Raw genomic sequence first — 56,870 nt, forward strand, 5'->3', positions numbered from 1 at the left:
GGAAGATGTTGATGCCGTAGAAGTCGATCATCTGCCCCGCCCAATGCGAGCGAGTGACCGACTTGCCACGCGAGATCGGCATGGCATGAAACACCCCGGTGGGCTTCTTGCTGTACTCGCGCAAGGCGTCGAAGAAGGGGGTGCGATAGCGGCTGTCAATGGCGCGCAGGATGGTGTGGTGCTGCTCGATGTAGTCCGTCTCGCGGTAGAAGATGCGGTTGAAGTGGCGGATGTCGCTGCTGGCGGTGCTCTCCACGTCGCCGCTGGTCACCAGGAACTGGTCGATTTCCGGGCGAATCTCGTGAATCATCGAACTCAGCAGAATGCTGCGCTCGGCCTCGGACTTCTTCTCCAGTTCGACTTCCGACAACCCTTCCAGATAGTTGCGCAGCGCGCTCAGGTTGTACTTCGACTTGTAGGGAAACTCGTAACGAATCAGGCAGGCCTGGATATTGGGATTGACCAGGATGGCGATCAGCGCATCCTCGAAGCTTCTCACCGTGACCACGTCGTAGACGAACTTGTCCTCGGGGCGGCGCAGATTGTGGAAGGCCTCACGCACGACTTCCTCTTCCTGCAGCGACATGGCGTCGACGATCAACAGCTCGAAATAGGGTTGGGAAGAACTGTTCGAAGCCGGATGACCGCGCCGCAGTTGCGCCAAAGCATCCATGGTCTCGAGATCTTCGGCATCGGCATCGGTCTCGCTGAGATCCACATGGCGACGGCGATAGGATTCGCTGATCAGGGCTCTCACCAATCGCTTGACCACCTTCTCGAGCAGTGCGAACTCCTCACGATCGTACAGCGTCCACAGATGGCGGAAGTCCTCCTTCGAGGGGAAGGCGTGGTAATCCTCGATGATCTCGAGCCGCGTCAGCTTGACATCCACGGCCTTGACCAGGTGGCGCCGCTGGCCCGCGTCGCTCAGGAGCAGCAGCTTGCCGAGATCGCGCTTCAAGGCATTCCACGTGTCGGCGCGCAGCTGTGAAATCTTGTGGTAAAACCCAAGCGCCGTATACGGCGTATCCGATCCTGTCTTCTCGCTCATGATATCACCTGGCTGTGCCCCATTCGTTGACGTCTCGCCTGACCCTGGTCCCAGGCATCTTCAGGTTTTGCAAAGTGTCGCTCGTGGCCTCTCTTCTGGCAGTCAACCCGCCTGACTGGCGCGGCTGGCGTAGTGGATGTTCACCGTCGTTTCGGGGAAGCAGTCGAAGGACAACCCCAAACTGGCCTGTGGCCAGTGAAACTCGGCCTCGCCCTGGGCGGGACGATAGACCGCGGTATAGACAGTCCCCAACCCACGCCGATAGTCGACACGATAAAGCGGCGGCGAGAAGAACGCTGAAATCAGCCGTTCCTCGGTGGTCGCATCGTCATCCACCAGGATCGATAGCTGACGCTCGCGGATCAGCGTCTCGGACGCCAGCGCATGGGCATACCACTCGATCTTCTTTTGATGATTGGTCGCGACCGGCACCCGCTTGACGGACGTCGGCTTGTCGGGGGCGATCATCGCCGTGATGTAGCGCCCCTGAGCATCGGCCACCGTGATGTTGTAAGCCATGTGGGTCGGCACTCGAGCCAGCACCTTGGCCGCTTCCGGGGTGGACTCGCAGAATTCGAGGATATAGCGCAGGATGATCGGTGCCCCGAAGCCATCCCCCACCACCTTGCGACCACCGAACGCCAACGAGACCGACAATCCGCTGTCGTTGATACCGTCGAGCACGCCCCACAGGCAATCGGACATGGCGATGACGCGGCGCTCGTTCCAGCGGCTGTAGAAGATGGTGCCCTCGCACAGCTCGGGGGGATAATCGTAGTTGCGTACCAGCACGTTGGCACGGCCATTGGCCAGCACCGCCTGGGAGCAGCCGGTAATGTAGGCCGGGGGACGGTAAAGGCTCAGCATGCGGGCGGCCAGGTCACCGCCACCGGCCAACTCGCACAGCCGCTCGTAGGTTGGCACCAGTTCCGGCATGTGCTTGCGGAGCGCGTTGTAGCAAGCCAGATAGCCGGGGCGTTCGCGCTCGGTCTCCGACAGATACCAGCGCTCATACGCCGGCCAATGCAGGTCGAAAAGCGCACGCCACTTCTCGCCTGCATCAAGCTCATGCACGGTACGGAATTCGAGCTGCTTGTTCATGTCATCGTGCCTGCCAGTGCCGGCATGTCCCGGCGATGGCAGGCCTGTCACTCCGTCGTCAATGCCTGTCATTACAGGATCTTGAAATTGCCGCCGCCGATCGCGTGGTTAACGGCCACTTCTTCGACTACCGGATCCTGTAGCGCCTGCCCGGCGAACTGGCCGCGAATGCCGTCGATCCAGGCCTTGGCCCGCTCGGTGAGCTGGAAGTCGTCGTCCATCAACCGGCCACGCGTGATCAGGATGCCCAGATCCGCGCCCTCGTAGCGGAAATCGCCGACGCCGCTGATACGCAGGAAGAACGCTTCCTGTTCGCTCTCGGCCGCATGCGGGTGCGAGTCGTAATGGTCGTAGACGATACCGCCGTCATCGGCCATCTTCCATACCCCGGACTGGGGCGCCTGGGTCAGCAGGTCCACCGACTCGTCGGTATGCTTGATCACCAACTGGCTCCAGCTATCGATGCTGTCGGGGTGCGACCAGCGATCGTTGAGCTCGGCGATATCGATATCGAAGTCCTGGCCGGAGAATTCCAGCAGATGGAACAGGAACAGCGGGATGTCCGAATGGGCGAAGGCCGCCACGTTGGTCAACGAACTGGCGCCGGTCACGCGCGGGTTCAGCTCGCCCAGATAGACCTCATGGGTATCCATGTCGATCAGGAAGTCGAGTTCGAAGTAGCCGCGATAGCCCTCGTCGCGCAACGCCTCGCCGAACTTGAAGGTGTATTCGCGAGCCTTGTCACGCACTTCCTGGGTGAAGGCCCCGGCGAACATCTCGTTGCCGCACCAGCCGCCCTTGTAGGGGGTCAAGGACTTGAACCCCACCAGCTCGGTCATCAGCGGGCCAACCACGGTGCCGCAGCGGGTGGCACAGGCCTCGATGGCCGAGCCGCGACAGTTGATGCGCTTCATGATCTTGACCTCGGGCTCGGCCTCGATCTCCTCGGCATGCTTGTAGTAGTCGTCCTCGCTGGCGATGAAGAAGGTGGTATGGCCGGAGTCGCCGAAGGCGGTCTGTACCACCAGATCGTTCCCCAGTTCCCTGCTGACCTCCTGCAGTTCCTGGTAGCTCCCCACCTTGGCCAGCACATTGGGCACGCTGGGCACACCGGCCTTGTTGCCGATGCGTACCGTCTCGATCTTGTTGTCCATGCGCGAGCGCAGCGCCGCCGGCGGGAAGGCGATCTTGAGGCCCAACTGCTCACAGACCTCTTCGGTATGCTCGTCGAACATCAGGAAGGTCGCCACGCCCGTGCCACCGCGCGACTTGAGGTAGTCGATGACCTCCTTGTGCTCGAGCAGGTAGTTGTTGATGTCCTCGATGCTCTCGAAGTCGCGGGGAAACTTTTCCTTGGGCACGAAGACGTTCTTCTGCCTGCCGTCGAAGCAATCGATGTAATTGATGTGCCGAAAGTTACCGACCCAGTCGCCGATCCCCAGCAGGTTGAAATTGGTGGCCGAGATGAAATAGATCGGCTCCTTGTTGTTGTGGAAATAGCGGCGCACATCAGAGATGCTGGTTATTTTATTCATTGCCATCGCTCCAGTCGTTGTGCTTTCCATCGGTCCTGTTGGCGAGGTCTGGCCCATGACGGCATCCGTCTGTAGACGGCTGTCACGAGGCTCGATCCAGCGGGAAAGGAAACGGCGCAGTCGATTGATGAAATGGTTGGCCATCGCGAACTCCTTGCTCTGTCATCCAGCGCCGTCTTGAACGGGAAACCAGCGCGTCAATGCTCCTCGATATCCACCCTGGCCGGCTTGGCCAGCGGCCCCAGGGTGTCGAGGAACGGCGTGGATCCGGTCTCGCTGCGATACAGTGAGAAGTCCACCTGGCGATCGCGGAAGCTCTTGAGCGGCTGGCCGAGGCCGCGCAGGCCGGTCTCGCGCTCCCGGCGCACGCGACTCAGGTCGACCTCGATGGGCATGATTTCCTCGCCGGTGCCCGCCTGGTGGATGACGTCCCCGGAGGGTCCCACCACGATGGAGCGACCGTTGCCGATGGCCCCGGCGCCATTGATGTCGAAGAAGTAGCACTGATTGACTGCGGCGTTGGTCCGGGCGATCGACAGCTCGATATCGCGGTCGATGGTGTCGGTCATGGTCGGGTGCAAGATCACTTCGGCCCCCATGGCGACCAAAGTGCGGGTGGTTTCGGGGAACCACATGTCATAACAGATCGAGACCCCGAAGCGGCCGATGTTGGGCACATCGAAGACCACGAACTCGCTGCCTCCTTCCACGCCCTCTTCATAGGGTCGGAACGGGAACATCTTGCGATAACGGGCCACCACCTGGCCGTGAGGATTGATCACGCTCAGGGTGTTGAAGATCTTGTCGTCGATGCGCTCGAACATCGAACCGGGAATCAGCCAGATGCGGTGCTGTTCGGCGATCTGGCAGAATATGGCTTCCATGGCACTGGGCATGGGCTGCGCATGATGGGGAGACGCGCCATTGGCCACCAGTTCACTGAACAGCACCATCTGTACCTGGGGGAAGCGCGCCATCAGCATATCGATACGATGACGCATGACATCGGTGTTGTCACCGTGGTGCAGGGCATGCAGTTGCACCCCCGCAATCGTGAAGTAGGACATGGTCTTCCTCTAAATCGGCGATCGCCTGAAAACACTCAACGTCATGAACTCGGCGCTATCGCCTGCGTGCCTAGGCACGTTTCCCAGCTTATGCCAGATCGCAGCCGCTTGTAAGCCACTCGTTGCACTTGACGCCATCGCACCTCGATCGTTCGAAGTCTCTCAAAGACCGATCAGGCTGGCCGTCCAGTCGGCTATCCGTTTGAATTGGTAGAAACTTTCGACTGGCACTCAGGATCATGAGCCTAGCAAGACAGCCGTCAACGCCGACAGCCGATAGCTATAGAGCGTCCATTAGCCGTTGATTGACATCGATCGTCTCGCCCCGATCAGCATCATCCGTTCAGTCGTTCGCGCAGCAACGCCACGAAGCGCCGAACTGGGAGATCTAGCTTCAGAGATTGTCGATCCGGATAGGCGGCGTGGTGTGCTTGACCGTCTTGGTCACGATATAGGTGAAATAGCGTTCGATGCCGATGTCCGACATCAACCAGGTGTCCATCAGCCGCTGATAGGCATCGATGGTATCGGCTTCGACCTTGATCAGGTAGTCGACCCCTCCGCCCACCGCCACGCACTCGGTCACCTCGGGCGTGTCGTGCACGACCCTCTCGAAGCGCTGGAAGCTCTCGGCGTGGTGAGCCTTTAGCTCGATCTGCACCCACACCGGCGTGCGCTTGACCAGTGTCCGAGGATTGATGCGAGCGCTGTAACCCTCGATGATGCCGGCCTTTTCCAACCGCCTGACGCGCTCCCAGCACGGGCTGACCGAGAGGTTGATGGCTTCGGCCAGCCTCGACTTGGTGATACGGCCGTCCGTGGCCAGGATCTCGAGGATCTTCAGGTCGTAACGATCGAGCTTCATCAGTCCTCGCCCAGAGAGTCGACCACCTCGGCAATCACGGCGATGGTATCACCCATATTGACCTGCGCCGGGAAACGTCGTGCCACCAGGAGACCATTGCGATTGGCACGATACTCCACCGGTGCGGCACCGGTACGGGTCATGTCGTAGACCCGGGCGATCACCTGCCCCTTCTCCACCGGCTCGCCCAGCGCCAGGGTCAGCTCCAGCAGACCGGTGTGCTCGCTCTGCACGTAGCAACTGGCATCCGGCATGTCGACATAGACCTGGGGCTCGGCTGGGACTTCCAGCTCACCATCGATCAAGCCGTAATGAATCAGGAAATTCTTCACCCCGCGCTCGGCGGTCCTCATGCGTTCCGGCGTGGTGGTGCCGCCACCACCGAGCTCGGTGGCAACGAAGACCTTGCCCTGGCTCTCTACGGCAGTATCGAACAGCTTGGCGGCATCGAGCTCGAACATCATCATCGCCGTGGGCGCGCCGAAGGCGATGGCCCCCTCCAGTGCCTGGCGTTGCTGCTCCTTGTTTTCCAACTGGTGCGAAGCGGCGAAGGGAACGATGTCCAGGGTGCGGCCACCGGAGTGCAGGTCCAGCACCACGTCGCACATCGGCACCAGGGTGCGCGTGAAGTAGTCGGCGATCTGCTCGGTCACGCTGCCGTCCGGATTGCCGGGAAAACTGCGATTGAGATTGCCACCGTCCATCGGCGAGGTGCGCCTACCAGCCATGGCCGCCGGCGCGTTCATCATCGGCACGATGATCACTCGCCCATGTACGTCTTCGCTGGCCAGTGTGTTGGCCAGTTTCATCAATGCGGTGATGCCCTCGTACTCGTCGCCATGGTTGCCGCCGGTCAACAACGCCGTGGGGCCCTGGCCGTGCTTGATCACGGTGACGGGGATCATCACCGCCCCCCACGCCGACTCGTCATTGGAGATCGGCAGCTTGAGGAAACCATGCCGCACACCGTCGGCCTCGAAGTCGACGGTGGCGGAAATCGGACTGGGTCGCTTGCTCATGATGTCATTTCTCCTCGAACCCTTGGCTTGTTTGACGAACAGCCTGAGCGTCGCTTCACAAACAGCTGAGCGTTACTTTACAAACAACTGGCGCGGAAAGTCGGCCAGTGTCTCGGCGCCGGTTTCGGTGATCAGAATGCTTTCGGTGATCTCGATTCCCCAGTCATCCATCCACATGCCAGGCATGAAATGGAAGGTCATGCCCGGTTCGAGGATCGTCTCGTCGGATGGACGCAGACTCATGGTGCGCTCGCCCCAGTCCGGCGGGTAGCTGATACCGATCGGATAGCCGCAACGGGCACCGCCGCGGTCGAAGCCGTACTTGTCCATGGCCGCGCCCAGGGCCATGGCAATATCGGCGCAGCGATTGCCGGGTTTGGCCACCGCCAGTCCGTTTTCGATGCCCTCGAGCAGCGCCGACTCGCCACGCACGAATTCCATCGGCGGCTTGCCCAGGAACACGGTGCGCGACAGCGGCGCATGGTAGCGCTTGAAGCAGCCGGCGATCTCGAAGAAGGTGCCTTCCCCCGCGCGGAACGGGGTGTCATCCCAGGTCAGGTGCGGCGCCGAGGCATCGGCGCCGGTCGGCAACAGCGGCACGATCGCCGGGTAGTCGCCGCCGAAGACCCTGCCCTCCGGATCGGTCCACCCTTCGATGCCCACCCGGTAGATCTCCGAAACCAGTTTGCTCTTGGCCAGACCCGGCTCGATCACCTCCAGGATACGCGAATGCATGCCTTCGACGATCTTCGCCGCCACGCGCATGTACTCGATTTCCCTGGGCGACTTGATCGCCCGACACCAGTTGACCAAGGCGTTGGCGTCCTGGAAGCGCGCATGAGGCAACTCGCGCAGCAGGCTCTGATAGGCCTTGGCCGAGAAGTAGTAGTTATCCATCTCCATGCCTACCACCCCTTCATGCCAACCTCGGTCGGGCATGATGGTCTGGGCCAGGTAATCCATGGGATGCATGTCCGGATTCTGCACGTAGTAATCCGGATAGTGGGTAATGTTCTCCGGATCCATCCAGCAGGTGCGCAACGCACCATTGCCATCCTGACGACGGCCATACCACACCGGCTCGCCCTCCAGGCCTAGCAGCACACATTGATGCACATAGAATGACCAGCCATCATAGCCGGTCAGCCAAGCCATGTTGGAAGGGTCGCTGATGACCAGCACATCGATACCACGGTTGGCCATTTCGACACGCACCTTCCACAGGCGCTGCGCATATTCCTCACGAGTGAAAGGCAGGGAAACCTCGATCATTGGGCCACTCGCCATCGCAAAAATTGCCAAAAAACGGCCCCTCCCAACGAACTGGGAATGCCGACCCCTTGCGTCAGAACTTCCTGGGCAGAGTCCGAAACTCGTTGGCACCCACCAACGCTTGGAACACCATCCAACTACCAGAACCTGTGCCGGACGCCGGTTGAAAAACTGGCGTTGTTAATGTCATGATTTGCTATAAGAAAAAGCATGACAATTTCCAGTCAATGTCCTACCGCTGATATTAGCATTTACGCTGAGCCCCCCGTCAAAGGCTTTATTGATTCATGACAATTGACCTGACCCCCTATCTGCCGAAGCAGGGCCCCAAGTACCTGGCCATCGCCCGCGCCCTCTCGGAAGCGATACGTCAGGGCGATCTGATCCCCGGCAGCCGTCTCCCGCCACATCGGGAGTTGGCCGAGACGCTGGGCGTCAGCGTACAGACCGTTTCACGCGCCTATGCCGAAGCGGAAAAGATGGGGCTGGTGCAGGCCCGAGTCGGCAGCGGCACCTGGGTCAATGCCTTCGACGATGGCCGTGAATCGGAATACCTGCGCGGCCTGGAGCCACGCTACGAGAGCCCGTTGATCGATCTGTCGATCGCTCACCCGGTATGCCCTCCGCGTCATCACCTGCGCTTTCGCGAGGCCCTGGCCGAACTCTGCGAGCATGCCAGCCCGGAAGTGATCACCGCCTGCCGTCCGATCGCCGGACTGGTCCACCAACGCGAACGCGCCAACGACTGGTTGCACAGGCGCCTGAGCGTGCCCGGCGACGTGGACGACCGCATCCTGTGCAACGGCGCCGCCCATGGTCTGATGCTGGCAATCGCGACCGTCGTCCAGCCCGGTGACATCGTGCTCACCGAGGCCTTGACCGACCATGGCCTGATCGCACTGTCGCGCACCCTTGGCTTCCAGTTGCGCGGCGTCGCCATCGACGACGAAGGAGTGATCCCCGATGCCCTGGAAATCGCCTGCCAGCGCTTTGGTCCGCGCGCCGTGTGCCTGACACCCACCCAGTTGAACCCCACCGGGGCGACCATGAATGCTCGCCGACGCCATGCGGTGGCCGAGGTACTCCATCGTCACGGCGTCTGGTTGATCGAGGACGATGTGCATGCCCTGCTGGAGCCCCCTGGCCTGATACCACTGGCTGCACACCTGCCACGCCAGACATTTCATGTCACCAGTCTGACCAAGGTCACGGTCCCGGGGTTGCGGGCCGGTTACCTGAGCGTGCCGCGTTCTCAATTGCACCACACCCTGCCGCGCCTGCGTGCCACGAGTTGGATGGCGACCCCTCTGATCTTCGAGATTGCCGATCTATGGCTGGCCAACGGCACGGTCGAAACCCTGGCATTCGAACAACGCGAACTTTTGGCCGAACGTCAGCAACTGGCCGCGCGCCTGCTGGGTGCCCACTCACTGTCATCGCGCCCCAGCAGCCTGCATGTCTGGCTGTCACTACCGAGCCTATGGCGCGCCGAAGAGCTGCAACAGCAAGCCGAGCAGGAAGGCCTGGCCATCACCACCGCCCAGCCCTTCATGGTTGAACAGACCCCACCACCGAGCCGCGTACGCTTGAGCCTGGGGGCCGAGTCGGATATCGGCCGGCTGGAAGAAGGCTTGCAACAATTGGCTGGCTTGCTTGACGAGGCACCACCGCCCATGATGCAGATCGTGTATTGAAACACCGAGCCGCAGAGGGAGGATCCGATGCGTATCCTGATTCATATCGACGACGCCGACCAATGGCGCGAAGCCCTGGCCAGCCGCCTGCCGGAGGCCGAGATCTTCACCAGCGATCAGGACGCCGTCGACGATATCGATTACCTGGCGGTATGGAAGCCACCGGCAGCGCTCCTCGAGCGTCAAGCTCGGGTCAAGGGCATCGTCAATCTCGGCGCCGGGGTCGATGCCCTGCTGAACAATCCCGGGCTGCCGCAGGACGTGCCTATCGTCAAGCTGCGCGATGCCGGCATGGGCGAATTGATGGCCGACTATGTGCGCTATGGCGTGCTGCATTTCCAGCGCGACTTCGACCGCTACCAGCGTCAGGAAGCCAGCGCCGAGTGGCGCGAGATCCCGGTCGTCGCCAAGGTCGACTGGGGCGTCGGCATCCTCGGTCTCGGCGCCATCGGCACCCATGTCGCCCAGTCGCTGGCGGCGGACGGCTTTTCCGTGCACGGCTGGAGCCGTTCGCCCAAGCAAGTCGAAGGCGTAACCTGCCACCATGGCGATGACGGACTCAACGAATTGCTGGGCCGGGTGCGGACGCTGGTGACGCTGTTGCCCGACACGCAGTCGACCCGGCACATCGTCAACGCCGACACTCTTGCTGCCTTGCCAGAAGGCGCGACCTTGATCAACCCCGGTCGCGGCCCCCTGGTCGATGAAAGCGCCCTGCTCGAGGCCCTGGGTCCCGGCCACGAGGAAGGCCGATTGCGTGGTGCCATCCTCGACGCCTTCCCCACCGAGCCGCTGGCAGCCGACAATCCGTTGTGGGCGCATCCACGGGTGAGAATCACCCCCCATATGGCCGCGCCGACCCTGATCGAGGAGGCCGCCGATCAGGTCGCCGACACCTTACGCGCCTGGGAGGCCGGAGAGCCCGTGACCACTGTCGACCGCGAGGCCGGCTATTAACGGCTCGAAGGGAGCGGGCCTATCGTTACCGAATCCTACAAAGGCAGCCGTCGACGCGTTACGCTGATAGATAAGCATTGCCACTTTGGATAATCCAAGGGAGGCCAGTGATGACTCAGACACAAGTGACGTATCGCCCCTCCGACGTGTTACTGATCGTCGATATGCAGAACGACTTCTGCGAGGGTGGCGCGCTGCCCGTGACCGGCGGTAATGCTCTGGTCCCCGGCATCAATGCCGAAGCAGAAACCGCAAGCCGAGCCGGCGCGCTGATCGTCGCCTCGCGCGACTGGCACCCCGTCGACCATTGCAGTTTCGACAGCCAAGGCGGTCCCTGGCCGGCACACTGCGTGCAGGACACGCCGGGCGCCGCCTTCCATCCCCAACTGGAATTCCCCGAAGGTACCGTCAAGGTCAGCAAGGGCACTGCCTTCGACCGCGATGCCTATTCGGCCTTCGACGGCACCGGCCTGGCCGGCTTTCTCCAGCGTCGTGGCATCGAGAGGGTAGTGGTCTGCGGCCTGGCGATGGATGTCTGCGTTCGTGCCACGACACTGGATGCCCTCAAGGCCGGCTTCCCAACCTGCCTGCTCGCCGCTCTGACCGAACCGGTGTCGTCCGAGCAGCGCCAGGCATGTGAGGACGAGCTTCGCGAGGCGGGCGGAGAGGTCGTGATATGAAGCATCCCTCCCCGGCCTGCGTGGCCGACGACGACCTGGCATTGCTCACCGACCTCTACGAGCTGACCATGCTCCAGGCCTACTGGTGGGAAGGCATGCACGAGCGTGGCGTGTTCAGCCTGTATTTCCGCAAGCTGCCGGAGCCACGCAACTTCATGCTCGCCTGTGGCCAGCAGTACGTCGCCGAACTGGCTACCCGCCTGCGCTTTCCTCCGGCAAGCCTGCAGCGTCTGGCCGACATCGACCTGTTCGACGACGGCTTCCTCACCTGGCTGGAGAACTTTCGTTTCTCGGGCGATATCTGGGTCGTGCCAGAAGGCACGCCGGTATTCCCCAACGAGCCGCTGATGGAAGTCGAGGCCCCCATCGCCGAGGCCCAGTTGCTGGAGAGCCTGGTCCTCAATCAGGTTCAGCTCGAAACCGTGCTGGCCTCCAAAGTGGTGCGCCTGGTCATGGCCGCCGAGGGACGACCGGTCATCGATTTCGGCATGCGCCGCATGCACGGAATGGATGCCGCCATACGCGGCGTGCGTGCCTACCGCACGGCGGGCCTGGCAGGCACCAGCAACGTCCTGGGGGGGCTGATCCATGACCTGCCGCTGCGCGGCACCATGGCCCATAGCTATGTACTGGCCCACGACGACGAGCGCGACGCCTTTCGCCAATTCGCACGATTCTACCCGGGCACCACCCTGCTGGTGGATACCCATGACACGCTGGCCGCGGTACGCAAGGTCATCGACCTGATGGCCGAGGAGCCCAGCCTCAAGGTCGGCGCCATTCGCCTCGATTCCGGCGACCTCGGTGCCTTGGCCCGGGACTCACGCCGATTGCTCGATGAAGCCGGCCACCAGGACGTGAAGATCGTTGCCAGCAGTGGACTCGACGAGCACAACATCGCCGAACTGGTGAAAACAGCGGCTCCCATCGATGCCTTTGGTGTGGGCACCTCCATGGGCGTGTCGCAGGATGCCCCGGTGATCGACCTCTCCTACAAGTTGGTGGAATATGCCGGCAAGCCGCGCATGAAGCACTCGCCCGGCAAGATCAACCTGCCGGGGCGCAAACAGATCTACCGGCGCCGCGACACTCAGGGCTACTACAGCGGCGACCTGATCGCCCTGCGGGATGAAGCGATCGACGCGGGTGAACCCCTCTTGACCCCGCTGGTCACACAGGGCCAGATCGATGAAGCCACCCTCGCGGAAGCCGACCGCGCCCGTAAACGGGTTCAACAGATCCTGCCCCACCTGCCACCCGCAGTGCGCAGTCTCCATCCCGCCGACCCAGCCTATCCGGTCGAACTCAGCGAGGGCCTGAAACGCCTGCAACGGCAGCAGTGATGACATTCACTGCAATAAGGCGTTGAACTGCTTGAGCCATTCCGGGTGCGCCGGCCAGGCCGGTGCGGTGACCAGCGTGCCGCTGGTAATCGCCTGATCGACCGCGATATCGGCATAGTCTCCACCGGCCAGACGCACTTCCGGGGCGCAGGCCGGATAGGATGACACCCTGTGCCCCTCCAGCGACACCGCCGCTGCCAGCAACTGGGCGGCATGACAGATCGCCGCCACCGGTTTCTCGCGCTCGACGAAGTGGGCCACCAGTTCCAGCACCCGTTCGTTGAGACGCAGGTACTCAGGGGAACGACCGCCGGGAATCACCAATGCATCGTAGTCGGCAGGGGCAATCTCGGCGAAGGTGGCATTCAGGGTGAAACGGTGGCCAGGCTTCTCGGTATAGGTCTGATCGCCCTCGAAGTCGTGGATGGCCGTCTTGATGCTATCGCCTTCACGCTTTTCCGGGCACACCGCCTCGACGCCATGCCCCATCGCCTGCAGGGCCTGGAAGGGCACCATGATCTCGTAGTCCTCGACAAAGTCACCGGCAATCAACAGGATTCTGGCCATGAGAAAAGCTCCCGTGCGTGGGGACCCGCCTGACGCGGTACAACCGCCGCTACCGACGTGTCCAAGGATGGTAAGCCATAGCGTAGCCGAGCCTGTCAAACGCGCAATGATCATGCACGGCGGAACCTTTCGCCGCACCGATTCATCACAGCGGGAGTGCTTGTCTCGATATGGTGAAGACGTCCATGCCCCCTGTACTGCGAACCTTCCTGTTAGGTATAACAATCACTTCGATGCTGGCGAGCACTGCCATGGCTCGTGAACCGGTTGCCCCTCGCCCTTTCGCCGCCAGCTATCGTCTGGAAGTCGACGGCTGGCCCCATGCTCGCATCAACCATCAGTTGTCGCGTCACGGCCCTCATTGGCAGAGTGACATGCGTGCGACCATCTCCATAGCCCGCGGCAATGAGAGCAGCCGCTTCCGGGTCGGCGATGACGGCATTCGTGCCACTGCCTACCGCAGCGGCTACTCATTGCTGGGTATCGGTGACAAGTATCAGCTAGGGCACGATGACCTCGCTGCGCTGCCCGACCGCCAGGCAGCACTATTCGAACTTTCGCGTCAAGCGGTGAAGGCCCAGTGCAATGCGAACCACTCACCGTGCGAGCTACGCTATCTGGATCACAAAGGGCGCGAGGAAGTACTTCGCTATCGCATTGTCGAGCGTGGCGAACTAGCCTTGCCGGCCGGTGAATTCGACGCCGTAACCATCGAAGCCTGGGATCCCGAGCACCCCGAGCGCCAATTGATCTTCAACTTCCATCCCGAGCTGCCCGGCCTGCTGCTGGCGGTGGATTACCATCGCGATGGCGAGCGCAAGAGCCGCTTGACTCTCACTGAATTGAATCTAGATCGGCGCTGAACATCGGCGGCGCTAATGGGGTATCAGCGGAAATCACTTCCCGGCCATCCGTCCAGACCTTAGAGTAAGCGACCGGCAGCCATATGGCTGCCGTTCTCGTTCTGCGCTGGCTTTTGCCTGTGCTGTGCTGCCAAGGGAAGGTGCCATGCTGTCCGGACTACTGATCGTGCTGTTGCCACTGCTGCTGGGGTACCTGGTGCCGGTACGCCATGACGGACTGATGGCCGTGATCAATCGCGCCGTGAACGCCTCGGTCTACGTCATCCTGTTGCTGATGGGCATCAGCCTGGCCGGGCTGGACGACCTGGGCCATCAGTTCTCGCGAATGGGGGGCCAGGCCGCACTGTTGTTCGCAATCACTGCGGCCTGCAACCTGGTTGCCCTCTGGTGGCTGTCGACGCGGCTGCGCTGGCGCGCTGGTAACTCGCCGGCGATCAAGGACGCTCCCACCAGCAAACTGGCGGCGATGCTGGGCTCTCTGGCCCTGGTAGCGGTAGTGGCCGGCGGCGTTGCGCTGGGGCTGATGTGTCGCCTGGCCGGTATCGATAGCGCCTACCCCATCGCCGAGTGGCTGGCCGAATGGGTGCTCTACGTTCTGCTGGCACTGATCGGCTGCCAGCTCCGGAACTCCGGCATGCCCCTGCGGCAGATCCTGCTCAACCGTCATGGCCTGGCGATCGCCAGCACGGTCGCGGCCAGCTCGCTCGTTGCCGGCCTGCTGGCGGCACCATGGCTCGAGTTACGCTGGAATCAGGGGCTGGCCATGGCCGCCGGCTTCGGCTGGTATTCGCTGTCGGGCATCCTGATCGGCGATCAGCTTGGCCCAGTGCTTGGCGGTGTGGCATTCTTCAACGACCTGGCCCGCGAACTGCTGGCCTTTCTGCTGATCCCGCTGACGATTCATCGCGCCACACCACTCGCCATCGGCTACGGCGGCGCCACCGCCATGGACTTCACCCTGCCGGTGATCCAACAGCACGGTGGCGTGGCCTGCGTGCCCGTGGCCGTGGTCAGCGGTTTCATCCTATCGCTACTGTCGCCGCCGCTGATCCTGTTCTTCCTCTCCCTATAACGGCCACTCCCGCAGCCCGCAGCCCGCAGCCCGCAGCCCGCAGCCCGCAGCCCGCAGCCCGCAGCCCGCAGCCCGCAGCCCGCAGCCCGCAGCCCGCAGCCCGCAGCCCGCAGCCATTATCCTAAAGTCTAGGTTGAAGTCCACCCCATCAAGCGGCTAACTGTGCGAACGTTATCTTAAACGATTAAGACAACCTTTAATCAGTACCACTGGCAATCTCATTCATCATGATAACCAGCGACAACAACAAGCCAACGAGGAAGACACCCATGCTCAAGAAACTGATTCCCGCCATCGCCCTCGCCAGTGCCGCCGGTGTCGGTACCACTCATGCCCAGGCCGCCGACCTGACCATCTCCTGTGGCGCCGTGGGTGCTGAACTGGCACTTTGCCAGCAGGGCGTCGAGGCCTGGGAAGAGAAAACCGGCCATAGCGTCGATGTCGTCTCCACGCCCAATTCGTCGACCGAGCGTCTGTCGCTCTATCAGCAGATTCTTTCCTCCCAGTCCAGCGACATCGATGTGATGCAGATCGACGTGGTGTGGCCGGGGCTGCTGGCCAATCATCTGCTCGACCTCGGCAAGACCCTCGGTGAAGACGCTGCCCAGGGCCATTTCGAGGCCATCGTGACCAACAACACCATCGATGATCGCCTGGTGGCCATACCCTGGTTCACCGATGCCGGCGTGCTCTACTATCGCCAGGATCTGCTCGAGAAGTACGGCCATGACGTTCCCGAGACGTGGGAAGAGATGACTGCCATCGCGAGCGAGATCCAGGCTGCCGAGCGTGAGGCCGGCAACGACAAGATGTGGGGCTATGTCTTTCAGGGCCGCGCCTACGAGGGCCTGACCTGCAATGCCCTGGAGTGGGTCGCCAGCCACGGCGGCGGCACCCTCGTCGACACCGACGGCGAGATCACCATCGACAACGCTGAGGCCGCCGCAGCGCTCGACCTGGCCGCCACCTGGATCGGCGACATCTCCCCGGAAGGCGTGCTCAACTACACCGAGGAAGAGGCCCGTGGCATCTTCCAATCCGGCAATGCGGTGTTCATGCGCAACTGGCCCTATGCCTGGTCACTGGCGCAGAGTGAAGATAGCGATGTGCGCGACAAGGTCGGCGTGGTGAAGCTGCCGCATGGTGCCGAAGGCGACAGTGCCGCCACTCTGGGCGGTTGGAACCTGGCGGTTTCCAAGTACACGCAGCATCCCGAACTCGCCGCCGAGCTGGTGGCCTACCTGACCTCCGAGGCCGAACAGAAGCGTCGTGCCATCGAGGCCTCCTACAACCCCACCATCGCTGCGCTCTACCAGGACGAAGAGGTCCTGGCGGCGGTGCCCTTCTTCGGCACTCTCTACGACACCTTCACCAAGGCCGTCGCTCGCCCTTCGGCGCCCACCGGCGACAACTATGGCCGCGTCAGCAACAACTTCTTCAACGCTGTGCATAACGTGCTGTCCGGCAATCAGAGCGGCGCCGAGGCCGTCGCCCAGTTGGATAGCGAATTGTCCCGCATCAAGCGTCGTCGCTGGTAACCCGGGAGGCACCCATGTCCACTCCAGTCACCGCTAGCGCACCCCAACGGGTGCGCCCCCCACGGGCGAGTTATCGCGCCACCAAGGTCCGCCGTCAGCGTGTGCGAGCCGCCTGGCTATTCCTTGCCCCAATGCTGGTGGCGCTGGCCCTGGTGGCCGGTTGGCCGCTGCTGCGCACCTTCTATCTCAGTTTCACCGATGCCTCGCTGTCGGATACCGCTGGCGCCCTGTTCATTGGCTTCGAGAACTATCTGGTCTATGACGACGGCGCCTGGTACGGCCTGCTCACCGATCCGGTGTGGTGGCGCTCGGTGTGGAACACCCTGTTCTTCAGCGTGGTCTCGGTGTCGTTGGAAGTGGTCTTCGGCATCATCGTCGCACTGCTGCTCAATGCCGAATTCAAGGGCCGCATCCTGGTTCGCGCCGCGGTACTGATCCCCTGGGCGATCCCCACCATCGTCTCGGCCAAGATGTGGGCCTGGATGCTCAACGACCAATTCGGGATCATCAATCATATGCTGCTGGCGCTCGGCATCATCGACTCGCCCATCGCCTGGACCGCCAACGCCACCTACTCCATGTGGGCGGTGATCATGGTCGACGTGTGGAAGACCATTCCCTTCGTCGCCCTGCTGGTGCTGGCCGCATTGCAGATGTTGCCCAAGGACTGCTACGAGGCCGCCGAGGTCGACGGCATCCATCCGGTCAAGGTGTTCTTCCGCGTGACCCTGCCACTGATCACCCCGGCCCTCCTGGTGGCAGTGATCTTCCGCTTGCTCGACGCCCTGCGCGTATTCGACGTCATCTATGTGCTGACATCCAACTCCACCAGCACCATGACCATGTCGATCTATGCCCGTCAGCAACTGGTCGAATTCCAGGACGTCGGCTATGGCAGCGCCGCCTCGACCCTGCTGTTCCTGATCATCGCCTTGGCCACCGTGATGTATCTGTACCTCGGCCGCCGTCAACTGGGAGTCGACCAATGAATCAGCGTCAGCTCTTCAAGCTACTCAAACGCCTCGGGTTCTGGGCATTGATCGCCGTGGTGATGGTATATGCCATCTTCCCCTTCTACTACGCCGTGATCACCTCGCTGAAACCGTCCAGCGAACTGTTCCGCGTCGACTTCTGGCTGTCGTCGCTGGATTTCAGCAACTACGTGCAGATCTTCAGCCAGAAGAGCTTCGTGCGCGCCATCTTCAACTCCATCCTGGTGTCGCTGAGCGTGGTGTTCATCGCCCTGCTGTTGGGCATCACCGCCTCCTATGCCTTGGGTCGGGTGCGCTTTCGTGGCCGCACCACGGTGATGCTGGTGATCCTCGGGGTGTCGATGTTCCCTCAGGTGGCGGTGCTTTCCGGGCTGTTCGAGGTCATCCGCAGCCTGAACCTCTACAACAACCCGGGCGGCCTGATTCTCAGCTACACCATCTTCACCCTGCCCTTCACCGTCTGGGTGCTGACCACCTTCATGCGCCAGCTCCCCATGGAACTGGAAGAGGCGGCGATCATGGACGGTGCCACACCCTGGGTCACCATCACCAAGGTGTTCCTGCCGCTGATGTGGCCGGCCATGGCAACCACCGGCCTGCTGGCCTTTATCGCCGCCTGGAACGAGTTCCTGTTCGCCCTGACCTTCACCCTCACCGACAGCCAGCGCACGGTGCCGGTGGCCATCGCCCTGATCTCCGGCGGCAGCCAGCACGAATTGCCCTGGGGACCGATCATGGCCGCCTCGGTCACCGTCACCGTGCCGCTGGTCATTCTGGTGATGATCTTCCAGCGGCGCATCGTCTCCGGCCTGACTGCAGGCGCAGTCAAGGGTTAACACTCATCAATGGATATTCGCATGCAAGACAGCACCTCGTGGTGGCGCGGCGGCGTCATCTATCAGATCTACCCGCGCAGCTTCATGGACGCCAACGGCGACGGTATCGGCGACTTGCGCGGGGTTACCGATCGACTCGACTATGTCGCGAGTCTGGGCGTCGACGGCATCTGGCTGTCGCCGTTCTTCACCTCGCCGATGCTGGATTTCGGCTACGACATCAGCGACTACCGCGATGTCGACCCGATGTTCGGCACCCTCGACGACTTCAAGGCGCTGTTGGCGCGTGCCCATGCCCTGGGACTGAAGGTGATCATCGACCAGGTCATCAGCCACACCTCGAATCAGCATCCCTGGTTCCAGGCGAGTCGCCAGGATCGCACCAATGACAAGGCCGACTGGTACGTGTGGGCCGATCCCAAGGCGGATGGCACGCCGCCCAACAACTGGCTGTCGATCTTCGGCGGGCCTGCCTGGACCTTCGACTCGCGTCGCCGCCAGTACTACCTGCACAACTTCCTGTCCAGCCAGCCGGACGTGAATTTCCACAACCCCGAGGTCCGCCAGGCACACCTCGACAACATGCGTTTCTGGCTGGAACTGGGGGTCGACGGTTTCCGCCTCGATACCGTCAACTTCTACTTCCACGACCGGGAACTGCGCGACAACCCGCCGGTGCCAGCGGGGGAAAGCAAGACCCTGGGCGCCCCGGATACCAACCCCTACACCTGGCAGCGCCATGTCTACGACATCAGCCGTCCGGAAAACCTCGCCTTCCTGCGCGACCTGCGGGCCCTGATGGACGAATTCCCCGGCACCACCACGGTGGGCGAGATCGGCGACGACAACCCGCTCGAACGCATGGCCGAATACACCGCCAACGGCGACAAGCTGCACATGGCCTATACCTTCGACCTGCTCAACGAGCCACATTCGCCGCGCTATATCCGCGAGGTGATCGAGCGCTTCCAACGCCTGGCCGGCGACGCCTGGCCATGCTGGTCGCTGTCCAACCACGACGTGACGAGAAGCGCGACGCGTTGGGGTCAGAGGGAAGACCCCAAGGCCTATCCCCGGATCGCCCTGGCCATGCTGCTGTCGCTGCGCGGCAGTGTCTGCCTCTACCAGGGCGAGGAGCTGGGTCTGCCCGAGGCCGAGGTACCCTTCGAGTGCATCCAGGACCCTTATGGCAAGGCGCTGTGGCCGGAGTTCAAGGGGCGTGACGGCTGCCGGACCCCCATGCCCTGGCGTCAGGCGCCGCTGGCCGGTTTCTCCGAGGCCGAGCCGTGGTTGCCGATAGAAAAGCGCCACCTGCCGCTGGCCGTAGAGACGCAGCAGGATGACCCTGCCTCGACGCTCAACGCCGTGCGACGGCTGCTCACCTTCCGCGGCCGGCATCCGGCGCTGTTCGACGGCGACCTGGTCCTGGTGGACCTGGGGGAAGATCTGCTCGGTTTCATTCGTGATGGCCATGGCGAGCGGCTGCTGTGTGCCTTCAACCTGACGGGGGAGGCGCTGGTCACCACGCTGCCGGAGCACGGCAGATTACTCGATGGCCACGGTTTCCAGGCCACTCTCGAGGGCAGGCGCCTGACCCTGCCGCCTTATCAAGCCGCCTATCTCCAACTCGGCTGACAACACACAATCATGCCGGTCCGCAATGACCGGCGGGGAGTCGCAAGATGGCAAGCGTGACCCTGGAAAAGATCAACAAGATCTTCGGCAGCACCCACATCATCAAGGACGTCGACCTGCAGGTCGGCAACGGTGAGTTCGTGGTCTTCGTCGGCCCTTCGGGCTGTGGCAAGTCGACCCTGTTGCGCCTGATCGCCGGCCTGGAGTCGATCACCGGCGGCGAGCTGAGAATCGGCGACACGGTCGTCAACGACCTGCCGCCGCGCGAGCGCGGCGTGGGCATGGTGTTCCAGTCCTATGCCCTGTATCCGCACATGACGGTCTACGAGAACATGGCCTTCGGCCTCAAGCTGGCCAAGACCGACAAGCAGACCGTGGAGCAGCGGGTGCTGGAAACGGCGCACATCCTGCAGCTCGAGGAGCTCTTGCAGCGCAAGCCCAAGGAGCTCTCCGGGGGCCAGCGCCAGCGAGTGGCCATGGGGCGCGCCATGGCCCGCGAGCCGCGCATCCTGCTGTTCGACGAGCCGCTGTCCAACCTGGATGCTTCGCTGCGCGTGCAGATGCGCAACGAGATTGCCCGGCTGCACCATCGCCTAGGCTCCACCATGGTCTACGTCACCCATGACCAGGTCGAGGCCATGACGCTCGCCGACAAGATCGTGGTGCTGCGCGACGGTCGCATCGAGCAGGTCGGCAGCCCCCAGACCCTCTATCAACAGCCTGCCACCAAGTTCGTTGCCGGTTTCATCGGCTCGCCGACCATGAATTTCATGCCGGCGGAGCTCATCGGTGGTTCCGCGGAGGGTTGCCGGGTACGCGCCCCGGGCCTGGGCGAACTGCCCCTCCCCCAGAGCGCCGACGGCCAGCAAGCCGGAGCCGGTTTGACCCTCGGCGTGCGTCCCGAGCACCTGCGCCTGGCCGAGGCGGAAGGCGACAACAGCTTCGAGATCGTCAACGTGGAGTACCTGGGCAATGAGGTCTATGTCTACCTCGAGCCCAAGGCCGGCGACACCCTGTTGATCCATCGCAGCGAAGCACCGAGTCGTTGGAAGGTCGGCCAGCGGGTGGCGCTGGTGCCCGAGCTCGAACATGTCCACCTGTTCGATGGTAACGACAAGGCGCTAGCGCTCGCCAAGCAAAGTCAGGCCGCCTGAAGAAATCACTCAGGTCCTCCAACAAGCACAATACGGGGAGTTCGCCCATGCCTCTTGTATCGACTCACTCCTTATCGGCCACCAGCCGCCTGCTCAGAGGCGGTGCCGGCGCACTGTTGCTGAGCGGTATCGCATTGGTCGGTCAGCAGGCCCTGGCGGCAGAGATTTCCATTGCCTGCGGATCCGGCGATGCCGCCGACTACTGCCCGGTGCTCGCCCGACAGTGGGCCGAGCAGACCGGCCATCAGGTCAATGTCATCTCCACTCCCAACGCCACCACCGAAAAACTGTCGCTCTACCAGCAACTGCTCAGCAGCCAGTCCAGCGATGTCGATGTGCTGATGATCGATATCGTCTGGCCTGGCCTGCTCGACGACCATTTGGTGGATCTCGGCGACTACCTGCCCGAAGCTGCCACCGACGGCTTCTTCCCGGCGCTGATCGACAACAACACCATCGATGGTCGCCTGGTGGCCATGCCCTGGTATACCGACGCCGGGTTGCTCTACTACCGCCAGGACCTGCTCGACAAGTACGGCCATGAGGTGCCCGAAACCTGGCAGCAACTGACCGAGATCGCCCGCGAGGTACAAGCCGCAGAACGTGAGGCCGGCCACAGCGACTTCTGGGGCTATGTGTTCCAGGGTCGCGCCTACGAAGGCCTGACCTGCAACGCCCTGGAATGGGTGGCGAGTCATGGCGGCGGCACCCTCGTCGATGCCGAGGGCGAGGTCACCGTCGACAACTCCCAGGCCATCGCTGCCTTGGAGCTTGCCGCCTCCTGGATCGGCGACATCTCGCCGGAAGGCACCCTCAACCATACCGAGGAAGAGACGCGTGGGGTTTTCCAGTCCGGCAACGCACTGTTCCTGCGCAACTGGCCCTATGTCTGGTCGTTGGCCCAGAGCGATGGCAGCGCAGTGCGCGGCAAGGTGGGCATGGCGACATTGCCGCATGGCCCTGAGGGTGAATCGCGCTCGACGCTGGGCGGCTGGAACTTCGCCGTCTCGCGCTATTCGGAGCATCCGGAACTGGCCGCCGACCTGGTCGCCTACCTCACCGCCAAGCCGCAGCAGAAGGCGCATGCCATCGAGATGGGCATGAACCCGACCATCGAGTCGCTCTATCAGGACGAGGAAGTGCTGGCCAGCAACCCTTCCATGAGGGACCTCTACCAAACCCTGGCCAATGGCGTGCCACGCCCGGCTTCCGTTACCGGCGACGCCTATGCGCGGGTCTCCAATGCCTTCTTCAACCGCACTCACCAGGTGCTCTCCGGTGACATCGACGCTGCCAGTGCGGTACGGCAGCTTGACTCGGAACTCAAGCGCCTCGGCCGTCGCGGCTGGTAAATCGCCCTATCGCCCCGGCAGCCGGAGCGGTATCCTTGACGTTGGATTGCTTAGCATGGAAACGAACGTGACCCTACCGCCACGCCGCATCACGCTCAAGGATCTGGCTGCCGAGCTCGGCGTGTCCACTGCCAGCATCTCCAATGCCTTCAACCGGCCCGACCAGCTCTCGCCGAAACTGCGCGAGCGCATTCTCAGCGAGGCCCGGCGCCTGGGCTATTCGGGTCCGGATGCCAAGGCTCGCAGCCTGCGCACCGGCCGCTCACGGATCATCGCCGTGGTGCTCGCCGAGAGCCTGACCTACAGTTTGAACGATGCCGTAGCCAGCGAACTACTGACAGGGATCGCCGAGGTGCTCGATGTTCACGGCCATACCCTGCTGTTGTTGTCGGGCCGCCAGCACATCTCTCAGGCACCCGGTTCATCGAGCATGGCCGACGGCTTCATCGCCTACGGCTTGATGCCGCCGAGCCTGATGCTGCTCGCCGACCTTCCCGCCCAGCATCCTTTGGTGGCGGTGGACTTCACTCCCGAAGGCTATCCCACGGTGCATATCGACAACGAGCCGGCCAGTTACGCCATCGCCTGCCATGCCCTCAAGACCCTGCCGCAACGACCGGCGGTGGTCACCCTGCGCCTCACCAAGGAGCCCTGCAATGGGCGCATCACCGACGAGTATGAGCCGTTGCCGGCTGAGCGCACCATCACCCGCTCGCGGCTCGCTGGCTTCCAGCGGGCCTTCTCGGAACATGGCATCGACCCAGCCCAGGTGCCGATGTGGAACATCGAGGAGAACACCTACGAGGTCTGCGCCCCGGTGCTCGAGGAGATCCTCGACCTGCCCGACGACCAGCGCCCCGACCTGCTGCTGTGCATGTCGGATCGCATCGCCCTGACCGCCCTGACGCTGGCCGAACAGCGCGGTCTGCGTATCCCCGAGGACCTGCGCCTGACCGGGTTCGACGGTATCGCCGAAGGCCAGTACCGTGCGCCACGCCTGACCACGGTGCGCCAGGACAGCGTCGAGAAGGGCCGGCTGGCCGCCAGGATGATCCTCGGCCTGGCACCTCGAGAAGCGAAGGTGCTGACCACCGAGCTGCTGATCGGCGAAAGCTGCCCCTGATCGTGCTTTCCCGTGGGGTTGCCCACGCTTGCACCTTGCTTGCACACTTTATGACCAATGCCTGCATCCCCGGCGGCGATGCTATAGGGTCCAAGTTTCCATCTCGAACCGCCGATGACACGCCTACCGCCTCCTCGCCACCCTGATCCTGCAGGTCCCCTGCCTGCACCCGATGCTGGATGCCTTGGGCCAGCGACTGGGCCGGGTCCCGGTCCCGCCGAGGCCCCCACCATGGAGACACCATGAAGCACCTGCCTCACCTGGCCATATCCCGCTTGGGCATCAAGCTGTTCCTGATCATCCTGGTGGTCAACGTGGTGATCTCGGGCTTGGTGTTCCTGGGCGTGTCGCGCAGTCTCGACCAGGGTTTCATCGATTATCTGGAAACCACTCAGGTCAACCGCGCCAAGACCCTGGCCGAGGGGCTCGGCGAGGAATGGCAGCGGCGCGGCGACTGGCAGTGGTTGCGTGAATCGAGACGGGAGTGGCACCGGCTGGTTCGCCAGCAACTGTGGCCTGGAGAGGGGCCTCCCCCCGAAGGCATCGACCGTCGCCTCGGCGACCCCGGCGACTTCGTACTGCACGATGCCGATGGTCTGCCGGTGATCGGGCTGCCGCCACCGATACTGCCCGAGGATGGCCAAGAGCCGCCTGAGTTGAATTGGCTACCCATCATCAGCAACGGCCAGCAGGTCGGCGCCTTGGGCTACCGCCCTCCTCAACAGTTGATGGCACGCATGGATCGCATCTTCCTGGCCCGCCAGCAACGCAACCTCTCGATCATCGTCGGCTCGCTGGCACTGGCCTCGTTGCTGCTTGCCGGAGGGCTGTCCTGGTGGCTGGGCCGTCGTACCCGCAGCATGGCGCTGGCCACGCGTCGCCTGACCGAAGGCGACTACAGCATTCGCCTGCCCGAGCAAGGCCGCGATGAACTCTCACGCCTGGCCTACGACTTCAATGTGCTGGCCGCGACCCTCGAGGCCAATCGCGAGGCACGTCAGCGTTGGGTATCGGACATCGCCCATGAGCTGCGCACGCCACTGGCGGTGCTGCGCGGCGAGATCGAGGCCATGCAGGACGGCATTCGTCCGATGAACGACGACAACCTGCACTCCCTGTCCCAGGAAGTCGGCCAGCTCGAGCGGCTGGTCGCCGACCTGCGCCTGCTGGCGCAGAGCGATGCCGGGGCCCTGGAAGTGTCACTGGCCCCGCTGGACCTGGCCGAGTCCCTGAGCGGACGACTCGAGGATGCCAAGGGCTGGTTGCGCGACCGGGATATCGCCCTCGAGTTGGAGATCCCCCACCCAGCCCCGATCCATGGCGACACCCAGCGCCTGCGTCAGCTCTGGAACAACCTGCTCGACAACACCTGTGCCTACACCGATGCCCCGGGTCGGCTACGTGTCAGCCTTGCACTCGGCGAGACCCGTGTGCGCGTCACCTGGGAAGACAGCGCTCCCGGCGTCACCACCGAGGAACTGCCACGCCTCACCGAGCGTCTGTATCGCGTCGACAGCTCGCGCAACCGCAAGCGCGGCGGCAGCGGCCTGGGCCTGTCCATCGCCACTGCGCTGGTCAAGGCCCATGGTGGACGGATATACGCCTCGCACTCGACGCTGGGCGGGTTATGCTGGACATTGGAGTTTCCATTGATCAGGGAGGACATGGCATGAGTGGCAACGGAGATAAGCATCAGGACGACACCATTCTGGTCGTCGAAGACGAGCCCAAGATCGCCCGCCTGGTATCCGATTACCTGACCGGCAGCGGCTTTCATCCCCACCACCTGGAGCATGGCGACGAGGTGATACCGTGGCTGGAAGCGCAACGCCCTTCGCTGGTGCTGCTCGACCTGATGCTGCCGGGCACCGATGGCCTGACGCTGTGCCGGCAGATCCGCGAACGCTGGCCCACCCTGCCGGTCATCATGCTCACGGCACGGGTCGAGGAAGTCGACCGCCTTCTGGGCCTGGAACTGGGTGCCGACGACTATATCTGCAAGCCCTTCAGTCCGCGGGAAGTCGTGGCTCGTATCAAGGCCGTGCTGCGTCGCAGCCGCATCCTCAGTGGCCAGGGGGGCGCCGAAGGGGCCGGTAGCGCCCTGGTGCTCGACGACGATGGCTGGCGGGCACTGGCCGATGGCCACGACCTGGGACTGACCGCGGTGGAATTTCAGCTACTCAAGGTGATGATGAATGCGCCGGGGCGCATCTTCTCGCGCGATCAGTTGATGGATCACATGTACCGCGACCATCGCATCGTCTCCGAACGCACCGTCGACAGTCATATCAAGAAGCTGCGCAAGAAGATCGGCGACGTATGGCCGGAACGGGAAATCATTCGCTCGGTGTATGGCGTGGGCTACAAGTATCAGCCCGAGGAGTAGGCCTGCCCGCCGAACGGGCAAGAAGGGTGCACGGACTTGCTCGATGGTTGCACGCTCCCTGCAAGCTGGATGCACAAGGCACGGCGAGACTGACAGCGTCAACACAGAGACCACAAGGAGCGTCTTGCCATGATCCGACTGACCACGCGCAAACTGCTGATGCCCGCCCTGCTGGCGATCGCCATCGCGCCGCTGTCGCTCGCCGCCAGTGCCGCCCCCGGTGACGAATCACGCCACCCCTGGAACGAGCGGCATCAGGAGCAACGCCAGGCGCTCTACGAGCGCGCCGGCATCGATGAAGCCACTCGCGCCGCCCTGGAAGAGGCCCATGCCGAGCACCGCGAAGCCCAGCGTGAGCTGCGCGAGCAGCATCACGAGCGCGTCAACGATATCCTCGGCGAAGAACAGCATGAGGCACTCAAGGCCGCCATGCGCGAGATGCACGAGGAACGCCACGCCGAACGCCGCCAGGCCATGCAGGAACGCCTGGATGCGTTGATCGATAGCTGGGGACTCGACGAAGCCGAGCGACAGGCCCTGCATGATGCCCGCGAAGCGATGATGGCCGACGCCCGTGAGCTGCGCGATCAGGAATTCGACAACCGTGAAGACAGGCGCGCCGCCTGGCTGGAGATCCGTGACGAGCACCGCGCGGCCCTGGCCGAGATCCTCACCGACGAGCAACTGGCAGAGCTCCGCGAGATCATGAAGTCCCCCCATGCGCATCACAAGGGTCACCACCAAGAGCCGCATGGCGGACATCACGCCCCCGAGCACCAGGCAAACGACGACGCCTGACCCTGTGGTAAAACGCTTTCCGCTACCGGATAAGCTCCTGTCGCCCCCTACCTGCCCGGCCAATGTGCCGGGCTTTTCGCTACCGGGTTATTCAGTCGTCCAGCCCCGTACCACGATGTCCTCGCTCTGCCAGCCTCGCCTGAAGTTGCACTTCGTCAAAGAAGTGCGTATTTTATTTGAACAGACAATCAATAAAAATTGTTTATGCGGTGGGACCCTGCTCTCCGGCAACAGCCGTTCCAGGGCAGGTCTAGTGCGATACCCCACCCTCGAGACGCTCCAGGCGTCGAATCGGCGTTTTGTGTCAGATTGCGACATCCCGTCATCAGGGCCTAGGCAAGGACTGTCTTTGGCGTTATTTTGATTGCTCATTCAATCAAAATAACAGTAACCAATGAATGACATCCAAGGACGCCCTCACTCTCCGGTGCTCCCGATTCCGTTCGGGCAGCCCGGCATGTCGCACCGCCCAAGGGCACGAGACAGATATCAACAACACTTAGGGAGTCATCCCCATGGCGCATGACAATGCAGTTCCCGAGCGGCGAGACCGCCTCAATCCGGCCGTCTTCCACGGCTCGGTGGCGGGTATTCTCGTCTTCCTGGTAATTACCATGACCTTCACTGAACAGGCCGGTGCCTTCTTCGATGCCGCCCTGGCCTGGGTCAGCGAAACCTTCGGCTGGTACTACATGCTGGCGGTGGTGGCCTATCTGGTCTTCGTCGTCGCCATTGGCATGTCACGCTTCGGCAGCATTCGCCTCGGCCCCGACCATTCGCGCCCAGAGTTCTCCTTGCTGTCGTGGTCGGCGATGCTGTTCGCCGCCGGCATCGGCATCGACCTGCTGTTCTTCAGCGTCGCCGAGCCGATATCGCACTACCTGGTCCCGCCGGATCTCGAGCCGGAAAGCCAGGCGGCGATGCGTGCCGCGGTGGTCCAGACGTTCTTTCACTGGGGCCTGTCCGGCTGGGGGCTGTATGTGCTGATGGGCATGGCACTCGCCTACTTCAGCTATCGTCACCGCCTGCCGTTGTCGATCCGCAGCGCTCTCTATCCGCTGCTCGGCAAGCGCATCTACGGTCCCATCGGGCACACGGTGGACATCACCGCGGTGATCTCCACCGTGTTCGGCATCGCCACCAGCCTCGGCATCGGTGTCATGCAGCTCAACTACGGGCTGAGCTACATGTTCGACGTGCCGGAGAGCCTGTCGGTCCAGATCATCCTTATCGTACTGGTCATGGTAATCGCCACCATCTCGGTGGTCAGTGGCGTCGACAAGGGGATTCGTCGCCTGTCGGAATTCAACATGCTATTGGCCGTGGCCTTGCTGCTGTTCGTGCTGTTCCAGGGGCAAACCCTGAAACTGCTCGACATGGCGGTCAACAACATCGGCGACTACTTCGCGGGCTTCCTCGCCAAGAGCTTCGACACCTATGCCTATGCCGGCCAGGAAGCCAATGAGTGGAAGGGCTGGTGGACCATCTTCTTCTGGGGTTGGTGGATCGCCTGGACACCGTTCGTCGGCCTGTTCCTGGCGCGCATCTCGCGTGGACGCACCATCCGCCAATTCGTCGCCGGGGCCCTGGGCATCCCGCTGGCCTTCATGATGATCTGGATGTCGGTATTCGGTAACAGCGGCATCGAACTGGTCGCCAACCAGGGCGTCGCCCTTCTCGGCGAGCAGGCCCTGAACACACCGCAGACCACCATGTACACCCTGCTCGAGCACTACCCGTGGGTCGGTTTCACCGCCGCCGTGGTAACCATCCTGGGCATCGTGTTCTTCGTCACCTCGGCGGATTCCGGTGCCCTAGTACTGGCCAACTTCACCTCGATCCTCTCCGACGTCAACCACGACGCCCCGATCAGGCTGCGTATCTTCTGGTCGGCAATGATCGGTCTGGTCACCGTCGCCCTGCTGATGGCCGGCGGGCTTTCCGCCCTACAGAGTGCCGTGGTAGTCACTGCCCTGCCATTCTCGGTGGTGATCTTCGCCATCATGGCCGGCACCTATCGCGCCTTGCGCATGGAAGACGACAAGGCCAACGCCCGCCGTCGGATCACCGGCACCGCCCCGGGTGGTGACTGGCGCGAACGGCTCGACCGCGCACTGGACACTTCCAGCCGTGCCGGGGCCGCCGCCGTCATCGAGCACTCGATTCGTCCGGCCCTGACCCAGTTCGCCCAGGAACTCGAAGGCCGCGGCCAGACGGCCAATGTCGGCGAGGAGCAGGTCGATGGCGAGCCACTGCCGCGCCTGACGCTGCAAGTGGAGTTCGACAACGCCCAGACCTTCGTCTATCAGGTCCGTCCGCATCGCATGCGTGCACCAAGCTTCCTGCCGATGAACGACGATTACTACCTGCGCCTGGATGTCTATCTCACCGAGGGTGGTCTCGGCCAGGATCTCAACGGCTACACTCGTGGCCAGGTGATCAGTGACGTGCTCGCCGAGTACGAACGCCACCTCCACTTCCTGGCACTGAGTACCCAGAATGGCGCTGTGCATGCCATGCCTGGTTCCATTGGTGAAGCGGAGGCGCTTGGCACCACCTCCTGAGCCAAAACGTCACTACCCACAACGACAACGGCGGCCTTCACGGCCGCCGTTGTCGCTCATGCTTCCCTCCAGTGGTTTGGATCGTCGGCGGATCTATGGCTTGATCGCCAGCAGGGAAACGCTCTTGACGCCGTAGGTGCGGCTGGCGCCCTGGGCCGACTCGGTCAGGAAGCGGTATTCCGGGTGCTCGCGTACGGTCTGGATGCGCAGCCCCGCCTTTTCGATCGCCGCGCGATAATCGTTCTGCTGGATGGCCCCACCAATGCACGCCGCCCACAGGGTGGCATTGCACTTGACCTGCTCGGGCAAGGGAGCCTCGGTGACGATATCGGCGATCGCCAGTCGTCCTCCGGGACGCAGCAACCGGGCCGCCTCGGCGAAGACTCGCGGCTTGTCCGGCGAAAGATTGATCACGCCGTTGCTGATCACGATGTCGACGCTGGCGTCCGCGAAGGGCGGTGCCTCGATGTAACCCTCGTGGAAAGTGACCGTCGCAAACCCGTTCTGTTGCGCCAGTTGCTGGGCCTTGAGACGCTGCGCCTCGGTCATGTCCAGCCCCAGCACGCGCCCTTCGGGGCCCGCCTTGAGCGCAGCGAGGAAGGCATCCATTCCCGAGCCGCTGCCCAGGTCGAGCACCTCCTCACCAGGGGCGATGTCCGCCAGGTCGAAGAAATGCCCCACCCCGGCGAAGGAGTCGATCGCTGCGGCGGGAATCCGGTCCAGGTCCTCGGGCGCATAACCCAGCCGCTCGGCCAGGGCGCGCCCCATCTCGAAATGAAATTCACCTTGCGGCGTTTCCGCGACCTGGCGGTACATTTCCTTGACCTGGTGCTCGAGGTCCGAGCGGTCCAGCGCCGACGCTGTGGTATGTGTAGCGATTGTCATGGGTCATGCCCTCCTCTGCTCGGCTACGGTTGTCGCGGCACCCGAAGTGCCACGTGCCGCCAGGACGCATGAGGAGCCAGCGGTGTTCCCGGCAGTCGACGCAGCCCCTTGCCATAACGTCGGGAACCCTTCGCGACCCTGAAGCGTCCTTGCCACCGAGGGCGGGCAGCCCGAGATTGCTCGTAGCGTTGGCCTGCCCCATGCTCATACAGGTGGTCCATGTCCCTTGCCAATCATGTCACCAGCGACGCGGCCGTCGGGGAGCATCTCCCCCGACAGCCGAATTCGAGGACACTGATGTCATCGAGCGATCCCCCCAGCCATCGAGAACGGCGGCGATGGTTCGAGCACGAAGTGGAGCGCCTGATGGACAGGCTCTACGGCACGGCCCTGCGCCTGACCCGGAACCCGGACGATGCGGAAGATATCGTCGCCGACGCAGTGGGCAAGGCCTGGACCAAGCTGGATGAACTACGCGACCGACGCTGCTTCGAAGGCTGGCTGTTTCATATCCTCAACAACACCTTCATCAGTGAATGGCGTCGTCGGCAGAGTCGTCCACACGCCTCGCCGGAGCTCGAGCCCGCATCACCGGATGACCTCGACGAGGCCAACTTCTCGCTGTTCCAGCAATTGCACCAACCGTTTCTGCTGTGGTGGGGCAGTGCCGAGGACCAGTTCCTCAACGCCTTGCTGCAAGACGACCTGCAGCGGGCCTTGGATGCCCTTCCCGACCCCTTCCGGGTAATCGTTGTACTGGTGGAGGTGCAGGGCTATACGTACGACGAAGCGTCCAGGCTGCTCGAGATTCCACTCGGCACCGTGCGATCCCGCTTGAGCCGGGGGCGGGCCTTGCTGCAGAAGGCACTTTGGGAGCAGGCCAGGGACGCCGGGCTCACGATCGACCACCAGGGAATGGAGGGAGAGCGGCCATGAGTACACGAGACCTCAGTTGTGAAGAAGTCATGGAACAGCTCTTCACCTACCTCGACCGGGAAGTCGACAGCCAGCAACGCGCCGATATCGAGCGTCACCTGGCCAGGTGCCGCGACTGTTTCACCCGCGCCGAATTCGAGAAAAGACTGCGTGCCCAGGTGGAAGCGGCCGCCACGGTGAGAGCCCCTCGCCGGCTGCATCGTCGCATCAAGGACCTGCTCGACCAGTTCGATGGCGATGAAACGGATTCCACCACCTGACCGGGGAGGAACATTCGCATGGTTGCCATACTCGGCTACTCTCGGCAGCAGATCGTTGCGGCGGTCCAGGGCATGTACACCGCCGTGGCCGACTCACCCGACTCACCCTTTCACTTTCCCGTTGGCAGCTCGGCGTGCCGGCTGCTGGGCTATCCACCCGAACAGGTCGCCGAACTCCCCCAATCGCTCGTGGAATCGTTTGCCGGCGTCGGCTACCCCTTCCGCGCCAAGGCCGTACAGCCTGGCGACCGGGTGCTGGACATCGGCGCCGGGGCCGGTAACGACAGCCTGATCGCCAGCCGCCTGGCGGGCCCCAGGGGGCATGTCATCGCCTTGGACCTGACGGCCGCCATGACCCGCAAGCTGAAACACACCGTGACCGAGGCGGGAGTGCCTAACATCAGCGTGCTCCAGGCCTCGGCGGAGCGCCTGCCGCTGGCCGATGCCAGCATCGACAGCATCACCAGCAATGGCGCCCTCAACCTGGTACCGGACAAGCGCCGCGCGGTGGCCGAGATGTTTCGCGTGCTGCGCCCCCAAGGTCGCCTGCAGCTTGCCGACGTGGTCATTCGCCGCCCGGTATCGGTGGACTGCCATGACGACCCGCGCCTGTGGGTCGAGTGCGTGGTGGGGGCCACGGTGGAGGAGGACTTGCTGGCCCTGTTCCACGATGCCGGATTCGAGGACATCCATGTACTCAATACACTCGACTACTTCGCACATAGCCCGAGTGACCAGACGCGGGAAATTGCCGCCAGTTTCGGTGCCCATTCCATCGAACTCGGCATGCAGCGTGGCCAGGAAGCCCCCTCGCCGATGCAGCAATGGTTGCGACGCCTCGACCCGCGGCGCTGGCTGGCAGCTCTCCATCGCCGTGGCCTGGCGGGCATGGCCACCCTGCTGATGGCCTTGCTGACTTGCTATGGCACCCTGGCCGTGGTGGCGATGCTGCCACTCTTGGGTCTCGGTTTGAGAGTGAACGAAGGGGCCTGGGCCACTGCCATCGCACTTTTCGTGCTGCTCACACTGGCCGCGATAGCCGCCGGCATCCGCCGCCACCAAAGCCTTGGCCCGACTCTGGCGGGCACCATCGCCACGGGAATCCTGCTATACACCCTGTTCGTCGACTACCACGCCCTGGTCGAACTGGCCGGCTTCCTGTTGCTGGCCGCCGCCACCGGTTGGGACCTGTATCGACGGCGACACCAGGAGGCGCGGGTGTTGGGTCTCAAGCCCAGCGCCTCTTCCCCGAACTTGGCAGAACATTGAGGAGCACGGCATCGATCCTACCGGAGCATGAGCCTCAATCCTTCTTGTGGTGGCCATGCCCACGGTGCATCAATAGATGCATGCCGACGCACAACGCCAATGGCACCAACAGCCACCAACCGCTGGTGAGCGAAACATGACTGCGCCACATCAGCAGCGCGGCAACCCCTCCCATGAGTACCAGGCAGACAATCCCCATGGTCGAATGCCAGAAGCCGCCGTGCGAGCGCTTTGGTGACTGGTTCTCGCTCGAATGAGGCTGGCTCATGAGATGATGCCTCCATTGGGTTGTAGCCGGGCATAACGCCGCTTGAGCAGCAACGAATTGCCGATCACCGACAGCGAGCTGGCGGTCATGGCGATGACACCGATCATCGGATGCAGCAGGCCGACGGCGGCCATGGGAATCGCTGCCACGTTGTAGGCGCTGGCCCAGAGCAGGTTCTGCACGATCTTGCTGAAGGTGGCACGAGACAAGTGCATGGCTTCCACCACGCCGGTCAGTTCGCCACGCACCAGGGTCACGTCCGCCGCCTCGATGGCAACATCGGCGCCGGCCCCGATGGCGATGCCGACGTTGGCCTGCTTGAGTGCCGCGGCGTCGTTGATGCCGTCACCGACCATGGCCACATGCGGACCGTACTTTTCCTGCAAGGCACGAATGGCATCGACCTTGCCCTCCGGCAGCACGCCCGCCTGGACCTCGTCGATGCCTACCTCATCGGCCACCGCGCGCGCGGCGCGCTCGTTGTCGCCGGTGATCATCACCACGTGCAAGCCGAGTTCGTGCATGCCACGAATGGCTTGCACCGACTCTTCCTTGATGGTGTCGGCGACGGCCACGATGCCCCGTGCCCGGCCACCGGACGCCACGATCACGGCGGTACGCCCACGGGATTCCAGGCGTTGCAGGTCGTCCTCCAGCGCTTCCAGGCCGGTGACGCCCTCCTCTTCAAGCAGGCGTCGGTTACCGATCAGGACTGGCTCGCCATCGACCTTGCCGGAGACGCCGCGCGCCCCGGTGGAGCGGAACTCGGTCACCTCGCCGGGCGGGACGCCGCGTTCCCGGGCGCCGTCGACGATGGCCCGGGCGATGGGGTGCTCGGAGGCGTTCTCCACGCTCGCCGCCAGGGTCAGCAGGCGTTTCTCGTCGACACCGGCGGCGGGGATGGCATCGGTCAGCTTCGGCTCGCCGCGGGTGATGGTGCCGGTCTTGTCGAGCACCATGACCTTGACGTCCTTGAAGGTCTGGATCGCCTCGCCTGAACGAATCAGGATGCCGCGCTCGGCACCGATCCCCGAGCCGACCATCAGCGCCGTTGGTGTGGCCAGGCCCAAGGCACAGGGACAGGCGATGACCAGCACGGCGATCGCGGCGAGTATCGCCAACACCGGCGTCGCGGCCTCGGGATTGACCCACGGCAGGAAGGTCTCGCCCCAGTCGAGGATCGGGCGCAGGGCGTCTGGCGCCATCAGCCAAGCCGCCAGGCTGGCGATGGATATCAGGATCACCGCCGGCACGAAGCGCCCAGTCATGCGATCGGCGAACTCCTGGATCGGTACCCGGGAGCCCTGGGCCTGGTCGATCAAGCGCACCACCTGAGCGAGGAAAGTATCTCCGCCGACCCGGGTGGCCTTCACCCGCAACCGCCCCTCCTTGTTGATGGTCGCGCCAATCACACTATCGCCCGGGCACTTGTATACCGGCACCGATTCACCGGTGGCAATCGATTCATCGAGATGGCTCTCCCCTTCGACCACTTCACCGTCGGTGGGAATCTTGTCGCCGGGACGCACGATCATGATGTCGCCGGGCGCGAGCGCCTTCACCGGCACTTCCACTTCCTCGCCGTCGCGCTCCACCCGCGCCGTCTTGGCGCCCAAGGTCAACAGGCGCCGAATGGCCTGGGAGGCCCGCCCCTTGGCCTTGGCCTCCAGAAAACGTCCCAGCAGATGGAAAGTCATGATGGTGGCGGCCATCTCGACGAACGAGGTCATCGGATAGACGAAACCGAATAGACCGATCAGGTAGGGCGGCAGACTCCCCAGGGAAATCAACACATCCATGTTGAAGGTGCCATTGGTCAGCGAGCGCCAGGAAGCCTTATGGGTCGCCGCGCCGCCATAGAGGAACACCACCGGGAACGCCAGCACCAGCACGATCGGCAAATAACCGGGAATCGGTTGCCAAAACATGTGCGGCATCATCAGCAACATGATCAAGGAGGTGGGTACACCGGCGATCCACAGCCGCTTGCGTGCCATGGCGAGATAAGTCTCCTCAATCGCCACATCCGAGCCGGCATCCGCCGCTTCTTCCGCACCATGCACCGCTGCCACATCATAACCGGCACCTTCCACCGCCCGACGTAAGGCGTCGACATCGGGGCCACCCGGCTGGACGCTTACCGAGACCCGATGATTGGCGATATTGGTATGGATATCAGCGATGCCGGGAAGGCGCTTGAGCGTCTGCCGCACGATACCGGCGCAGTGATCGCTGCCCATGCCGGGTACTGTCAGTTCGAACTCTCTGGGATCAGCCGCGGTTGCCATCTGGTGACACTCCTCATCGACAGGGAAGTGGCGACAGGCATTGCCGGCCGCCCCAACAAGAATGACGCTCAACGTCAGTGATGCTCGGAGTGACTGTCACCGGCCTCCCCCGCCGGTGGAACCGGAGCTTCCAGCAACCGCTCGCGCTGTTCCTCGGTCAGCAGGTCGACCATGGCGTTGTGATGCCGCATCTTCTCGGCCAACATCTCGCCGTGCAAGTCCGCCATACGGCCGTGTAGAGCCTGGACCTCGTCCGGGTTGGGTCGTGACTCGCCCATCCGGGCCATCAAGTCATCGCGCAGGTTCATCAACTGGCCCATGCGCTCGAACTGGGCGGGTCGATGCTCGTGCATCAGCCGACGCATCTCCTGTTGCTGCTCAGGTGTCAGCTCGTCATGCATGGCACTGCCCATGCCGGAACTCCCCATCATCGGACATGGCATCATGCCACCCATCATTCCCGAGCCCAGGCCCGGCTGGCTGCCCATCATGCTACCCATCATTCCCGGGCCCATGCCCTGTTGGCCGCCCATCATGCCCGGCCCCATCATCATCCCTGGACCCATGCCCGGCTGGCCGCCCATCATGCCCGGCTGGCCGCCCATCATGCCCGGCCCCATCATCATCCCTGGACCCATGCCCTGTTGACCGCCCATCATGCCCGGTCCCATCATCATCCTTGGGCCCATCCCCTGCTGGCCGCCCATCATGCCGGGGCCCACTGTGCCTCCGGTCATGCCTTGGGCAACGGCAAGCTCCGTAGTGCCTACACCCAATGCCACTATCAGCCCCAGTGCGATCTTGTGTCGACGAATGCTCATGATGACTCTCCTGGTGAGCGAAGAACCTGTCATGACGATAGTCCACGGACATGATCCGTCGATTGACCCGCATCAAGATACGATGCTGTGGCGACCTCGGTGTTGCACCGGGGTTGCGTGGCCAAGCGCCATGCCTGTTGAATAAGCGGTCGCGAAGGATACTGTGGGCTAGCCACCACCCGGAGTATTCTTGTTCTCGCCATCCCCAACACGGACAAGTCCATGAAACCGTCCATGCTGCTACGTAGCTTTGCAATTCTCCTGCTAGCACCCGCACTCGCCGCCTGCCAATCGGAAGCGGAAGGTGTTGGTCTCAAGGAGTTGGGGGAAAAGACACACTTTCACGGCATCGGCTTCGACCCCAACAATCCCGAGCGGCTCTACCTGGCCACCCACCATGGCTTGCATATCATCGGCGACGATGGATTGGCCCGGCAGATATCGCAAGAAACCCACGATTTCATGGGGTTCGCCCCCCACCCCGGGGATCCCGAGCTGTTCTTCGCCAGCGGCCATCCGCAACGCGGCGGAAATCTCGGATTCATCGTTTCCAGCGATGGCGGCAAGACCTGGGAGCAGCGCGCTCCCGGCGCCGGTGGTCCGGTGGACTTCCACCAACTGACCGTCAGCAAGGCCGATCCCCAGGTGCTCTATGGCGCCTATCACGGTCGTTTGCAGGTCAGCCGCGATGGTGGCCATGACTGGGAAATCCAGGGTCCAGCCCCTGAAGGACTGATTGGCCTGACGGCTTCCTCACGCAACTCGGATCATCTCTACGCCGCCACTCAGACGGGACTGCTGATGAGCCCCGACGGCGGCAAGCGCTGGCGCCAGGCACACCCCGAACGTCGCCCCACCAGCGTGGTTACCGCCACTGCCGGAGGCGATCTCTATGCCTTCATGCCGGGGCTAGGCCTGCTGCGCACCACGGAGGAAACGCACGACTGGCAGGTGCTCAGCGACGACTGGGGGGAAGACTATCTGCTGCACCTCGCCATCGACCCCAACAATGGTGAACGGCTAGTCGGGGTGGACCAACGCAGCAGGGTTCTCATGAGCGAGAACGGCGGTAGGGATTGGAAGGCGCTGTAAGCTTTTTCCCCCGTTAAGCAATACTTAAGCCTCACCACCGACACTGGCATGCCTGACCCAAGAGGAGTACCGGGCATGTCATCACTCGATTCATCCATAAACATAAAGACGCACAAGCGAACGGGTCTTAAGCACCTGTCCAAGGCCATCAAACATTCTTGCGCCGGGCTATCGGCCGCCTGGCGTTACGAAGCGGCCTTTCGTCAGGAACTCGTTGCGCTGTCATGCCTGTTCCCCATCACCATGGTACTCGACCTGGAAGGGGTTGAACGTGCCTTGCTGTGGGTCTCCATGCTGCTGGTGATCGTGGTTGAGTTACTCAACTCCGCTATCGAAGCAACGGTCGACCGCATCGGCATGGAACATCACCCGATAAGCGGGCTTGCCAAGGACTTGGGCTCGGCGGCGGTAATGGTCAGCCTACTGCTGGCGGGCGGGAGCTGGGCATGCGTCTTGCTGAGCTGACACCACGCGACCTCTCGGCAGTGCTCTGGATCCTGTTCGGATTCCTGGCGGTGATGCTGGCAGGACGCTGGCTCAAAGTGGATTTCCACCTGGCCGACACGCTCTATCGCTTGCAGGGCGATAGCTGGGCCCTGCGTGATGCTTTCCTTACCGAAGACATTCTGCATCGTGGCGGCCGGCTCATGAGTCAACTCATGGGTGGCGGCGTCATCATGGCCCTGATCGGCAGTTTTCTGCTGTCCCCGTTGCGCACTTGGCGCCGGCCGTTGACCTACCTGTTCCTGGCGGTGACGGCATCGACACTGACCGTATCGGTCATCAAGCACCTGGTGAGTATGGAGTGTCCTTGGGATCTCGTCCGCTACGGCGGTGACACTCCCTACATCGGCTTGTTCGATCCCCGCCCGACCACGATACCGGGCACAGCCTGCTTTCCCGCCGGCCATGCCAGCGCCGGGTATGCCTGGCTGGCACTGTATTTCTTCCTTGGCGCCACCGTACCCCGCTGGCGTTGGGCCGGACTCTGGCTGGGCATCGTCATGGGCCTGGTATTCGGTATCACTCAGCAACTGCGCGGCGCACATTTCCTGTCCCACGACCTCTGGACCCTAATGCTGTGCCTGTCGATCAGCTTCGTCCTGGCAAGACTGATGTTTCCGGCTTCCCCATCGATCCCCGCATCCACTGACGCGCAGCGTGTCTCTCTCTAAGGTTCTCCACATGTCTAATCGCTTCTTTGCCTCCGACCACTGGCTGGCACGACATTGCCGTCTCTCCTTTACCCTGTCGCCGGAAGCCCTGACCTTGCTGGTCTGCCTGGCCTTCACCCTGTTCTACAACCTGGCGTTCTGGCATGGCGTAGTTGGCGACCGATCACTTCTGACGCCGGCCATCTGGGGTCAATTGGCTGGCTATGCCCTAGTGCTGACCAGCCTGCAGTTCCTCGTCTTCGTACTGTTCGTCAATCGTTTGAGCGTCAAGGTGGTGCTGACGGTACTGGTGTGGATCGCCGCTTCGGTGAGCTTTTTCACCTATTACTACGGGACCTATTTCAATACCGACATGATCGTTAACATCCTGCAGACGGATAGGCAGGAAGCCACTGAGTTATTGACCCCACGATTAATGGCCCACATGTTGGCTTTTGGCATCCTGCCCACTTTCCTGCTGTGGCGTGTGCGCTTGGCCGAGAATGGTTGGAAAAGGGCAATCGGTCGCCGACTCGCCTATGTGGCCGGAGGCATTGTCGTACTGGCCATATCGCTGATGCTGTCCTACCAAAGCCTGTCGTCGTTGATGCGCAACAATAACGAACTGCGCTACCTGGTAACGCCTGGCAATTACCTGGTATCGATGGGACAGGTCCTGGCAGCCAGCGACCCGCTTCCCAGCGAGCGTCTGGCCATTGGGGAAGATGCGACACCAACCCCGCACCAGGGCAACAAACCGCTGTTGCTGGTCATGGTGGTAGGAGAAAGCGCTCGTGCCGCCAACTGGGGACTCGACGGCTACGAACGTCAGACCACGCCACGCCTGGCCGCTCGGAGTGGTGTCATCAACTTCTCCGATGTCAGCAGCTGCGGCACCAGCACTGCGGTGTCGGTGCCCTGCATGTTCTCACCGGTAGGCAAGAGTGACTATGACAAGCGCTATATCCAGAGTCACGAATCGCTGCTGGATGTCCTGAAGCATGCCGGCTTCCAGGTCGTGTGGGTGGACAACCAGTCCGGTTGCAAGGGGGTATGCGATGAGGTGGTGAATCTGTCGCCCTCGCCCAAGGACTACCCCGGGCTATGTCCGGAGGGACACTGTCTGGACGGCGCACTGCTCGAGGAAGTGAAAAAGCAGGCCGACAACCTCACGGGAAATACCGTGATCGTCCTGCATCAGCTAGGCAATCATGGGCCCAGCTACTACCGACGCTATCCGGCCACCTTCCGGGCCTTTACCCCAACCTGCGACAGCGCCGACTTGAACCAATGTTCCCGGCAGTCGATCGTGAACAGCTACGACGATGCCATTCTGTATACCGATGCCTTGCTGGACGGCATCATCGCCTATCTCGACAGCCAGCAGCATCATGATCCGGCACTGATCTATGTCTCTGACCACGGCGAATCACTCGGTGAACATGGCCTCTATCTGCATGGGATACCCTATTCCATCGCCCCCTCGGAGCAGACCCAAGTGCCGATGATCTGGTGGTCCTCCCCAGCCTTTGACCAGTCTGTCGGCCTGGATCACAGGTGTCTGGAGGCCCGCACCGACCTGTCACTTAGCCACGACAATCTCTTTCACAGCGTTCTGGGCGTGCTCGGCGTGACGAGCAAAGTGGTTCAGGTCGAGCGAGATATCACCCATGACTGTCGTCATGCGAGTCAGCCCAGTTGAATGGGATTGCCGAGAAATCGGTGGCGCCAATGGCACGAGCGCAACGGCGGGTTAGCCGACAAATTCAAGCCGCATCGCCAGGGACAGTCCCCCTTCCACGCCCAGGCTCGCCACCAGCAGCAGTCCTACGCTCGACAGCATGGCCAGCCATGACCAGGAACCGAGCACATGCACCTCGCCCGCTTGCGGCTTGAACATCATGACCGCCACCACCCGCAGATAATAGAACAGTGAGACGAGGGTATTGACGGCGGCAATGACGGCCAGCCAGCCGTATCCCGTCGCGATGGCGACTTCGAAGAGCAGGAACTTGCCGAAGAAGCCGACCAGCGGTGGGATCCCCACCAATGACAGCATCGCCACGACCAGCACCGCCGTGGCCAGTGGCTGCGAGTGTGCCAGGCCATGATAGTCATCCAGTGTGGTGCGCCCGCGAAGATGGGTCACCACGGTGAAGGCGGCGAGATTGGCCAGCGCGTAGGCAGCCAGGAATGCCAGCAGGGCCGCCAGCGCCCGTTCGTTGGCATCGATTACCACCACCGCCATCAGGGCATATCCCGACTGCGAGACTGACGACCAGCCCAACAGACGCCGCACATCGGTTTGCCTGAGTGCGGCCAGATTGCCGAGGGTCATGGTGACCACGGTGATGAAGGCGACGATGGCTGGCCACAGCTGGCTTGTCGGCAGAAGCGTGACAAAACGCGCCAGTGCCACCGCGGCCCCGATCTTGGGGGCGACGGTCAACAGCGCGGCGACCGGTGCCGGGGCGCCCTGGGCGACATCCGGCATCCAGGCGTGGCCGGGAAACGCCGCCAGCTTGAAGCTCAGGCCGAGCACGATGCCGGCGGTGGCAATGCTGAGCGCCAGCGGACTAACGCCCGTGCCCAGCACTTCTGCGGTGCGTTTATAATCGGTGTCCCCGACCAGACCGAACAGCACCACCACGCCGATGGCCAGCAGCGTGTTGGTCAGCGCCCCGATCAGGAAATACTTCATGCCCGCTTCCAGCGCCGGCGCCCAGCCACGGTGATAAGCGACCAGCGGATAGCTGGCCACCGAGGAGAGCAACACCCCCAGGATCAGTTCCATGCTGTCGCTGGCCGAGGCCATCATGATCGCCCCAAGCAGCGCGAACAGGCACAGGGCGTAATACTCGCCGTGCCGCCGGTCGCTGCGCATCCAGTCCGGTGACAGCAACACGGCGACCGCCCCACTCAACAACACCAGCAGCTTGGCGGCGATGGCCGGGCCATCCAGGGCCCACACACCGGAAAAGGTCAGTGTCGGCGGCCATGGCCATTGCAGGATGCTGAAGAGAACCGCCAACGCCACAGCGGCCAGCGCCAGCCCAACAGCCCAGACCTGCCGCTGCTGACGCGTGAAGGCGGCAAACAGCACGATGATCACCGCCCCACTCAGCAACGTGATCTCCGGCAGCAGGTCACCGACGGGCATCAGCGGCCTCCCACCAGCACCGAGGAGGACGCTTCGATCAACGTAAGCAGAAAGCGCGGCGCGACGCCGATGACCACGATCCCCAGCGCCAACACCGTGAGCACACCCCACTCGGCCCGCCCCAGATCGGGAAATTCCGCGAGACGCGATGGCAGGTGGCCGAAGAACAGTTGCCGCAGCAGATCCAGAAACAGGGCGGCAGTGATCAAGATGCCGAGGATGCCGATCACCGCCAGCCACGGGTAGACGGCGAAGATGCCGGTGAATATCTGGAATTCCGCGACGAAGCCGGCCAGTCCCGGCATGCCCAGACTGGCGAATGCCGCCAGGACCGTGAAGCCGGTCAATAGCGGCGCCCGACCCGCCAGCCCACCGTAGCGATCCAGCGCATATTCCTCGGTGCGTTGCCACAATGAGCCGGAGATCAGGAACAACGCTCCGGTGATCAGGCCATGCACGACCATCTCCACCGTTGCCCCGGTCAAGGCCAGTTGTCGGGCCGCGGTATCGTCGGCCACGAGCGCCGCGGCGGCGGCGATCCCCAGCACCGTGTAGCCCATGTGGTTGATCGATGTGTAGGCGATACGCCGCTTGAGATTGCGCTGCCCCAGCGCCACCAACGCCCCGTAGAGAATGGCCAGCAGGGCGACGATGGCAATTGCCAGGGCGTAGCGAGCAAAACTCTCCCGCATCATCGAAAACGGCAGGCGGATCATGCCGTAGGTGCCCATCTTGAGCAGCACCCCGGCGAGGATCGCCGAGGCCGGTCCCGGCGCATCGACGTGGGCTTGCGGCAGCCAGGTATGAACCGGGACCAACGGCGTCTTGATCGCAAAGCCCAGCATCAGTGCCAGGAACACCAGCCCGCCGTAGAGCCCGGAGCCGGCCAGCGGCTGTCGCTCGATCAAGACGCGCATGTCGAAGGTGTGCGGGTCGAGCGACAGATAGAGCCCGATGATGGCCAACAGCAGCAACAGTGACCCGCCAAAGGTGTAAAGGAAGAACTTGAGTGCCGAGGTCTGCGGCTCGCCATGTCCCCAGCGACCGATCAGGAAGTACATCGCGACCAGGTTCAGGTCGAAAAAGACATAGAACAGCAGCAGGTCGAGCGCCAGGAAGACCCCCAGCGACACCGACTGCAAGAACAGCAGCCAGGCATAATATTGGCGCGGCTGACCCAGGGTATCCACCGGATAGACGATGGCGGCGACGAACAGCAACGCGCTCATCGTCGCGATTGCGAGCGCGATGCCATCCACCCCGACCCGATAGGCCACCCCCAGCGACGGTACCCAGTGCACCTCGTCGACATGCTGGAACAATGGCCCACCCGGATCGAAAGCGAACCATGCCACCACCAGCATCAACAACGACAGCGAAGCGACGCCTGCGGCAAACTGGCGTGTGCGCGAGGCCTGCCAGCGCGGTGAAGCGGCAAGCACGAGGGCCCCCAGCATGGGCAAGCCCAAGGCAAGAGTCAGAATCACAACAACGCTCCTATCATCAGGATGGCAAGAACGATGGCGAAGCCGGCCGCAATGCCGGTGTAATAGTGATGGGTCTGGCCGCTCTGGGCCTGGCGCGCCCACTGCCCGCCCCGCTCGGTCAGTCGAGCTAGCGTCCCCGGCAGACCCTCGGAGATCGATTCGCCACGAGTCGCATGAAGATGGGCCAGCCACTGGCCGAATCGCGCCGTCCCCTGCAGGCCGGCATCGACGACGTCATTGTCGCCGCGCGCCATCCGGCCGCTGGCGCTGCTGACGCCCCTGACGACAGCACCGGCAAAGGCATCCAGTACCCGGTCATCGAAACGAGCCAGGTACACACTGAGCTCGGCGACGGCCGTGGTGACGTACCGTATCGCCGTGGGCAGACCCCACCAGGAGGCAACCCAGGCGAACCGGCCGCTTGCCAGAGGTGCCGGGCCTCGCGTCACCCGGATGCCCCCGGCGATGCCCAGGAGCACCAGCGCCAGCGAACCGAACAGTTCCCAGGACGCACTTGCCGGCAGCGGCGCGACCACGGCGAGCCATTGGTGCACGGCGGGCCACCACAACAGCGAAAACAGCAAGGTAGCGGCGCTCAGCGAATACAGCGCCCAGGTTTCAGGCGTCGAGGGGGCGGACGACTCGAGTCCTCTCCCCTGCTCGCCCCGGCGCGAGCGCCCATAGGCCAACAGCTGGAAACGAGTAGCATATAGTGCACTCAAGGCACCGGCCAGCATGACGGGAATCGTCAGCCACAGCGCTTGGTGCCCGGCGGCGGCAACGATCTGTTCCTTGCTCCAGGCGGCGCCCAGCGGCACCATGCCGGCCAGTGCCAGACTCGCCACACCGGTGGCCAACGCCACCGCCGGCATGCGGCGACCCAGGCGCATGTCGTGCAGTGAATAGCTGCCGATCTGACGCTCGGCCAGCCCCACCGACAGGAACAACCCCGCCTTCATGAAGGCATGCGTAACGAAGTGCACCAGCGCCACCCCGGGAAAGCCCGCCCCAACCGCCACCCACATCAGCCCGTACTGGGCCGAGGTCGAGGCCGCCAGTAGCTTCTTGGCCTGTCCCTGCACGACACCGACGACACCGCCGGCCAGCGCAGTGACCAGCCCGACAGTGATGGCCACGGGCATGAACCACGCGACACTCGAGAGTAGGGGCTCCAGCCGAGCGAGCAGATAGACCCCCGCGGCGACCATGGTCGCGGCATGCAGCAACGCCGAGGCGGGGACCGGCCCCGCCATCGCCGCGAACAGCCACATCGAGAACGGTACCTGTGCCGACTTGGCCGCCGATGCCAGCACGATGCCGGCCACGGCGACATGCAATAGAGAACCATCGAGCGAGGCCAGGTCCGCATAGCCGAATCCGCCGGTGCCGGCGAAGAGCGCCGCCGCCGCGAGATACAGCCCCAGGTCGCCGAAACGCGTGATCAGAAAGGCTCGCGCTGCCTCTTGTGGAATCTCGGCCTCGCCCCAGCGATGCGAGATCAATGCCCAGGAACAGGCGCCGACCAACTCCCAGGCGACAAGCAACGTCAACAGGTCATTGGCCAGCACCAGCAACTGCATGGCGCCGACGAAGGCCACCAGCAACGCGAGCAGCCGAGCCCGGGACTCGCGCTCGTGATAGCCGGCGTAGACGACGATGGGCAAGGCGACCAGCGGCACCGAGAGCATGAAGGCCTTGCCGGCCGTGGACAGTCCCAGCGTCAGCTCGAGCGCCGCGCTCCAGCGATAGCTCCCGTTCCACTCTCCCGCTACCGCCAGCCCGACCAGAGCCAGGGTCGTCAACAGCACCAGCACCGCACCCAGCGTCAGTCCGCCACGTCCGATCCGGCGACCACTCAGATACAGCAGCGGCGCGAGCAGCAACGGCAACAGCGGCACCGACCACAGCATCAGTGCTTCAGCCCGCTCAACGCTTCAGTCATGTCGGCCTGCTTGCCGCGGTAGACCGCCGCCACCAGGGCGAAGCCCATGGCCATCTCGATGGCCATGACCGCCATGACGATGATCGTCAGCAATTGGCCTTGCGGCGCCCCGGCTCCACTCAGTGCCCAAAACGCCACGGCGGCGAGCATGACGCCGTTGAGCATCAGCTCGAGCCCCATCATCAGCATCACGAACGATTGCTGGGAAAGTGCCCCATAAAGGCCGATGCCAATCAGTGCGGCGACCAACAGTAGCAAGGTCATCAATGTCATAGCGCCTCCCTGCTTGTCAGTGGTAGTGATGGTGCTCGTGAGCGTCGCCCTCGTCCTCTTCCTGTGGTTGACCCGCGGGGTCGCCGCCGGGTGTCAGTCCCGGCGGCACCGAGCCATGCTCGGCAGCGCCGTACCGTCCGCGATGCCCCGACAACACCACGACGCCGATCATCGTCGCTAGCAACACGACGGCTGCCGATTCGAAGATCAGCATCGAATCGCCGAGCATCTCATGGCCCAACGATGCCACTGGGTCGAGGGCAGTCGGCAGCGGACGGTCAGGGAAGCCGGCGAGCAACGCCATCGTCCCTAGCACCACGAACGCGGCGATACCCGTCCCGATGGCGATGCGGTGTTGATGCACCATCATCATCGGGTTCAGTCCCGCCGGATTCATCATGAACATGACCATGAACAGCGCCATGACCATCATTTCGACGGCCATCATGAAGAACATCGCCACGCCCAGGTACTCCGCCGCCAGCAGGATCATGATCGCGCCCACGGCAATGAACGACAGCAACAGGAAGAACGATGCCCGAACCATCGAGTCGGTACGGAACACTCGCCAGCCCGAGACCACCGCCAGGCCTGCCAGCAGCAAGAACGCGATATCGATGCCGATGCCAGGGTTCATGTCACCCGTCATAGCAGCGCCTCCACCCCGGCCCATACCAGGTCGATGAACGACAAGGGCAGCAGTACGACCCACATCAAGGTGACGCAGCGCTCCGGCGACACGCGCGGCAGCACCCGGCCGAGCAGCAACAGCACGCCCACTACGGCAAGCATCTTCAAGACCAGCCAGAGCGGACCGGGCAACCCGGGGCCCTGCCAGCCGCCGAGAAAGGCACTTGCCGCCACACCGCTGAAGGCCACCAGCATCGCCGCCCGGGCGGCATCCCAGACCAGCCGCGGTGCGCCGGAGACTTCGGATGCCGTGCCCCCGGCCAGATCCGTCGAGTCGGCCAGATTGAGCGGCCCCCAAAAGGTCACGCCCAGCCCGACGACCAGGAATAGCGGCAAGCCCAGCGGCTGGCGAATGACATTCCACTGTTCCGCTTGGGAGGCCACCACCTGGGTCAATTGCAGCGACTCGGCCGGCAATGCCACGCCGATCAGCACGAACATGCTGATCAGGAGATAGGAAAGTCCCAACGCCACATAGCGGTAGGCGCCGATGAGGGCGAACAGCGCATTGGCCGACCAGCCATGCAGGAAGATCACCACCGTGGCCAGCGCCTCCACGCTGCCCCATAGCACCACACTGGTCGCCAGATCGGTAGCGACCAGCGAATCCGACCATGGCACCAGCGCCAAGCCGATCGCGGCCAGGGCCAGATAGAGCGCCGGCGCCAACCGCCAGGCCCGCCAGTCCGGCGCCTCGGTGGCATTGGCATGCTGAGTGAGCAGCCAGGCGCCACGCGCCAGCGGTGCCAGCCAGACGCTGCCACTCTGGGGTATGCCGAGCGCTCCGGCGATCACGCGATCGAGTACCGCGACCGCATAGGCACCCACACCCAAAGCGGTCAACACCACGATCACCGGCAGCATCAGCTCGCTTGCGATCATGTTCGACGTCCCTTTCGCTCGGTGAGCGGCCATTCGGAGACGGGGGCCACGTCCAGGCTGGCGAGACAGGCCAGTGCCTCGTCCCACTCGAGCCCCGGCATCAGGTCATCGAGGAACCAACGGCCCTTCTCGGGCTGCTGGTTCCCGGGCCACGGGCCATGTGGCGTCTCGACCCGCCCTGCCTCACTCGTAGGCACATCGTCTCGTGCGGCCCGGCATGCCAGTTGCAGCGACTGCTCGATTTCCGCCAGGAGCTGCTCCCAGCGCGACCGCGTATCGCCACCCTGCCGACACAACGGCGTGAACCCCAGCAGGCGGTAGTTGGCGTCACGGCTGCGCAGGTCGTCCTCAACCCCGGCGGCACGCGCGACAGGCCCGCCCAGTTGGCGAGCCTGCTCACCGTCGAGCACGCCGCGCCCCGCCGTCAGGATGGCGAAAAAGCCGCCATGCACCAGGCGTCGGCGCAGTCCGTCCAGCGAACTGTTCGGCGTGAGTTCGCGGGCCAGGCGCAAGGCGTGCAAGCTGGCGGCCTCCAGCCCGGCAAGTCGCAGGCCATGAAACAGGCGGTGAAGGTGATGCCGGACCCGGGCGAGCTCGAGCTCGGCGATGGGTACCGGACGCTCACGGGTGGCGAAGAACACCGGATCGAGGCCTTGCGGATAGGGTGTGGATTGGGTGCTCCACGTCTGGATGAGATCGCCCTGCAGGGTGATTTCCACCACCATGCCGGGCGGCAAGGCGGGCAAGAACGGTCCCAGCCGGAACGTCAGGGAATCGAGCGTCAAGCCGTCGCGGATATCGTCGTTCATGTTCATGGCCATGGGGCGCCCATAGGGCACCCCGCCCATCATCCCTTCGCCACCATGGCCGTCATCACCCAGCCCTTCCCAGGGGTTGGGCGGCCGGTCGGGCAACAGGCGGGGCGAGCTGCCTCGTTGACCGCTCATCAGCTCACGGTGGAGCGTGACCAGTGCGTCCGGCAGGGCCTCGATGTCGTCGATACGGGTGGCATTTTCCAGGTCGGGTAGCGGCTCGCTGTGAAACCACAAGGTGGCAAAGGGCTTCGGCAATTGGTCATGGACACGGCGTAGCGCTTCGAAGTGATCCGGCGGCACCCCGCCCGCCACCAACAACACGCTGGCATGACGCGGTGAGTCAACCAGCTCGATGCCAGGCGTCAGCGCCAGCCGGTGCAGCGCCGCCTCGCCATGCACGCCCAACGCGGGGAATACCGGCACTGACGAGCGCGCCGCCAGGAGTCGCAGCCCGTTCACTGCCACTTGAACACCCCCTCGCGCCAGGCATAGACGATACCCACCGACAGGATGGCCAGGAACATGCCCATCTCCATCATCGCCAGCATGCCCTTCTGCACATAGACCACCGCCCACGGGTACATGAACATCATCTCCATCTCGAAGGCGATGAGCAGCAGCGTCATGGGATAATAGCGAACGTGGTAGCGGTTCCAGGCATGGGTATCGGGTGTGCCGCCACCCAGAAACGGCGCGCGCTGGGGGTAGGTAGGTATCGGCTGACGGCACATGAACAGCCACTGCACCGCCAGGCCGGCGCCGAGGCTAAGGGTCAAGATGACAAAGAGTGTGAGCAGCTCCATGCGAATCCCTCGCGTCGCTGACACATTTGCCCCCTCAGGGTAGGACGTGATTCCGCTTTCCCGCGAATTCATGGCACACCGACTGCAGTAAATCAGGTAGTTAGTCATTGGCAGACTTGCCGCACCGCAACACCGAGGAGTAACTTGATGTTACGTCACTCCTCGCACAGGACCCGTCATGGCCACCCCTCCTCCCGCGTCCCCCTTACCCAGGCCCGGTGCGGCCCTGTTCAATGCCTGGCGCGAGGGGTATGGACTCGCCGACCTGCGTCGCGACCTGATGGCCGGTCTGACCATCGGCATCGTCGCCGTGCCGCTGTCCATGGCGCTGGCCATCGCCACCGGTGTCCCACCCCAGCACGGTCTCTATACCGCCATCGTCGCCGGGGCGATCATCGCCCTGACCGGTGGCTCGCGTTTCAATATCTCCGGCCCCACCGCCGCCTTCGTGGTGATCCTGTTCCCCATCGTTGCCGAGCACGGCATCGGTGGACTGTTGATCGCCACCCTGATGGCGGGGATGATCCTGATCGGGCTGGGGCTTTCGCGCCTAGGCACCCTGATCCAGTTCATCCCCTACCCGGTGGTGTTGGGCTTCACCGCCGGGATCGGCGTGGTCATCGCCCTGCTGCAGCTTCCCGACTTCCTCGGCCTGGCGAACATCACGCTCGGCGACAGTACCCTGGACAACCTCGTCACCATCGCCGCGGCCCTGCCTAGCCTGGCTCCCGCCGAACTGGGCATCGGCCTGGTGACCCTGGCTGCCCTGATCCTGTGGCCACAGCTGAAGTTACCGATCCCCGCGCCCTTGGTGGGGTTGACCGTGGGTACCTTGGTGGCACTGGCCGCGACCCAGTTTGGCCTCGAGATCGACACCATTGCCTCGCGCTTCCAGTGGGAATATCAAGGCGCGCAAGGCAGCGGGATTCCACCCTTCGCTCCCTCGCTGGTAGTCCCCTGGCAATTGCCGGATGCCAACGGCACGCCGCTGACGGTCGACTTCGCGCTGATTCGCGAACTGCTCGGGCCGGCCTTCGCCATCGCCATGCTCGCCGCCATCGAATCGCTGTTGTGCGCCGTGGTCGCCGACGGCCTGACCCGTACCCGCCACGATCCCAATGCCGAGCTGATCGGCCAGGGTATCGGCAACATGGTAGTGCCCTTCTTCGGCGGCATCACCGCCACCGCCGCCCTGGCGCGCACCGCCACCAATATCCGCAGCGGCGCCCGCTCGCCGATCGCCGCCGTGGTGCACTCGCTGGTGGTGCTGCTGGCGGTCGTGGCGCTGGCCGGCATTCTGGGCCTGGTGCCCATGGCCGCCCTCGCGGCCTTGCTGTTCATCATCGCCTGGAACATGAGCGAGGCGCGCCACTTCGTGCATACCCTGAAGAGCGCTCCCGCCAGCGATGTAGCCATCCTGGTGATCTGCTTCGGGCTCACCGTGCTGTTCGACATGGTGTTGGCGGTGGCAGTCGGGGTCGGGCTCGCCGCGGCGCTATTCATTCGCCGCATGGCCAAGCTCACCCACACCCGGCGTCTCGACGCCGAGAATCATGATCTGGCGCGTGACCTGCCGCCCCAGGTGGCGGTCTATGACATCAACGGCCCACTGTTCTTCGGCGCCGCCGAGAAGGCCATCGCCTCGCTACGCATGGTCGATCCCAACGTGCGGGTGGTGATGCTCGATATGCGCGATGTCCCGAGTCTCGATGCCACCGCCATCGTTGCCCTGCATACCCTGGTCGATGAACTCCATGCCCAACGGGTCGGCTTGATCCTGATCGGCCTGCCACCACGGCTGTTCATGAAGCTGCACCGCGACGGCATACGCCGCGAAGCGGGACGGCTGGCCTGCGTACAGCAGCCGCAGCGCGGCAAGCGCCTGGCATTGAAGTGGCTCGAGCGGGGAACCTGAATGGCCTGCCCGGGATAGCGCGTTGAGCCAAAAAAAGGCGTGACCGCAGTCACGCCCCAAACTCACACTGTCACACCACAATGCCACTTGCCTTCACGAAAGAGTCGTTGCGGTCTCCTTAAAAGAAGCCCAGCGGATTGGTGTCGTAGCTGACCAGCAGGTTCTTGGTCTGCTGGTAGTGTTCCAGCGCCACCTTGTGGGTCTCGCGGCCGACGCCGGACTTCTTGTAACCACCGAAGGCAGCGTGCGCCGGGTACTGGTGGTAGCAGTTGGTCCACACGCGTCCGGCCTGGATGCCGCGGCCCATACGGAAGGCGACGTTCATGTCGCGGCTCCATACGCCGGCGCCGAGGCCGAACTCGGTGTCGTTGGCGATCGCCAGCGCCTCCGCTTCGTCCTTGAAGGTGGTCACCGCCACCACCGGGCCGAAAATCTCTTCCTGGAAGACGCGCATCTTGTTGTTGCCCTTGAGCAACGTCGGCTGGATGTAATACCCCTTGTCGTACGCCGGGTCGAAGCTCTCCTTGCCGCCACCGGTCAGGAACTCGGCACCCTCCTCGCGAGCGATATCCATGTACGACATGATCTTGTCGAACTGCTCCTGAGAGGCCTGGGCGCCGACCTGGACGTCGGTATCCAGCGGGTTGCCGCGCTTGATCGACTTGGTACGTTCCATGACCCGGGCCATGAACGGCTCGTAGATGCTCTCCTGGATCAGCGCGCGCGACGGACAGGTGCACACCTCACCCTGGTTGAAGAAGGCCAGCACCAGGCCTTCGGCGGCCTTGTCGATGAACTCCGGCTCGGCGTCCATGATGTCGGCGAAGTAGATGTTCGGCGACTTGCCACCCAGCTCGACGGTGGAGGGGATGATGTTCTCGGCGGCGCACTTGAGGATATGCGAGCCCACCGGCGTCGAACCGGTGAAGGCGATCTTGGCGATGCGCTTGCTGGTGGCCAGTGCCTGGCCGGCCTCGGCGCCATAGCCGTTGACGACATTGACCACTCCCGGTGGCAGCAGATCGCCGATCAGTTCCATCACCTTGAGAATCGAAGCAGGTGTCTGCTCGGCGGGCTTGAGCACCACACAGTTGCCCGCGGCCAGCGCCGGACCGAGCTTCCAGACGGCCATCAGGATCGGGAAGTTCCAGGGGATGATCTGCCCCACCACGCCCAACGGCTCGTGGAAGTGATAGGACACGGTATTGGCATCGATATCCGCCGCGGTGCCTTCCTGGGCGCGGATGCATCCGGCAAAGTAGCGGAAATGATCGACAGCCAGCGGGAGGTCGGCGTTGAGCGTCTCACGCACCGCCTTGCCGTTGTCCCAGGTCTCGGCCACGGCGAGCATTTCCAGGTTCTGCTCGATGCGATCGGCAATCTTGAGCAGGATGTTGCTGCGCTCGGTCGCCGAGGTCTTGCCCCAGGCCGTTGCGGCCTGGTGGGCGGCGTCCAACGCCAGCTCGATGTCTTCCGCCGTGGAGCGGGGGATCTCGCAGAATACTTCGCCGTTGACGGGGCTGACGTTGTCGAAATACTGACCTTTCACCGGGGCAACGAACTCTCCACCGATATAGTTGCCATAGCGTTTCTCGAAGGAAACGACCGATCCTGCACTACCCGGATTGGCGTAGATCATGATGCGCACTCCTGCCTGTTGGAATCTGGGGGTCCGACGGTGGGCGACGGGTTTGCCGCAGCGTCGACCGGACCTGTTTTAGAGCGTAGCGAAATCTGGCTGCCGGCCCATGCTGCTAAGGAGGTAGCGATGGTGTTCTTTGGTCGTAGACTCACGGTCGCGCACCCAATGCTCGCCATTCGAGATGCCACCGTCGTCATGGGCCCTAAGTAGTAGTCAGTCGCGACCATCGGCATATGTCGGAGGATTCCCCAACCTGCCTAAGCTGTCTCCAGAGCCTAGGCGTATATGTGAGGATTCCGACCAGGCTGGCGCACCCGCACCGCGCAAGCGATGGAGCCGTGCAGACATTTATGCAGTGTTTCTCTGAACAGGAGCACCTCGTCATGTCCCGCTTCCCCCTGACCCGCACTCCCGCCCAGGCCTCGATGCTGGCGCTGTGCATGTTCTGCAATAGCACCATCGAAGCGGCCACTCCCTTGGCGGCTTTCACGACATGCAAAAGGAAACGGTCGGCGTGGTTCATGTCGGCATGACGGCGGTGGTCGGTGACGACAGCTCGCCGGTCCGCCAGGCGGGAACGGGGAAGGAAGCAGGTGTCCCGTCTTGGCGGCGTCATGGCTTTATCGCCAACACACAGAAGTTCTTGTCCTTCTCCCTCACGTGCGCCTTCGTGAAGCCAGCAGCCATGAGCGTTTCCGGCAAGCTTGCAGGCGATTGCCCCGAATAAGGCGTAAACCCGAGCGCGATACTTCCCCCGGACCTTAACACCCGACGCACTTCTCGCAATCCGGCCTCGGCGTCCGCCCAAACTTGCATCGAGTTGATCGCCAGTACCTTGTCGAAACTGCCATCCTCGAAAGGCAAGTTCTCCACAGAACCATGCCGTAGCTCGACCCGACCGCTGTGGATGGCGGCCGCGTTTCGCGCGCCGGCTTGCTCGACCATCTCGTGCGACGGATCGATGCCTGCGACATGCCCCGTCGACACCCGATTCGACAGGTGCTGAATCACCACTCCGGGGCCGAAGCCGATTTCCAGGACGCGGTCGTTGGCGGCGACCTCAAGGAGGTCGATGACCCAAGTGCCACAATCCTCATTCATCCGCGCCATCATGGCGCCACCCAACCTTCCAAGAACGCCTCGAGGGCGACCGAACGTACGCAGCAAAATGCTTTGCATAATGCTCATCCTGTCCTCCTGAACACTGCACGATAAGCCTGTGAAGCCCTGGACATGGTCACTCCAGGATTCAGAGTAGGCGTACCGTCGCTATCAGGGCCATCAGCATGGAGACACAGGTCACCACATCCAAGAGCAGCCGTAACAGGCTGCGACGGGTTTACTGGCGAGCGACAGCTTCTGGCATATCAGGTTGATCGACCACCCTCTTGTCGGAGCAACTGCCATTCACTTGCCCACCCATTCCTTGCTCAGGGTGCGCACTTCGGGGTCATAGCGATAGACGGTGATGCCGCCGTCAAAGGCATGCCCGGTGACCAGCAGATTGGCCTCCGGTGCCGAGTCGATGCTCAGGTTGCGCGAATAATTGTTGATCGAGGGGTAGGGATCGATTCCCAGGTCGAGATACGCCTGTGGCCATGGGTTGCCTGCCTCGAACAAGGCGGCATGGGTGCGATTCATTCCCTTGTCACGGGTATAGTGGCTATAGCCGATACGCAGGAATTCTTCGCTGCCGTTGATAAAGGCGATGGCGATCGTCGTCGGGGTCGCCAGGGAACGCAGGTTGCCCCATTTATCCGGTTTGGTGGACTTAGGCACGGGAATCAGTTCGCTTTTATCCCAGTACTCATCTTCAGGTAGGCCCTCCGGCAGACCATCGCGAAGAATACCGTAATTATAACTGGCCATACGATGCCGCTCTTGTGGGGCATCCGTATTCCAGAAAAACCCCAAGGTGTTTTCGTCACCGCTGACCACCCACTGCCCGTCCGGGCTAATGGTGGCATCCACCTTGTAGGAGTTTCCCGGGAGCATGGCAATCGGATCGAGGGTATCGAGGTCCCATAGCGTCACGCCGGTATAATTGCTAAACCGTCGCTCGGGTGCCACGGCAGGCACCTCATCAACGCTAGGGCTCTCACGGTCGCCCAAGCCTGCTGAAACGAACTTTTGCCCTTGCTCCGAGAGGGTAAGCTTCAAGATCTTGCCGGATCCCTTGAAGCTGGGAGATATGCCATCCTGCATCACCGGCCGTATCGCTTCGCCATGGCCATGAAAGATATTCCAGTCGACATCGGAGGCCAGATAGTCAGAAAAGGAGGCATCCATCACATGGCCATAGGTGGGAAAGTGCTCGAACGCTTCGATCACCTTCCCGTCGACGCGCTGTATCCGTACGACATTATCCAGGTCCTGCCATAGGAAGGCGTCACTGTCGGAAATAAAATAAGCACTATAGAGGTTTGCCTCTGTAGACAGCACATCCCGTGACCTATTCTCTATATCCCACAACACCAAGGCGCCATCCTGATGGGTAGTGACAGCGTATCTTCCATCGCTGGAAACGCCCAGCGCCGTGACCGGTTCAAGCTTATGCAGGAGTTGCCAAGCATAGACACCCGAAATCAAGGAGATAAGAAGGACTGCCCCCAGACCCAGAATGCTTTTCTTAAATCGGCTCATAGTGACCAAATCCACTGCTCCTTAATAATGGCCTGACGATGCCATCCTGATAACTCTTTTCAAACACTTCCTCGCTGGGAATGCGCATCCCCGAGTGATCGAATAGCCAAGGCGTCTGATCAACGAAGTCGTATGTCTTGTTTCCCAGCTTTCTCTCGATAAAATCACTCTCGTCACGCACAGCACCAAACCCGATATGCCCCAATGCCGCGCGTGGTGGTTTCCCCGCCCGCCAATGCCTCGCGACCAGCCTCTGCAAGGCCTCGATATACTCAGCCGCGCGCGCTTCCGTGATCACCGCGTGATGAGCCAGCGGCGTCAGCAAGCGGTAGGCAGGCAGCGGCTCGCCGCTGGCCAGGGCATCCCGCGCTTCTTGCAGCGCCTGCGCCCGGAATTCCCGCCATGCCCGGGCACTGCGCTGCCTTCCATAAGGGTCCGGCCCCACCGGCGGCTGGCGAGGAATGGGCGGTATCACGGTATTGGCTGGCGCCTTGTCGGCATAATATCGGCTGATCGGTGCCGACAAGCCGCTGGGGAAAACCCACCATTTCTTGTCATAGGCGCCACCTACGGAGCCAAACAGTTCATCCTTCCAGTCATCGGCGCCGAACGTCTCTGCCGCCCAGCGGCCAAGCCGGGCGGCAGGAATCGTCGCCTCGGCAACGTGTCGCCAGAAAGCCGGCGTCTCCGATGGCGGTGGCCCTAGCACGCCATCCTCCTGCGAATGCAGCACCACCACGTTACGCACCGCCTTGTAGGCGTCGGGGAAGACGCCCATCCCCAACGGATGGCTGTCCTGCGACGGATCGTTGCTCAGGGCATTGTCCGCCACGGCGGGTTGCCACAAATACAGGTTATCCACCACCCGGTGGTGGCCTTGCTCGCCGAGAATATTGAGCGCGGTCAGGATGACACGGGCCCCCAGGGAGTGACTGATCACGTTGATGGCGATACCGGCTTCGTCGAGCTGACCGAGCAACGCGACCAGGCGCCGTCCCGCGGCCATGGCATTGAGCTCCGCCTGAAAGAAGTCGGTCGACCCGGTATCGCCAGGCCAGGCCACCCTGACGAGGCGGGTATACTGACGCCAGTCGTCCTCCGCCATACCGGCCGCACGATTGAGCCGATACTCCATGTGGACATACCAGTTGTGCGCTGCCGAGCCATTGAATTGCTCGTCGAGTGGCTCGGCATCAGCACTACGCCTCGCCGCCAACCCCTCAATCTCCTGACGGATGGTGGCGATCCGGGCGGTGCCCGACGGGACCAGCAAGGGAGCTTCCGTAATGTCATCCCGCTGTGCCCAAGTGGCGAAGTGCCGGTGATGGCCGTAAGCGACATTGTAGCCGTGGAGGAACAGGGTGGCGTTGCTGCCGGCCAGGCGCAGCTGCTCCAGCTGTTCCTCGCTCAGCAGATCCGGGGAGTCGGGGGCCGCCTCACCACGCAGGTTGATAGCGAGGGGCGGCGGCAGATAGGTCGCGCGCAGCGAGGTTTCCCCCGCGACCACATCGCGCTCCGGCGGCGCTGCCGCCGCCAGCCCCGGCACCACTGGCGCTCCATCGACCGCGACGAGATGCTGGCCATAACCGTCGCGCAGTTGCCAGGCCACCTTGCCGGGCGTCACGCCCTCATGGCGGCTGAGGCCATCGGCATCGATACGGGCCAGGGAAGTCCGGCGACTGGCGTCACGCAACTCCACCTCGGTGCCTTCCGGCAGGGGGCGACCCAAGGTATCCCTGTGCTCGATGAGCACCGTCACTCCCACACTGCAATGCGGAGGAACGCTGACTCCGGAGGTGGAATATTTGCTGGGCTGGATAGCGGGAGGGGCTATCGAGTCGTTCATGACATTTCCTTGTCCACCGATGGCGATGCCGTCACCAACTCATGAAGGCAAGAGAGCATGTGTTGCCATGGGCCCGCATGATCCTGCAAGCGATCCATTTGTTGTGGCGAAAGCGGTGATTGGTGGCCAGAATCGGCGAGAATTCGGCACCCTTCCCACCGGGCGTATTCGGTTTCCAGCGCAAGTTCCTTCATTTGCAATAACCAGGTGGCCGTGCACGAAACGGGCAATGCATACTCACTGGCCAACTGCTGGAGAAATACACCTTCCCGCCAGGTTTGCATGGCTTGCTCATGCGCGACGGTCAGCATGAAGTCATCACCCGGAGGCGCATA

At 63.0% G+C, this 56,870-nt stretch carries 51 protein-coding genes (2 of these 51 only partly in view); 26 read left to right on the forward strand and 25 right to left on the reverse strand.

The annotated features are described in order from the left end of the window. From ACFOEV_RS15330 to doeA, 7 genes are all read right to left on the reverse strand, one after another. Window positions 1–1,051: the 5' end (the start) of an aminotransferase class I/II-fold pyridoxal phosphate-dependent enzyme gene (locus tag ACFOEV_RS15330; RefSeq protein ID WP_386775465.1), read on the reverse strand. 1,733 nt of this gene lie to the left of the window's left edge; only the first 1,051 of its 2,784 coding nucleotides appear in the window; its start codon is at window positions 1,049–1,051; the stop codon falls past the left edge of the window. Between the two features lie 102 nt (window positions 1,052–1,153). Continuing rightward, on the reverse strand, window positions 1,154–2,152 hold the full coding sequence (locus ACFOEV_RS15335; protein WP_386775467.1) for a C45 family autoproteolytic acyltransferase/hydolase: 999 nt from the start codon (window positions 2,150–2,152) through the stop codon (window positions 1,154–1,156). Window positions 2,153–2,223: 71 nt separating this feature from the next. Beyond that, window positions 2,224–3,831 (reverse strand): biotin carboxylase, encoded by a 1,608-nt coding sequence (locus tag ACFOEV_RS15340; RefSeq protein WP_386775469.1) that lies wholly within the window; start codon window positions 3,829–3,831, stop codon window positions 2,224–2,226. A 53-nt stretch (window positions 3,832–3,884) separates the two neighbouring features. After that, entirely contained in the window at window positions 3,885–4,754 is an 870-nt protein-coding gene (locus ACFOEV_RS15345) for a carbon-nitrogen hydrolase family protein (protein ID WP_386775471.1), read from the reverse strand. A 394-nt stretch (window positions 4,755–5,148) separates the two neighbouring features. Further along, window positions 5,149–5,619, reverse strand: a complete 471-nt coding sequence (locus ACFOEV_RS15350) for an Lrp/AsnC family transcriptional regulator (protein ID WP_386775473.1) — start codon at window positions 5,617–5,619, stop codon at window positions 5,149–5,151. Further along, entirely contained in the window at window positions 5,619–6,638 is a 1,020-nt protein-coding gene (gene doeB, locus ACFOEV_RS15355) for a N(2)-acetyl-L-2,4-diaminobutanoate deacetylase DoeB (protein WP_386775475.1), read from the reverse strand. Before doeB ends, ACFOEV_RS15350 begins: the two co-directional genes overlap by 1 nt. A gap of 72 nt (window positions 6,639–6,710) precedes the next feature. Beyond that, window positions 6,711–7,910, reverse strand: a complete 1,200-nt coding sequence (gene doeA, locus ACFOEV_RS15360; RefSeq protein WP_386775477.1) for an ectoine hydrolase DoeA — start codon at window positions 7,908–7,910, stop codon at window positions 6,711–6,713. A 287-nt stretch (window positions 7,911–8,197) separates the two neighbouring features. On the opposite strand from doeA, the gene ehuR reads away from it, so the two are divergent. From ehuR to ACFOEV_RS15380, 4 genes are all read left to right on the forward strand, one after another. Next, complete coding sequence (gene ehuR, locus ACFOEV_RS15365) at window positions 8,198–9,604, forward strand: MocR-like ectoine utilization transcription factor EhuR (protein ID WP_386775479.1); 1,407 nt, start codon at window positions 8,198–8,200, stop codon at window positions 9,602–9,604. Window positions 9,605–9,631: 27 nt separating this feature from the next. Continuing rightward, the gene (locus ACFOEV_RS15370; RefSeq protein WP_386775481.1) at window positions 9,632–10,561 is read left to right on the forward strand and encodes a 2-hydroxyacid dehydrogenase; all 930 of its coding nucleotides are present in this window, start codon (window positions 9,632–9,634) and stop codon (window positions 10,559–10,561) included. A gap of 110 nt (window positions 10,562–10,671) precedes the next feature. Next, window positions 10,672–11,241 (forward strand): nicotinamidase, encoded by a 570-nt coding sequence (locus tag ACFOEV_RS15375; RefSeq protein WP_386775483.1) that lies wholly within the window; start codon window positions 10,672–10,674, stop codon window positions 11,239–11,241. Beyond that, on the forward strand, window positions 11,238–12,584 hold the full coding sequence (locus ACFOEV_RS15380) for a nicotinate phosphoribosyltransferase (RefSeq protein WP_386775485.1): 1,347 nt from the start codon (window positions 11,238–11,240) through the stop codon (window positions 12,582–12,584). The genes ACFOEV_RS15375 and ACFOEV_RS15380 overlap by 4 nt, the downstream gene beginning before the upstream one ends. A 6-nt stretch (window positions 12,585–12,590) precedes the next feature. Here ACFOEV_RS15380 and ACFOEV_RS15385 read toward each other — a convergent pair whose 3' ends face one another. Then, window positions 12,591–13,151 (reverse strand): DJ-1/PfpI family protein, encoded by a 561-nt coding sequence (locus ACFOEV_RS15385; RefSeq protein ID WP_386775486.1) that lies wholly within the window; start codon window positions 13,149–13,151, stop codon window positions 12,591–12,593. Window positions 13,152–13,402: 251 nt separating this feature from the next. Between ACFOEV_RS15385 and ACFOEV_RS15390 the strand changes: the two genes are divergently transcribed. From ACFOEV_RS15390 to betT, 13 genes are all read left to right on the forward strand, one after another. Beyond that, the gene (locus ACFOEV_RS15390; RefSeq protein WP_386775488.1) at window positions 13,403–14,014 is read left to right on the forward strand and encodes a hypothetical protein; all 612 of its coding nucleotides are present in this window, start codon (window positions 13,403–13,405) and stop codon (window positions 14,012–14,014) included. Between the two features lie 145 nt (window positions 14,015–14,159). Then, window positions 14,160–15,086 carry a lysine exporter LysO family protein gene (locus ACFOEV_RS15395; RefSeq protein WP_386775490.1) on the forward strand — a complete coding sequence of 309 codons (927 nt, stop codon included), beginning with the start codon at window positions 14,160–14,162 and terminating at the stop codon, window positions 15,084–15,086. 269 nt (window positions 15,087–15,355) lie between these two features. Beyond that, on the forward strand, window positions 15,356–16,624 hold the full coding sequence (locus ACFOEV_RS15400; protein WP_386775492.1) for an ABC transporter substrate-binding protein: 1,269 nt from the start codon (window positions 15,356–15,358) through the stop codon (window positions 16,622–16,624). 14 nt (window positions 16,625–16,638) lie between these two features. Next, window positions 16,639–17,613, forward strand: coding sequence for a carbohydrate ABC transporter permease (locus tag ACFOEV_RS15405; protein ID WP_386775494.1), 975 nt, complete (start codon window positions 16,639–16,641; stop codon window positions 17,611–17,613). Beyond that, window positions 17,610–18,452, forward strand: a complete 843-nt coding sequence (locus tag ACFOEV_RS15410) for a carbohydrate ABC transporter permease (protein ID WP_386775496.1) — start codon at window positions 17,610–17,612, stop codon at window positions 18,450–18,452. The genes ACFOEV_RS15405 and ACFOEV_RS15410 overlap by 4 nt, the downstream gene beginning before the upstream one ends. Window positions 18,453–18,473: 21 nt before the next feature. Further along, complete coding sequence (locus ACFOEV_RS15415; protein ID WP_386775498.1) at window positions 18,474–20,087, forward strand: alpha-glucosidase; 1,614 nt, start codon at window positions 18,474–18,476, stop codon at window positions 20,085–20,087. Window positions 20,088–20,134: 47 nt separating this feature from the next. Continuing rightward, window positions 20,135–21,241 (forward strand): ABC transporter ATP-binding protein, encoded by a 1,107-nt coding sequence (locus ACFOEV_RS15420; RefSeq protein WP_386775500.1) that lies wholly within the window; start codon window positions 20,135–20,137, stop codon window positions 21,239–21,241. Window positions 21,242–21,288: 47 nt separating this feature from the next. Next, complete coding sequence (locus ACFOEV_RS15425) at window positions 21,289–22,593, forward strand: ABC transporter substrate-binding protein (protein ID WP_386775502.1); 1,305 nt, start codon at window positions 21,289–21,291, stop codon at window positions 22,591–22,593. 55 nt (window positions 22,594–22,648) lie between these two features. Further along, window positions 22,649–23,716, forward strand: a complete 1,068-nt coding sequence (locus ACFOEV_RS15430) for a LacI family DNA-binding transcriptional regulator (RefSeq protein WP_386775504.1) — start codon at window positions 22,649–22,651, stop codon at window positions 23,714–23,716. Between the two features lie 242 nt (window positions 23,717–23,958). Continuing rightward, on the forward strand, window positions 23,959–25,389 hold the full coding sequence (locus tag ACFOEV_RS15435) for an ATP-binding protein (RefSeq protein WP_386775506.1): 1,431 nt from the start codon (window positions 23,959–23,961) through the stop codon (window positions 25,387–25,389). Next, a complete protein-coding gene (locus ACFOEV_RS15440; protein ID WP_386775508.1) occupies window positions 25,386–26,102 on the forward strand; it encodes a response regulator in 717 nt (238 codons plus the stop codon). Before ACFOEV_RS15435 ends, ACFOEV_RS15440 begins: the two co-directional genes overlap by 4 nt. 129 nt (window positions 26,103–26,231) lie before the next feature. After that, window positions 26,232–26,900: a hypothetical protein gene (locus ACFOEV_RS15445; RefSeq protein WP_386775510.1), complete on the forward strand. Its 669-nt coding sequence runs from the start codon at window positions 26,232–26,234 to the stop codon at window positions 26,898–26,900. A gap of 515 nt (window positions 26,901–27,415) precedes the next feature. After that, complete coding sequence (gene betT / locus ACFOEV_RS15450) at window positions 27,416–29,464, forward strand: choline BCCT transporter BetT (RefSeq protein WP_386775512.1); 2,049 nt, start codon at window positions 27,416–27,418, stop codon at window positions 29,462–29,464. Between the two features lie 93 nt (window positions 29,465–29,557). Here betT and ACFOEV_RS15455 read toward each other — a convergent pair whose 3' ends face one another. Further along, window positions 29,558–30,349, reverse strand: a complete 792-nt coding sequence (locus ACFOEV_RS15455) for a methyltransferase domain-containing protein (protein ID WP_386775514.1) — start codon at window positions 30,347–30,349, stop codon at window positions 29,558–29,560. Window positions 30,350–30,646: 297 nt separating this feature from the next. On the opposite strand from ACFOEV_RS15455, the gene ACFOEV_RS15460 reads away from it, so the two are divergent. From ACFOEV_RS15460 to ACFOEV_RS15470, 3 genes are read left to right on the forward strand one after another with little or no spacing between them, the layout of a single operon-like run. Continuing rightward, entirely contained in the window at window positions 30,647–31,285 is a 639-nt protein-coding gene (locus ACFOEV_RS15460) for a sigma-70 family RNA polymerase sigma factor (RefSeq protein WP_386775516.1), read from the forward strand. Then, a complete protein-coding gene (locus tag ACFOEV_RS15465) occupies window positions 31,282–31,545 on the forward strand; it encodes an anti-sigma factor family protein (protein WP_386775518.1) in 264 nt (87 codons plus the stop codon). Before ACFOEV_RS15460 ends, ACFOEV_RS15465 begins: the two co-directional genes overlap by 4 nt. 18 nt (window positions 31,546–31,563) lie before the next feature. Then, complete coding sequence (locus ACFOEV_RS15470; protein ID WP_386775520.1) at window positions 31,564–32,814, forward strand: MerC family mercury resistance protein; 1,251 nt, start codon at window positions 31,564–31,566, stop codon at window positions 32,812–32,814. A 34-nt stretch (window positions 32,815–32,848) separates the two neighbouring features. Here the strand turns inward: ACFOEV_RS15470 and ACFOEV_RS15475 are convergent, their stop codons facing one another. The 3 genes from ACFOEV_RS15475 to ACFOEV_RS15485 all read right to left on the reverse strand — a co-directional run bounded on the left by ACFOEV_RS15475 (window position 32,849) and on the right by ACFOEV_RS15485 (window position 36,191). Beyond that, window positions 32,849–33,082, reverse strand: a complete 234-nt coding sequence (locus ACFOEV_RS15475; protein WP_386775522.1) for a DUF2933 domain-containing protein — start codon at window positions 33,080–33,082, stop codon at window positions 32,849–32,851. After that, on the reverse strand, window positions 33,079–35,370 hold the full coding sequence (locus ACFOEV_RS15480) for a heavy metal translocating P-type ATPase (RefSeq protein ID WP_386775524.1): 2,292 nt from the start codon (window positions 35,368–35,370) through the stop codon (window positions 33,079–33,081). Before ACFOEV_RS15480 ends, ACFOEV_RS15475 begins: the two co-directional genes overlap by 4 nt. Window positions 35,371–35,444: 74 nt before the next feature. Further along, window positions 35,445–36,191, reverse strand: coding sequence for a Spy/CpxP family protein refolding chaperone (locus ACFOEV_RS15485; protein ID WP_386775526.1), 747 nt, complete (start codon window positions 36,189–36,191; stop codon window positions 35,445–35,447). A gap of 222 nt (window positions 36,192–36,413) precedes the next feature. On the opposite strand from ACFOEV_RS15485, the gene ACFOEV_RS15490 reads away from it, so the two are divergent. From ACFOEV_RS15490 to ACFOEV_RS15505, 4 genes are all read left to right on the forward strand, one after another. Beyond that, window positions 36,414–37,283: a WD40/YVTN/BNR-like repeat-containing protein gene (locus ACFOEV_RS15490; RefSeq protein ID WP_386775528.1), complete on the forward strand. Its 870-nt coding sequence runs from the start codon at window positions 36,414–36,416 to the stop codon at window positions 37,281–37,283. Between the two features lie 75 nt (window positions 37,284–37,358). After that, window positions 37,359–37,748: a diacylglycerol kinase gene (locus ACFOEV_RS15495; protein WP_386775530.1), complete on the forward strand. Its 390-nt coding sequence runs from the start codon at window positions 37,359–37,361 to the stop codon at window positions 37,746–37,748. Further along, a complete protein-coding gene (locus ACFOEV_RS15500) occupies window positions 37,730–38,458 on the forward strand; it encodes a phosphatase PAP2 family protein (RefSeq protein ID WP_386775532.1) in 729 nt (242 codons plus the stop codon). The genes ACFOEV_RS15495 and ACFOEV_RS15500 overlap by 19 nt, the downstream gene beginning before the upstream one ends. Window positions 38,459–38,468: 10 nt before the next feature. Further along, window positions 38,469–40,139 (forward strand): phosphoethanolamine transferase, encoded by a 1,671-nt coding sequence (locus ACFOEV_RS15505; protein WP_386775534.1) that lies wholly within the window; start codon window positions 38,469–38,471, stop codon window positions 40,137–40,139. Window positions 40,140–40,190: 51 nt separating this feature from the next. On the opposite strand, the gene ACFOEV_RS15510 is transcribed toward ACFOEV_RS15505, so the two are convergent. Genes ACFOEV_RS15510 through ACFOEV_RS15545 form a run of 8 tightly spaced genes read right to left on the reverse strand, consistent with a single transcriptional unit; the run spans window position 40,191 to window position 48,513 of the window. Further along, a complete protein-coding gene (locus ACFOEV_RS15510; RefSeq protein WP_386775535.1) occupies window positions 40,191–41,597 on the reverse strand; it encodes an NADH-quinone oxidoreductase subunit N in 1,407 nt (468 codons plus the stop codon). Then, window positions 41,597–43,084 (reverse strand): complex I subunit 4 family protein, encoded by a 1,488-nt coding sequence (locus ACFOEV_RS15515; RefSeq protein WP_386775537.1) that lies wholly within the window; start codon window positions 43,082–43,084, stop codon window positions 41,597–41,599. Before ACFOEV_RS15515 ends, ACFOEV_RS15510 begins: the two co-directional genes overlap by 1 nt. Further along, window positions 43,081–44,994 carry an NADH-quinone oxidoreductase subunit 5 family protein gene (locus tag ACFOEV_RS15520; RefSeq protein ID WP_386775538.1) on the reverse strand — a complete coding sequence of 638 codons (1,914 nt, stop codon included), beginning with the start codon at window positions 44,992–44,994 and terminating at the stop codon, window positions 43,081–43,083. Before ACFOEV_RS15520 ends, ACFOEV_RS15515 begins: the two co-directional genes overlap by 4 nt. Continuing rightward, window positions 44,994–45,299, reverse strand: coding sequence for an NADH-quinone oxidoreductase subunit NuoK (locus ACFOEV_RS15525; RefSeq protein WP_386775539.1), 306 nt, complete (start codon window positions 45,297–45,299; stop codon window positions 44,994–44,996). The genes ACFOEV_RS15520 and ACFOEV_RS15525 overlap by 1 nt, the downstream gene beginning before the upstream one ends. A 16-nt stretch (window positions 45,300–45,315) precedes the next feature. Beyond that, the gene (locus ACFOEV_RS15530; RefSeq protein WP_386775540.1) at window positions 45,316–45,948 is read right to left on the reverse strand and encodes an NADH-quinone oxidoreductase subunit J family protein; all 633 of its coding nucleotides are present in this window, start codon (window positions 45,946–45,948) and stop codon (window positions 45,316–45,318) included. Then, the gene (locus tag ACFOEV_RS15535; protein ID WP_386775541.1) at window positions 45,945–46,871 is read right to left on the reverse strand and encodes an NADH-quinone oxidoreductase subunit H; all 927 of its coding nucleotides are present in this window, start codon (window positions 46,869–46,871) and stop codon (window positions 45,945–45,947) included. Before ACFOEV_RS15535 ends, ACFOEV_RS15530 begins: the two co-directional genes overlap by 4 nt. After that, window positions 46,868–48,151, reverse strand: coding sequence for an NADH-quinone oxidoreductase subunit D-related protein (locus tag ACFOEV_RS15540; RefSeq protein WP_386775543.1), 1,284 nt, complete (start codon window positions 48,149–48,151; stop codon window positions 46,868–46,870). Before ACFOEV_RS15540 ends, ACFOEV_RS15535 begins: the two co-directional genes overlap by 4 nt. Further along, complete coding sequence (locus tag ACFOEV_RS15545; protein ID WP_386775544.1) at window positions 48,142–48,513, reverse strand: NADH-quinone oxidoreductase subunit A; 372 nt, start codon at window positions 48,511–48,513, stop codon at window positions 48,142–48,144. Before ACFOEV_RS15545 ends, ACFOEV_RS15540 begins: the two co-directional genes overlap by 10 nt. Before the next feature lie 154 nt (window positions 48,514–48,667). Here ACFOEV_RS15545 and dauA point away from each other — a divergent pair, with 154 nt between their 5' ends. Continuing rightward, entirely contained in the window at window positions 48,668–50,404 is a 1,737-nt protein-coding gene (dauA, locus tag ACFOEV_RS15550; RefSeq protein ID WP_386775546.1) for a C4-dicarboxylic acid transporter DauA, read from the forward strand. Between the two features lie 118 nt (window positions 50,405–50,522). Here dauA and exaC read toward each other — a convergent pair whose 3' ends face one another. Further along, window positions 50,523–52,043: an acetaldehyde dehydrogenase ExaC gene (gene exaC / locus ACFOEV_RS15555; RefSeq protein ID WP_386775548.1), complete on the reverse strand. Its 1,521-nt coding sequence runs from the start codon at window positions 52,041–52,043 to the stop codon at window positions 50,523–50,525. A gap of 386 nt (window positions 52,044–52,429) precedes the next feature. Between exaC and ACFOEV_RS15560 the strand changes: the two genes are divergently transcribed. Next, window positions 52,430–52,579 (forward strand): hypothetical protein, encoded by a 150-nt coding sequence (locus tag ACFOEV_RS15560; RefSeq protein ID WP_386775550.1) that lies wholly within the window; start codon window positions 52,430–52,432, stop codon window positions 52,577–52,579. A 79-nt stretch (window positions 52,580–52,658) separates the two neighbouring features. Here ACFOEV_RS15560 and ACFOEV_RS15565 read toward each other — a convergent pair whose 3' ends face one another. The 4 genes from ACFOEV_RS15565 to ACFOEV_RS15580 all read right to left on the reverse strand — a co-directional run. Next, window positions 52,659–53,234 carry a class I SAM-dependent methyltransferase gene (locus ACFOEV_RS15565; RefSeq protein ID WP_386775551.1) on the reverse strand — a complete coding sequence of 192 codons (576 nt, stop codon included), beginning with the start codon at window positions 53,232–53,234 and terminating at the stop codon, window positions 52,659–52,661. Window positions 53,235–53,453: 219 nt separating this feature from the next. After that, window positions 53,454–54,689 (reverse strand): WD40 repeat domain-containing protein, encoded by a 1,236-nt coding sequence (locus tag ACFOEV_RS15570; protein ID WP_386775553.1) that lies wholly within the window; start codon window positions 54,687–54,689, stop codon window positions 53,454–53,456. Next, complete coding sequence (locus ACFOEV_RS15575) at window positions 54,676–56,535, reverse strand: hypothetical protein (protein ID WP_386775555.1); 1,860 nt, start codon at window positions 56,533–56,535, stop codon at window positions 54,676–54,678. The genes ACFOEV_RS15570 and ACFOEV_RS15575 overlap by 14 nt, the downstream gene beginning before the upstream one ends. Then, window positions 56,532–56,870 carry the 3' portion of a DUF4123 domain-containing protein gene (locus ACFOEV_RS15580; protein WP_386775557.1) on the reverse strand. The gene runs 468 nt beyond the window's last position, so the window shows 339 of its 807 coding nt (coding positions 469–807); its start codon lies off the right edge, out of view; it ends in the stop codon at window positions 56,532–56,534. The genes ACFOEV_RS15575 and ACFOEV_RS15580 overlap by 4 nt, the downstream gene beginning before the upstream one ends.

It is taken from the genome of Litchfieldella rifensis (assembly GCF_042646605.1).
Classification (GTDB): Bacteria; Pseudomonadota; Gammaproteobacteria; order Pseudomonadales; family Halomonadaceae; genus Litchfieldella; species Litchfieldella rifensis.

What these genes read in the sequence shown, in the direction of transcription:
- ACFOEV_RS15460 (WP_386775516.1), top strand. Translation starts at nt 30,647, where the DNA reads ATGTCATCGAGCGATCCCCCCAGCCATCGAGAACGGCGGCGATGGTTC.
- ACFOEV_RS15525 (WP_386775539.1), bottom strand. Translation starts at nt 45,299, where the DNA reads ATGACATTGATGACCTTGCTACTGTTGGTCGCCGCACTGATTGGCATC.
- ACFOEV_RS15410 (WP_386775496.1), top strand. Translation starts at nt 17,610, where the DNA reads ATGAATCAGCGTCAGCTCTTCAAGCTACTCAAACGCCTCGGGTTCTGG.
- ACFOEV_RS15530 (WP_386775540.1), bottom strand. Translation starts at nt 45,948, where the DNA reads ATGACGGGTGACATGAACCCTGGCATCGGCATCGATATCGCGTTCTTG.
- ACFOEV_RS15505 (WP_386775534.1), top strand. Translation starts at nt 38,469, where the DNA reads ATGTCTAATCGCTTCTTTGCCTCCGACCACTGGCTGGCACGACATTGC.
- ACFOEV_RS15420 (WP_386775500.1), top strand. Translation starts at nt 20,135, where the DNA reads ATGGCAAGCGTGACCCTGGAAAAGATCAACAAGATCTTCGGCAGCACC.
- ACFOEV_RS15570 (WP_386775553.1), bottom strand. Translation starts at nt 54,689, where the DNA reads ATGAGCCGATTTAAGAAAAGCATTCTGGGTCTGGGGGCAGTCCTTCTT.
- ACFOEV_RS15495 (WP_386775530.1), top strand. Translation starts at nt 37,359, where the DNA reads ATGTCATCACTCGATTCATCCATAAACATAAAGACGCACAAGCGAACG.
- ACFOEV_RS15490 (WP_386775528.1), top strand. Translation starts at nt 36,414, where the DNA reads ATGAAACCGTCCATGCTGCTACGTAGCTTTGCAATTCTCCTGCTAGCA.
- ACFOEV_RS15470 (WP_386775520.1), top strand. Translation starts at nt 31,564, where the DNA reads ATGGTTGCCATACTCGGCTACTCTCGGCAGCAGATCGTTGCGGCGGTC.
- ACFOEV_RS15425 (WP_386775502.1), top strand. Translation starts at nt 21,289, where the DNA reads ATGCCTCTTGTATCGACTCACTCCTTATCGGCCACCAGCCGCCTGCTC.
- ACFOEV_RS15445 (WP_386775510.1), top strand. Translation starts at nt 26,232, where the DNA reads ATGATCCGACTGACCACGCGCAAACTGCTGATGCCCGCCCTGCTGGCG.
- ACFOEV_RS15565 (WP_386775551.1), bottom strand. Translation starts at nt 53,234, where the DNA reads ATGAGCATTATGCAAAGCATTTTGCTGCGTACGTTCGGTCGCCCTCGA.
- ACFOEV_RS15430 (WP_386775504.1), top strand. Translation starts at nt 22,649, where the DNA reads ATGGAAACGAACGTGACCCTACCGCCACGCCGCATCACGCTCAAGGAT.
- ACFOEV_RS15370 (WP_386775481.1), top strand. Translation starts at nt 9,632, where the DNA reads ATGCGTATCCTGATTCATATCGACGACGCCGACCAATGGCGCGAAGCC.
- ACFOEV_RS15455 (WP_386775514.1), bottom strand. Translation starts at nt 30,349, where the DNA reads ATGACAATCGCTACACATACCACAGCGTCGGCGCTGGACCGCTCGGAC.
- betT (WP_386775512.1), top strand. Translation starts at nt 27,416, where the DNA reads ATGGCGCATGACAATGCAGTTCCCGAGCGGCGAGACCGCCTCAATCCG.
- ACFOEV_RS15535 (WP_386775541.1), bottom strand. Translation starts at nt 46,871, where the DNA reads ATGATCGCAAGCGAGCTGATGCTGCCGGTGATCGTGGTGTTGACCGCT.
- ACFOEV_RS15520 (WP_386775538.1), bottom strand. Translation starts at nt 44,994, where the DNA reads ATGCTGTGGTCGGTGCCGCTGTTGCCGTTGCTGCTCGCGCCGCTGCTG.
- ACFOEV_RS15480 (WP_386775524.1), bottom strand. Translation starts at nt 35,370, where the DNA reads ATGGCAACCGCGGCTGATCCCAGAGAGTTCGAACTGACAGTACCCGGC.
- doeA (WP_386775477.1), bottom strand. Translation starts at nt 7,910, where the DNA reads ATGATCGAGGTTTCCCTGCCTTTCACTCGTGAGGAATATGCGCAGCGC.
- ACFOEV_RS15560 (WP_386775550.1), top strand. Translation starts at nt 52,430, where the DNA reads ATGTCCCGCTTCCCCCTGACCCGCACTCCCGCCCAGGCCTCGATGCTG.
- ACFOEV_RS15500 (WP_386775532.1), top strand. Translation starts at nt 37,730, where the DNA reads ATGCGTCTTGCTGAGCTGACACCACGCGACCTCTCGGCAGTGCTCTGG.
- ACFOEV_RS15465 (WP_386775518.1), top strand. Translation starts at nt 31,282, where the DNA reads ATGAGTACACGAGACCTCAGTTGTGAAGAAGTCATGGAACAGCTCTTC.
- dauA (WP_386775546.1), top strand. Translation starts at nt 48,668, where the DNA reads ATGGCCACCCCTCCTCCCGCGTCCCCCTTACCCAGGCCCGGTGCGGCC.
- ACFOEV_RS15405 (WP_386775494.1), top strand. Translation starts at nt 16,639, where the DNA reads ATGTCCACTCCAGTCACCGCTAGCGCACCCCAACGGGTGCGCCCCCCA.
- ACFOEV_RS15400 (WP_386775492.1), top strand. Translation starts at nt 15,356, where the DNA reads ATGCTCAAGAAACTGATTCCCGCCATCGCCCTCGCCAGTGCCGCCGGT.
- doeB (WP_386775475.1), bottom strand. Translation starts at nt 6,638, where the DNA reads ATGAGCAAGCGACCCAGTCCGATTTCCGCCACCGTCGACTTCGAGGCC.
- ACFOEV_RS15350 (WP_386775473.1), bottom strand. Translation starts at nt 5,619, where the DNA reads ATGAAGCTCGATCGTTACGACCTGAAGATCCTCGAGATCCTGGCCACG.
- exaC (WP_386775548.1), bottom strand. Translation starts at nt 52,043, where the DNA reads ATGATCTACGCCAATCCGGGTAGTGCAGGATCGGTCGTTTCCTTCGAG.
- ACFOEV_RS15575 (WP_386775555.1), bottom strand. Translation starts at nt 56,535, where the DNA reads ATGAACGACTCGATAGCCCCTCCCGCTATCCAGCCCAGCAAATATTCC.
- ACFOEV_RS15340 (WP_386775469.1), bottom strand. Translation starts at nt 3,831, where the DNA reads ATGGCCAACCATTTCATCAATCGACTGCGCCGTTTCCTTTCCCGCTGG.
- ACFOEV_RS15335 (WP_386775467.1), bottom strand. Translation starts at nt 2,152, where the DNA reads ATGAACAAGCAGCTCGAATTCCGTACCGTGCATGAGCTTGATGCAGGC.
- ACFOEV_RS15375 (WP_386775483.1), top strand. Translation starts at nt 10,672, where the DNA reads ATGACTCAGACACAAGTGACGTATCGCCCCTCCGACGTGTTACTGATC.
- ACFOEV_RS15380 (WP_386775485.1), top strand. Translation starts at nt 11,238, where the DNA reads ATGAAGCATCCCTCCCCGGCCTGCGTGGCCGACGACGACCTGGCATTG.
- ACFOEV_RS15475 (WP_386775522.1), bottom strand. Translation starts at nt 33,082, where the DNA reads ATGAGCCAGCCTCATTCGAGCGAGAACCAGTCACCAAAGCGCTCGCAC.
- ACFOEV_RS15435 (WP_386775506.1), top strand. Translation starts at nt 23,959, where the DNA reads ATGAAGCACCTGCCTCACCTGGCCATATCCCGCTTGGGCATCAAGCTG.
- ACFOEV_RS15440 (WP_386775508.1), top strand. Translation starts at nt 25,386, where the DNA reads ATGAGTGGCAACGGAGATAAGCATCAGGACGACACCATTCTGGTCGTC.
- ACFOEV_RS15510 (WP_386775535.1), bottom strand. Translation starts at nt 41,597, where the DNA reads ATGCCCGTCGGTGACCTGCTGCCGGAGATCACGTTGCTGAGTGGGGCG.
- ACFOEV_RS15390 (WP_386775488.1), top strand. Translation starts at nt 13,403, where the DNA reads ATGGCTCGTGAACCGGTTGCCCCTCGCCCTTTCGCCGCCAGCTATCGT.
- ACFOEV_RS15415 (WP_386775498.1), top strand. Translation starts at nt 18,474, where the DNA reads ATGCAAGACAGCACCTCGTGGTGGCGCGGCGGCGTCATCTATCAGATC.
- ACFOEV_RS15345 (WP_386775471.1), bottom strand. Translation starts at nt 4,754, where the DNA reads ATGTCCTACTTCACGATTGCGGGGGTGCAACTGCATGCCCTGCACCAC.
- ACFOEV_RS15485 (WP_386775526.1), bottom strand. Translation starts at nt 36,191, where the DNA reads ATGAGCATTCGTCGACACAAGATCGCACTGGGGCTGATAGTGGCATTG.
- ehuR (WP_386775479.1), top strand. Translation starts at nt 8,198, where the DNA reads ATGACAATTGACCTGACCCCCTATCTGCCGAAGCAGGGCCCCAAGTAC.
- ACFOEV_RS15395 (WP_386775490.1), top strand. Translation starts at nt 14,160, where the DNA reads ATGCTGTCCGGACTACTGATCGTGCTGTTGCCACTGCTGCTGGGGTAC.
- ACFOEV_RS15385 (WP_386775486.1), bottom strand. Translation starts at nt 13,151, where the DNA reads ATGGCCAGAATCCTGTTGATTGCCGGTGACTTTGTCGAGGACTACGAG.